The 46,710-nt window shown below is 73.5% G+C and carries 49 protein-coding genes; 27 read left to right on the top strand and 22 right to left on the bottom strand.

All coding sequences use genetic code 11. The features are described from left to right. The first annotated feature begins 313 nt into the window (after positions 1-313). The 4 genes from PV410_RS40600 (at position 314) to PV410_RS40585 (ending at position 1,947) form a co-directional block, all read left to right on the top strand. Positions 314-610, top strand: a complete 297-nt coding sequence (locus tag PV410_RS40600; RefSeq protein ID WP_500331574.1) for a GYD domain-containing protein — start codon at positions 314-316, stop codon at positions 608-610. Between the two features lie 176 nt (positions 611-786). Beyond that, a complete protein-coding gene (locus PV410_RS40595) occupies positions 787-1,035 on the top strand; it encodes a hypothetical protein (RefSeq protein ID WP_500331572.1) in 249 nt (82 codons plus the stop codon). A 228-nt stretch (positions 1,036-1,263) separates the two neighbouring features. Further along, entirely contained in the window at positions 1,264-1,398 is a 135-nt protein-coding gene (locus PV410_RS40590; protein ID WP_500331570.1) for a hypothetical protein, read from the top strand. 78 nt (positions 1,399-1,476) lie between these two features. After that, positions 1,477-1,947, top strand: a complete 471-nt coding sequence (locus PV410_RS40585) for a hypothetical protein (RefSeq protein ID WP_500331569.1) — start codon at positions 1,477-1,479, stop codon at positions 1,945-1,947. Between the two features lie 109 nt (positions 1,948-2,056). Here PV410_RS40585 and PV410_RS40580 read toward each other — a convergent pair whose 3' ends face one another. Further along, entirely contained in the window at positions 2,057-2,179 is a 123-nt protein-coding gene (locus PV410_RS40580) for a hypothetical protein (RefSeq protein WP_499512371.1), read from the bottom strand. 6 nt (positions 2,180-2,185) lie between these two features. Between PV410_RS40580 and PV410_RS40575 the strand changes: the two genes are divergently transcribed. After that, a complete protein-coding gene (locus tag PV410_RS40575) occupies positions 2,186-2,485 on the top strand; it encodes a hypothetical protein (protein ID WP_500331567.1) in 300 nt (99 codons plus the stop codon). Positions 2,486-2,507: 22 nt separating this feature from the next. On the opposite strand, the gene PV410_RS40570 is transcribed toward PV410_RS40575, so the two are convergent. The 3 genes from PV410_RS40570 to PV410_RS40560 all read right to left on the bottom strand — a co-directional run bounded on the left by PV410_RS40570 (position 2,508) and on the right by PV410_RS40560 (position 4,308). Further along, on the bottom strand, positions 2,508-3,242 hold the full coding sequence (locus PV410_RS40570) for a hypothetical protein (protein WP_500331565.1): 735 nt from the start codon (positions 3,240-3,242) through the stop codon (positions 2,508-2,510). Between the two features lie 11 nt (positions 3,243-3,253). Then, positions 3,254-3,838, bottom strand: a complete 585-nt coding sequence (locus PV410_RS40565) for an RNA polymerase sigma factor (protein ID WP_500331564.1) — start codon at positions 3,836-3,838, stop codon at positions 3,254-3,256. 62 nt (positions 3,839-3,900) lie between these two features. After that, on the bottom strand, positions 3,901-4,308 hold the full coding sequence (locus PV410_RS40560) for a hypothetical protein (RefSeq protein WP_500331562.1): 408 nt from the start codon (positions 4,306-4,308) through the stop codon (positions 3,901-3,903). 150 nt (positions 4,309-4,458) lie between these two features. On the opposite strand from PV410_RS40560, the gene PV410_RS40555 reads away from it, so the two are divergent. Continuing rightward, positions 4,459-4,680 carry a S1 domain-containing protein gene (locus PV410_RS40555; protein WP_499512378.1) on the top strand — a complete coding sequence of 74 codons (222 nt, stop codon included), beginning with the start codon at positions 4,459-4,461 and terminating at the stop codon, positions 4,678-4,680. A gap of 13 nt (positions 4,681-4,693) precedes the next feature. Here the strand turns inward: PV410_RS40555 and PV410_RS40550 are convergent, their stop codons facing one another. Beyond that, positions 4,694-5,134 (bottom strand): Lrp/AsnC family transcriptional regulator, encoded by a 441-nt coding sequence (locus PV410_RS40550; RefSeq protein ID WP_500331560.1) that lies wholly within the window; start codon positions 5,132-5,134, stop codon positions 4,694-4,696. Positions 5,135-5,139: 5 nt separating this feature from the next. Then, a complete protein-coding gene (locus PV410_RS40545) occupies positions 5,140-6,498 on the bottom strand; it encodes a transaminase (protein ID WP_500331558.1) in 1,359 nt (452 codons plus the stop codon). 258 nt (positions 6,499-6,756) lie between these two features. Between PV410_RS40545 and PV410_RS40540 the strand changes: the two genes are divergently transcribed. After that, positions 6,757-7,152, top strand: a complete 396-nt coding sequence (locus PV410_RS40540; protein WP_500331577.1) for a nuclear transport factor 2 family protein — start codon at positions 6,757-6,759, stop codon at positions 7,150-7,152. Between the two features lie 61 nt (positions 7,153-7,213). On the opposite strand, the gene PV410_RS40535 is transcribed toward PV410_RS40540, so the two are convergent. Together PV410_RS40535 and PV410_RS40530 are read right to left on the bottom strand one after the other, a co-directional pair. Further along, positions 7,214-7,765, bottom strand: coding sequence for a hypothetical protein (locus PV410_RS40535; RefSeq protein WP_500331557.1), 552 nt, complete (start codon positions 7,763-7,765; stop codon positions 7,214-7,216). Between the two features lie 77 nt (positions 7,766-7,842). Then, positions 7,843-8,112: a hypothetical protein gene (locus tag PV410_RS40530; RefSeq protein ID WP_500331555.1), complete on the bottom strand. Its 270-nt coding sequence runs from the start codon at positions 8,110-8,112 to the stop codon at positions 7,843-7,845. Positions 8,113-8,395: 283 nt separating this feature from the next. Between PV410_RS40530 and PV410_RS40525 the strand changes: the two genes are divergently transcribed. Together PV410_RS40525 and PV410_RS40520 are read left to right on the top strand one after the other, a co-directional pair. Beyond that, positions 8,396-8,605: a heavy-metal-associated domain-containing protein gene (locus tag PV410_RS40525; protein ID WP_500331554.1), complete on the top strand. Its 210-nt coding sequence runs from the start codon at positions 8,396-8,398 to the stop codon at positions 8,603-8,605. Further along, positions 8,602-10,890: a heavy metal translocating P-type ATPase gene (locus PV410_RS40520; protein ID WP_500331552.1), complete on the top strand. Its 2,289-nt coding sequence runs from the start codon at positions 8,602-8,604 to the stop codon at positions 10,888-10,890. The genes PV410_RS40525 and PV410_RS40520 overlap by 4 nt, the downstream gene beginning before the upstream one ends. Before the next feature lie 52 nt (positions 10,891-10,942). On the opposite strand, the gene PV410_RS40515 is transcribed toward PV410_RS40520, so the two are convergent. After that, entirely contained in the window at positions 10,943-11,368 is a 426-nt protein-coding gene (locus PV410_RS40515) for an SsgA family sporulation/cell division regulator (RefSeq protein WP_499512383.1), read from the bottom strand. A gap of 157 nt (positions 11,369-11,525) precedes the next feature. Here PV410_RS40515 and PV410_RS40510 point away from each other — a divergent pair, with 157 nt between their 5' ends. Together PV410_RS40510 and PV410_RS40505 are read left to right on the top strand one after the other, a co-directional pair. Further along, complete coding sequence (locus PV410_RS40510) at positions 11,526-12,743, top strand: winged helix DNA-binding domain-containing protein (RefSeq protein WP_500331550.1); 1,218 nt, start codon at positions 11,526-11,528, stop codon at positions 12,741-12,743. Positions 12,744-12,817: 74 nt separating this feature from the next. Further along, positions 12,818-13,006, top strand: a complete 189-nt coding sequence (locus PV410_RS40505; RefSeq protein ID WP_500331548.1) for a hypothetical protein — start codon at positions 12,818-12,820, stop codon at positions 13,004-13,006. 59 nt (positions 13,007-13,065) lie between these two features. Here PV410_RS40505 and PV410_RS40500 read toward each other — a convergent pair whose 3' ends face one another. Then, on the bottom strand, positions 13,066-15,285 hold the full coding sequence (locus tag PV410_RS40500; RefSeq protein ID WP_500331546.1) for a D-alanyl-D-alanine carboxypeptidase: 2,220 nt from the start codon (positions 15,283-15,285) through the stop codon (positions 13,066-13,068). Between the two features lie 483 nt (positions 15,286-15,768). Here PV410_RS40500 and PV410_RS40495 point away from each other — a divergent pair, with 483 nt between their 5' ends. From PV410_RS40495 to PV410_RS40485, 3 genes are all read left to right on the top strand, one after another. After that, positions 15,769-16,479 (top strand): GOLPH3/VPS74 family protein, encoded by a 711-nt coding sequence (locus PV410_RS40495; protein WP_026251155.1) that lies wholly within the window; start codon positions 15,769-15,771, stop codon positions 16,477-16,479. Positions 16,480-16,726: 247 nt separating this feature from the next. Then, the gene (locus tag PV410_RS40490) at positions 16,727-17,584 is read left to right on the top strand and encodes a helix-turn-helix domain-containing protein (protein ID WP_499512387.1); all 858 of its coding nucleotides are present in this window, start codon (positions 16,727-16,729) and stop codon (positions 17,582-17,584) included. Between the two features lie 160 nt (positions 17,585-17,744). Continuing rightward, the gene (locus tag PV410_RS40485) at positions 17,745-17,954 is read left to right on the top strand and encodes a DUF397 domain-containing protein (RefSeq protein ID WP_499512388.1); all 210 of its coding nucleotides are present in this window, start codon (positions 17,745-17,747) and stop codon (positions 17,952-17,954) included. Between the two features lie 79 nt (positions 17,955-18,033). Here the strand turns inward: PV410_RS40485 and PV410_RS40480 are convergent, their stop codons facing one another. Next, the gene (locus PV410_RS40480; protein ID WP_500331544.1) at positions 18,034-18,879 is read right to left on the bottom strand and encodes a hypothetical protein; all 846 of its coding nucleotides are present in this window, start codon (positions 18,877-18,879) and stop codon (positions 18,034-18,036) included. 106 nt (positions 18,880-18,985) lie between these two features. Here PV410_RS40480 and PV410_RS40475 point away from each other — a divergent pair, with 106 nt between their 5' ends. The 3 genes from PV410_RS40475 to PV410_RS40465 all read left to right on the top strand — a co-directional run bounded on the left by PV410_RS40475 (position 18,986) and on the right by PV410_RS40465 (position 22,830). Then, entirely contained in the window at positions 18,986-20,179 is a 1,194-nt protein-coding gene (locus PV410_RS40475; protein WP_500331542.1) for an aminotransferase-like domain-containing protein, read from the top strand. 51 nt (positions 20,180-20,230) lie between these two features. Then, a complete protein-coding gene (locus tag PV410_RS40470; protein WP_500331540.1) occupies positions 20,231-21,016 on the top strand; it encodes an SDR family oxidoreductase in 786 nt (261 codons plus the stop codon). 281 nt (positions 21,017-21,297) lie between these two features. Further along, entirely contained in the window at positions 21,298-22,830 is a 1,533-nt protein-coding gene (locus tag PV410_RS40465; RefSeq protein ID WP_500331538.1) for a sodium:solute symporter family protein, read from the top strand. A 59-nt stretch (positions 22,831-22,889) separates the two neighbouring features. On the opposite strand, the gene trxA is transcribed toward PV410_RS40465, so the two are convergent. Together trxA and PV410_RS40455 are read right to left on the bottom strand one after the other, a co-directional pair. After that, positions 22,890-23,225: a thioredoxin gene (gene trxA, locus PV410_RS40460; protein WP_500331536.1), complete on the bottom strand. Its 336-nt coding sequence runs from the start codon at positions 23,223-23,225 to the stop codon at positions 22,890-22,892. After that, entirely contained in the window at positions 23,222-23,641 is a 420-nt protein-coding gene (locus PV410_RS40455) for a MerR family transcriptional regulator (protein ID WP_499512394.1), read from the bottom strand. Before PV410_RS40455 ends, trxA begins: the two co-directional genes overlap by 4 nt. Positions 23,642-23,764: 123 nt before the next feature. On the opposite strand from PV410_RS40455, the gene PV410_RS40450 reads away from it, so the two are divergent. The 4 genes from PV410_RS40450 (at position 23,765) to PV410_RS40435 (ending at position 29,040) form a co-directional block, all read left to right on the top strand. After that, positions 23,765-26,338 (top strand): bifunctional FO biosynthesis protein CofGH, encoded by a 2,574-nt coding sequence (locus PV410_RS40450; RefSeq protein WP_500331534.1) that lies wholly within the window; start codon positions 23,765-23,767, stop codon positions 26,336-26,338. 203 nt (positions 26,339-26,541) lie between these two features. Next, positions 26,542-27,282 (top strand): SCO2400 family protein, encoded by a 741-nt coding sequence (locus PV410_RS40445; RefSeq protein ID WP_500331576.1) that lies wholly within the window; start codon positions 26,542-26,544, stop codon positions 27,280-27,282. Between the two features lie 17 nt (positions 27,283-27,299). Further along, positions 27,300-27,782, top strand: coding sequence for a hypothetical protein (locus PV410_RS40440; RefSeq protein ID WP_500331533.1), 483 nt, complete (start codon positions 27,300-27,302; stop codon positions 27,780-27,782). Between the two features lie 151 nt (positions 27,783-27,933). Further along, positions 27,934-29,040, top strand: a complete 1,107-nt coding sequence (locus tag PV410_RS40435) for an ADP-ribosylglycohydrolase family protein (RefSeq protein WP_500331531.1) — start codon at positions 27,934-27,936, stop codon at positions 29,038-29,040. Between the two features lie 13 nt (positions 29,041-29,053). Here PV410_RS40435 and PV410_RS40430 read toward each other — a convergent pair whose 3' ends face one another. From PV410_RS40430 to PV410_RS40400, 7 genes are all read right to left on the bottom strand, one after another. After that, positions 29,054-29,884: a TIGR03619 family F420-dependent LLM class oxidoreductase gene (locus PV410_RS40430; protein WP_500331529.1), complete on the bottom strand. Its 831-nt coding sequence runs from the start codon at positions 29,882-29,884 to the stop codon at positions 29,054-29,056. Positions 29,885-29,983: 99 nt separating this feature from the next. Beyond that, the gene (locus tag PV410_RS40425; RefSeq protein WP_500331527.1) at positions 29,984-31,723 is read right to left on the bottom strand and encodes an N-acyl-D-amino-acid deacylase family protein; all 1,740 of its coding nucleotides are present in this window, start codon (positions 31,721-31,723) and stop codon (positions 29,984-29,986) included. A gap of 160 nt (positions 31,724-31,883) precedes the next feature. Further along, complete coding sequence (locus PV410_RS40420) at positions 31,884-33,005, bottom strand: LLM class flavin-dependent oxidoreductase (protein ID WP_500331525.1); 1,122 nt, start codon at positions 33,003-33,005, stop codon at positions 31,884-31,886. Positions 33,006-33,097: 92 nt separating this feature from the next. Continuing rightward, positions 33,098-33,862, bottom strand: a complete 765-nt coding sequence (locus tag PV410_RS40415) for an SDR family NAD(P)-dependent oxidoreductase (protein WP_500331523.1) — start codon at positions 33,860-33,862, stop codon at positions 33,098-33,100. Positions 33,863-33,874: 12 nt separating this feature from the next. Continuing rightward, positions 33,875-34,747, bottom strand: coding sequence for a TIGR03619 family F420-dependent LLM class oxidoreductase (locus PV410_RS40410; protein WP_500331521.1), 873 nt, complete (start codon positions 34,745-34,747; stop codon positions 33,875-33,877). Positions 34,748-34,958: 211 nt separating this feature from the next. Further along, positions 34,959-36,194, bottom strand: coding sequence for an amidohydrolase family protein (locus PV410_RS40405; RefSeq protein WP_500331520.1), 1,236 nt, complete (start codon positions 36,192-36,194; stop codon positions 34,959-34,961). 331 nt (positions 36,195-36,525) lie between these two features. After that, positions 36,526-37,239, bottom strand: a complete 714-nt coding sequence (locus PV410_RS40400) for an AMP-binding protein (RefSeq protein WP_500331518.1) — start codon at positions 37,237-37,239, stop codon at positions 36,526-36,528. 302 nt (positions 37,240-37,541) lie between these two features. Between PV410_RS40400 and afsR the strand changes: the two genes are divergently transcribed. The 3 genes from afsR (at position 37,542) to PV410_RS40385 (ending at position 41,226) form a co-directional block, all read left to right on the top strand. Beyond that, positions 37,542-40,478, top strand: coding sequence for an SARP-family global regulator AfsR (gene afsR, locus PV410_RS40395; protein WP_500331517.1), 2,937 nt, complete (start codon positions 37,542-37,544; stop codon positions 40,476-40,478). 174 nt (positions 40,479-40,652) lie between these two features. After that, entirely contained in the window at positions 40,653-40,787 is a 135-nt protein-coding gene (locus PV410_RS40390; protein WP_500331516.1) for a hypothetical protein, read from the top strand. Positions 40,788-41,082: 295 nt separating this feature from the next. Beyond that, positions 41,083-41,226 carry a hypothetical protein gene (locus PV410_RS40385; protein ID WP_500331514.1) on the top strand — a complete coding sequence of 48 codons (144 nt, stop codon included), beginning with the start codon at positions 41,083-41,085 and terminating at the stop codon, positions 41,224-41,226. Positions 41,227-41,242: 16 nt separating this feature from the next. Here PV410_RS40385 and PV410_RS40380 read toward each other — a convergent pair whose 3' ends face one another. Next, positions 41,243-42,817: a FadD3 family acyl-CoA ligase gene (locus PV410_RS40380; RefSeq protein WP_500331512.1), complete on the bottom strand. Its 1,575-nt coding sequence runs from the start codon at positions 42,815-42,817 to the stop codon at positions 41,243-41,245. Positions 42,818-42,874: 57 nt separating this feature from the next. Between PV410_RS40380 and PV410_RS40375 the strand changes: the two genes are divergently transcribed. From PV410_RS40375 to PV410_RS40365, 3 genes are read left to right on the top strand one after another with little or no spacing between them, the layout of a single operon-like run. Beyond that, positions 42,875-44,023 (top strand): lipid-transfer protein, encoded by a 1,149-nt coding sequence (locus tag PV410_RS40375; RefSeq protein WP_500331510.1) that lies wholly within the window; start codon positions 42,875-42,877, stop codon positions 44,021-44,023. A 1-nt stretch (position 44,024) separates the two neighbouring features. Beyond that, on the top strand, positions 44,025-44,432 hold the full coding sequence (locus PV410_RS40370; RefSeq protein WP_500331508.1) for a Zn-ribbon domain-containing OB-fold protein: 408 nt from the start codon (positions 44,025-44,027) through the stop codon (positions 44,430-44,432). Further along, the gene (locus PV410_RS40365; protein ID WP_500331506.1) at positions 44,401-45,180 is read left to right on the top strand and encodes an enoyl-CoA hydratase/isomerase family protein; all 780 of its coding nucleotides are present in this window, start codon (positions 44,401-44,403) and stop codon (positions 45,178-45,180) included. Before PV410_RS40370 ends, PV410_RS40365 begins: the two co-directional genes overlap by 32 nt. Before the next feature lie 308 nt (positions 45,181-45,488). Here the strand turns inward: PV410_RS40365 and PV410_RS40360 are convergent. Continuing rightward, the coding region (locus PV410_RS40360) for an outer membrane protein assembly factor BamB family protein (RefSeq protein WP_500331504.1) at positions 45,489-46,710 on the bottom strand (1,222 nt) is incomplete at its 5' end.

The raw sequence follows: 46,710 nt of genomic DNA, 5'->3' as shown, positions 1-46,710 counted from the left end.
GCCCGCGCTCCGCCATGGACGGCACTCCTTTCCAGGCCGCACTCCAGGTGAAGCCCGACACCCTGATGCAAGAAGCGAGGCGAAAGGTTGCACGGCCCACGACTCGGGTACCGGAACCGGCGCGCTCACCCAGAAGGGCCGCGCGCGACGCCTGGGCGGAGCGGACCTGAAAGCTCGTCCGCGCGACGGCGGAGGCCGGTGGCAACAGCATCCTCGTTGATCGGGCGACGGCCGCCCCCGCGCCGGATGCGGCCCGACAGGGGCGCACATACGCTGTGAGAGGACGCCCCTCTCTTTGTCGAGGTGAGAGATCGTGCCGCTCTACATCACGCTGCTGAGCTGGACCGACCAGGGGATCCGCGCCTACGCCGACACGGCCGACCGGGCCGACGCCTTCGGCGACGCCCTGCGGCGCGTCGGGGGGCGGCTCGTGGACATCTACTGGACCGTGGGGCCCTACGACCTCGTGGCGCTCGTCGAGGCGCCCGACGACGAGACCGCCGCCGCGGCGCTGCTGCGGCTCGGCGCGATCGGCAACATCCGCAGCACGACCCTGCGGGCCTTCGGGCGGGACGAGGTCGAGGGCATCATCGCCAAGGCGTCCGCCTGAGGAACGAGGGCCTCGCCACCGCACCTGGACGAACTTCGGGCGGGCCCCCGCGACGACGGGAGGACCGGGCGGAGCGCGGTCACGAGCCGTCGGCGGCCTGTTCGAAGAAGGAGCCGCGCCTCAGCCGCTCGTAGGAGGGTTCTGCCCGCGCCATCCACGCGTCCACGTCGGCGGCCATGGACGGGAACCGCTCCTTGAGGGGTGCGGCCAGGGCGGCGATCTCCTCCCAGGAGTCGGCGATCCAGGCCGATCGCTACGGCCGCGCGGAATGGGTCGTCGGACCGCAGCCACCGATTCGCCACCTGGACGATGCGGGCCATGTGCTCCGCGTCGATGATCCACGACATGGAGGGGAGCTGTTCGGAGACGTAGCCGGGGGCCCGGTGGTCGACGAGGAAGTCCATGACCTGCTCGACGTCCATTGATACCCCCTTGGTGCGGCCGGTTCCCTTGACCGGCGGGGTCACATGCCAGACGCGGGGCCGGAGCCGGGCGAGAACCTTTCCGCGGGGGCCTGAGTCCGCAACCCCCGGGAGGGGTTGCGTGTGGAGGGTGGCAAGGGGCGGGGAGGGCGGCTCGGGGTGGCGTGGTGACGGTGTCGCCGGACACGGCGCCCGCCCGGGTGGGCGCCGCCGCGTGGGAGCCGGACGGGAATGCCACCGCATGGACCCGGGGCGAATTTCTCCGCCGGGGGTGCCGCCGGGGCCCGGCGCCTCATGGCCGACGCCGGTTCGCAGCTGACCGACCCCGAGGCCGAGGCGCGGGCGGCGTTCGGGCTGACCGTCTGATCGGCTGACCGGGCCGGTTGTCAGTGGCGTCTGCTCCACTGGTCGTGGTGGCACAAGGACTCGGCAGGGGGGTGCGCGATGGGCGTGCGGTACGGCTACTTCCACACCACCGACCGCGGCACGGCGATCGACTGGGCGGTCGGGCCGGACCGGCGCGGATATCCCTGGTCGCGGCTCGACGAGGCCGGCGCCGACTGGTTCGAGATGAAGAGCCTGGATCCGGTCGTCGTGCTCGGGCAACTGATCGCCTACGCGCGGGGAACCGGTTTCGAGGCCGCGGACGAAGGACCCGAGCCGGCGTGGCCCGATCCGGCGCAGTGGCACGCGGAGCCGGGGCTGCTGATCGAGGAGATACCGGAGGACTGGCGGGACACGCTCGCGGCCGTCGGCGACGAGGCCCTGCCGGGGATCGCCGAGCGCTGGGAGGGTATCGAGGAGGTCCGCTTCGGGGACCGTCAGGAGGCCGAGGAGTGCGCGCGGCTGTTCGTCGGACTGGCCCGGCGGGCGCGGGCGGCGGGCCACACCCTGTACTGCGTCGCCTGCCTCTGACCGATTCCTGGAGGGGGTGTGCGGATAGGGCGATTCCTCGCTTTCCGCTCCGCCGTGCGGTCCGCCTTTCTTCGGGCGGCCGGAGGGTGTTGACCTGCGTTCCGGATCATCACAAGATGGCCGCGTACGGCTCTCCGCCGAGATCGCCGGCCGGGCCGTCCTCGACCGCCTCGCCCGTCGGTACGGGCAGGCCGGTGTGCGGTCCGGCGCGTCCGGAATCCTGGAAGGTCACGCGTTCATGCAGAGCTACGCCTCGGCGCAATTGGCATCACCTGGCACCTACTTCCAGACGGCTGCGTTCTGCTGCCTCGTGGCGATCGTGCTCATACGGGCGGGCCGCGTGTGGCGCCGCGCGGCGCGGGGCCTGCTCGCCCCCGACGAGCCGGTGCGCGTGGAATCCGCTCCGGCGCCCGGTCCGGTGTCCTCGCCGGTGCGGGGCGACCGGACCGTGGGGCGGGTCTACCTCTGCTTCGGCTGGTTCCTGGTGCTGGGGACGGTCGTCAACCTGGTCAACGGCGTCCGCTCGGTGTGGGGCTGAGGGCCCGTCGGGCCCTGCACGGTCAGCGGCGGAGGCTCCCCTCCGGGGTCTGAGGGCGGACCGGCGGAGCCGTGACCTCGGGAGCGCCGGTGAGCCGGGCGCAGTAGGCGGGCACGGCGGCGGCGTCGCCGGCCGCGCGTTCCAGCCGGGCCAGGGTCGAGGCGTTGACGCTCTTGTGGTGCTCCGCCGCCTTGGCGTATGTCCGGCACAGCCCCTTCAGCCCGGCGTCCGTGGGCGCGGCGAGCGGGGGCACCGAGGCGTGCGGGCCGCGTGACGGGACGGGTGGGGTCGTGAGCGGGGCCGTGGGCGTGACGGTGGTGCCGTGCGGGGACGCGGTGCGCGTGCCGCCGCCCGGGCCCGCGGGAGCGGAGGACGGCGCGGGCGACACCGGCCGGGGTCCGGCCGTGCCCGGGTGGAAGGGGCCGGGGAGCGAGACGGTCTGCGCGGCCACGGCCACTCCGCCGAGGGCGAAGGCCGCGGCGAGTCCGCCGAGCGCCGCCCTGGTGCGCCGGGCGGACCGGTCGCGGCGGGCCCGCCTCCGGCCGTGGCCGCCGCTCGTGGCGGACCGGGCCTCCCGGAAGGCCGCCAGCGCGGCGCGCTCACGTTCGGGGTCGCCCGGCAGCGGTGCCGCGGCGGCCGTGAGCAGGCGTGCGAGGGCGTCCGCCGGGCCGTCGCCGGCCGCGCTGCGGTCCGCGTCGAGGAGGCGCTCGGCCAGGGCCGCGTCCATCCGGTCGTCGTGTGCTCGGCTGTTCCTCATCCGTCAGTCCGTCACTTCTCCATGGCGCCGTCGAGGCGCTCCGCGAGGCGTTTCAGGCCCCGGTGGGCGGCCGTCCGCACCGCTCCCGGGCGTTTGCCGAGGACCTTGGCCGCGGCGGGGGCGTTGAGCCCGACCACGACCCGCAGCAGCACGGCCTCGGCCTGGTCCTGCGGCAGGGCCGCGATCAGTTCGAGCGCGCGCCGCGTGGACAGGTTCTCCAGGGCGGTGCCTCCGGCGTCCTCGAGGGTCGAGGGCTCGGCCGTGCGTTCCTCCAGGGGCGCGGTGCGCGGCCGGGCCCTGGCCCGGCGGAGGTGGTCCAGGGCCCGGTGCCGGGCAATGGTGGCGGCCCAGCCCCGGAAGGCCTGGCCGCCGCCGCGGAAGCCGCGCAGGTCCCGTACGACGTCGTGCCAGGTCTCGGAGGCCACGTCCTCGGCGTCGTCGCCGACCAGGCCGTGCAGGTAGCCCAGGAGCATCGGATGGACCTCCCGGTAGAGGGCGCCGAACGCCGTCTCGTCGCCGGCGCGGGCCCGCCGGACCGCGTCGCCCAGTTCCTCCTCGCCCATCCGGCCGCGCCGGCGGACCTCCGCCTTCCCCACTGCGTCCTCTTTGTGCTCGTCGGCCCCGTGCCGCCGTCTGCCGCGCCGCGGCGCGGCGGGCGTCACCCCTCGGCCCGGCCCGCCACGGAGAGGCAGAAGAGGCGCAGGCTGTCCACCGGCCCGTTCTCGTAGCGCTTGACGGCCTTGCCCAGCGGATTCCACACCCTTCCGTCGGGCGTCCGGATACCGAACGGCTGGCCGAATGTACCCCGCTGCTCCTCGTCGAAGTCCACCCAGGTCGCTCCGGCCGTGCGGACCAGCACCTCGCCCGTGTAGGCGCCGAAGCCGCGGAGCGTGGGGGTGACGGCCTGGAGGGGCGGCTGCTCGCCGCGGATCGCCTCGATGACGCGGTCGACCAGGCCGAGGCTGGCCGGGGAGTAGTCGAGCCTGACGCGGGAGCCCTCCCTGGCCATGGACACGACATCCGCGGCGAGACGAGGACCCAGAACCGTCGCCGGTGGATTGCTCACGTCCTGCTTCATCGTGCCCCTTCGCTCCGTCGTCCCCGTCCGCGTGTGACGCGTGTGGCTACTGAGTGGGGCGCGGCGCGCCGCGAAAGCGTTACACCGGGCGGCGGAGGCGACGGGGCCCCGTGGCGCGGACGCGCTTAGGCTGCGGGCATGGCGAACGCGACCGTACGCGAGTGGTACGAGGAAGAGGGCTGGGGCGTGCTGGACTGCCCCGAGACGCCCGGGGGGTGCTTCGCCCACTACAGCGACATCGAGATGAACGGCTTCCGCACCCTGTCCGCCGGCCAGTCGGTGGCCCTGGAGTGGGAGGCGCCCGGATTCGCGCAGGACGGGTACGACTACCGCGCCCTGCGGGTCGTCCCGAAGGGCTGAGCGGACCCGCGGGTCAGCCCACGTCCCACAGGAAGCGGTGGGTGTGGATGCCGAAGTACGGGAAGGTGTCCACCCCCGCGACCCCTTCGACGGCCCTGACGACGTCGTTGACGAAGTCCAGCAGGTCGGACGGCCCCGGGCAGACGACCTCGGCGAAGAGGGCGTAGGGCCCGGCGGTGAGGACCGCGTAGACGACCTCGTCCCGGGCGGCGAGCGTGTCCGCGACCGCGCGCGGGTCGCCGTCCACGCGGACGCCGAGGAGCGCCATCGCCTGCCCGCCCATGGCCATGGGGTCGGTGACGCCCACGACCTGCACGACCTTGCCGTCGATGAGCCGCTGCAGTCGCTGGCGGGCGGCGGACGGGGAGAGCCCGACCTTCGGGCCGAGGTCCGCGTAGGGGATGCGGCCGTCGGTCTGGAGTTCACGGAGGATGGCGCGGTCGATGTCGTCCACGGGGCTCAGCCTGCCAGTTCGGCCAGCGCACCGGCGAAGAGGGCGGTGTGGGTGTCGACGTCGGCCTCGGTGGTGGCCGGGCACATCAGGGCCATGTTGTGGAACGGCGTCATGAGGATGCCGCGGTTGGCCAGCCACAGGTGCAGGAAGTCCTCCAGCTCGGGGTCGGAGACGGCCGCCGACTCGGTGCCGTCGCGCGGCGCCGGTGCGGCGAAGCGGTATTCCGTACGGGCGCCGAGGCGGCTGACGGACCAGGGCAGGCCGTGCGCGGCGACGGCGTCGGCGACGCCCCGCTCGAAGCGGGCGGCGAGGGCGGACATGCCGGTGAACGCCTCGTCGGTGAGGACGTGTTCGAGGGTGGCACGCATGGCGGCGACGGACAGGGCGTTGCCCGCGAGGGTGCCGCCGACGCCGCCCATGTCGACCAGGTCGAGGTCGCCGCGGGACAGCAGGCGGTCGGCGAGGTCGGCGGAGAGGCCGTAGGCACCGGCCGGTACGCCGCCGGCGATGGCCTTGCCGATGGTGAGGATGTCGGGGTCGAGGTTCCAGGCGGCGGTGGCGCCGCCCGGCCCCGCGGAGAAGGTGTGGGTCTCGTCGTTGATCAGCAGGACGCCGTGCCGGCGGGTGATCTCGCGGACGCCCGCCAGGTAGCCGGGCTCGGGCAGCACGATCCCGATGTTGGTGAGGGCGGGCTCCATCAGGACGGCGGCCACGTCCCCGTGGGCGAGCTCCCGTTCCAGGCCCTCCAGGTCGTTGAACTCCGCGACACGGCTGGTCAGCGTGACGTCGCAGGGCGCTCCGACGTTGCCGGGGCGGCTCGCCCCGCCGCGCCCGCCGGGGCCGGTGACGATCAGGGACTCGTCGACGCTGCCGTGGTAGCAGTAGCTGTTGAAGAGGATCTTCTGCCGTCCGGTGACGGCCCGGGCGAGCCGGATCGCCCAGCGGTTGGCGTCCGTGGCCGTCAGCGAGTACGACCAGCGGGGCAGCCCGAAGCGGCGGGCCAGTTCGGCGCCGACCCACTCGGCGTCCTCGGTGGGGAGCATCGCCGTGGCGCCGCCCTGCTCGCGGTAGCGGCGCTCGATCGCGGTGGCGACGGGCTCCGGGGAGTGCCCGGCCATGGCGCCGGTGTCGCCGAGGCAGAAGTCGACGTACTCGTGGCCGTCGATGTCGGTCACACGGGCGCCGCGGGCACCGGCGAGGTACCGGGGGAAGGCTCCCGCGTTCTTGTTCATCCAGGTCATCGGCACCCGGCCGAAGAGGTGGCCGGCCGCCTCGTACGCGGCCCGTGACTTCGGGTTGCGGGCGGCGGCCTCGGCGGTCTCCCGGACGAGCAGTTCCTTCAGGCGGGTGCGGTCGACGGACATGGGGCCTCCTCGGCGACGGACGGCTCCGACCATACGCGTGATTCCATTGCCAATCCATCCCCCGGCGCCAGATTCGATCGTGCGAGCTATCGAATCTCCATCCGACGGTCAGCGCGAGGGCCACACGCACCTGCCGGGCGGAGCCGGCGGCCCGGCCGGAGATCCGTCACGGCCGTAGCGGGTGCGCCCGCCGGGGACCGGTGCCAGGGTGGCTGGTGTCGGTCGGTGGACGGACGGCAGGGAAAGGCGGCGATGGCCATGGCGGGACACCCGCACGCCATGCTGGTCCACAAGGTGTACGCGGCGCTCACCCGGGGCGACATGGACGCACTGGCCGGACTGCTGGCCGGGGACGCGGCCCACCACTCCCCCGGCGACCATCCGCTCGCCGGTCACTACAAGGGCCGGGACGAGATCATCGGCTACTACCGCAGGCTCGCCGAGGAGACCGACGGCAGCATGCGGGTCCAGTTGCGGCAGGTGCTCGTTGACGGCCGGGGCCACGCGATGTCCCTCCACCACCTCACGGCCGAGCGCGGGGGCGGCTACCTCGACCAGCCGGGCGGCATCGTGTTCCGCATCGTCGGCGACCGGATCACGGACCTGGACGAGTGCGTGGGCGACCTCGACGCCGCCAACCGCTTCTGGTCCTGAGCGGGCAGGCGCCCCGGGGCCCGGTCCCCCGCGGTGACGGGGAAGACCTGCACGCTGTTGCTCACCATCGACCGCAACGGCTCCGGCTCTCCGCGCGCGACGGCCGCCCGCAGGGCCGGGAAGCGTGCGAACAGCGCGGGCAGCGCGATCTCCGCCTCCAGGCGGGCCGGCGCGGCGCCCAGGCAGTGGTGCGGCCAATACCCGAAGGTGAGGTGGCGGCCGGCGGGGCGGGTGACGTCGAAGCGGTCGGCGTCGGGGCCGTGCCGCTCCGGATCGCGCGTCCGGATGCGGCGCAGGAGGCGAGGAAGGCGTCACCCCGGGGGATGACGGTGTCCCCGACCGGGATGTCTGCGACCGCGGAGCGCAGCGGGAACTGGCCCACGGGCGAGTCCCGGCGCAGGGTCTCCTCGGCGACCGCGCTCCAGCTCGCCCGGCCCGGCCGGACGAGGTCCAGCTGCCCGGGGTGGTCGAGTAGCGCCCGTACGTACAGCGCACGCTGGTCGGCGACGACGTCCTGCGGCCCGGTGGCGCTGCTCACCAGTGAACGAGAGAGCCGGTGGCACTCGTCGTGCCGCTCCCGGGGCAGCCCGAGCAGTTCGCAGACGACCCGCATCGGCAGCGGGTAGGCGAAGTGGGCGCGCAGGTCCGCGGGCCCGCCCCGGCGAGGGCGGCGGCGAGGCCGTCGAGCAGTTACGCGGCGAGCGCCTCGACGCGCGGCCGCAGCGCGGCGACCCGGCGCGGAGTGAAGGCCTGGGCGACCAGGCCCCGCAACCGCCGGTGGTCGGGGCCGCCGGAGGTCATCATGCCCGGCATGGTGACGAAGGTGATCAGCGGCCAGCCCTCGGGGACCTCGCCCTCGGCGAGGGCGCGCCAGTGGCGGGGGTCCTTGGCCGTGCGCGGATCCGCCGGCAGTTTTCTGCAGCAGGTCGTGGCGCGTGACCGCCCAGGCGGGGACAGCACCGGGGAGCTCGACGCGCGCGACCGGGCCGAGGGCGCGCAGGGCGGCGTTCTCCCCGTGCTGGTCGCGGCCGAGCGGGTCAAGGCGCAGCGGCGCGGGCTGAGTTGTCATGGACGGCATCGTGGCGTGCGCCCGCGGGCACGCGGGACCCCGCGCCACACCACCCCCCGCTCCCCCACCCTCCCCTTCCCCGATACCCCTAGGGGGTATAATTTGGTGGTGGGTGGACGGCACGGTGCCCGACGCCGTTCACCGGAACACGCACAGAACGCACGAGGAGAACCCATGTCTGTCAGCTACAGCGTCTCCGGGATGAGCTGCGGTCACTGCGAGTCCGCGGTCAGCAAGGAGGTCTCGACCCTCCCCGGTGTGATCGGCATCACGGTGGACGCCAAGACCGGCCTGCTCACCATCGACTCCGACGCCCCCCTGGACGAGGAGGCCGTCCGCGCCGCCGTGGACGAGGCGGGCTACGAACTGGTCGGCCGGGCATGACCGTCCCGGATCAGCAGCAGGTCACCCCGCGGATCGCCGCGCAGGCCGCCCCTGCGGGCGTCACCGAGCTCGAACTCGCGATCGGCGGGATGACCTGCGCCTCGTGCGCGGCCCGGATCGAGAAGAAGCTCAACCGGGTGGACGGCGTCACGGCCACCGTCAACTACGCCACCGAGAAGGCCAAGGTGGCGTTCGGGGACGGGATCGGCGTCGGCGACGTGATCGCCATCGTCGAGTCCACCGGTTACACCGCCGCGCTCCCCGCCCCGCCGGTCACCGACGCGTCGCGGGAGGAACCGGAGTCCGCGCCGGGCGAGCTCACGGCGCTGCGGCAGCGGCTGCTGACCGCCGTCGTGCTCGCCGTGCCCGTCATCGCGATGGCCATGGTCCCGGCCCTGCAGTTCCGCAACTGGCAGTGGCTGTCGCTGACCCTGGCCGCGCCGGTCGTGGCGTACGCGGCATGGCCCTTCCACCGTGCGGCGTGGACAAACCTGCGGCACGGCGCCACCACCATGGACACGCTGATCTCCATGGGCACGCTGGCCTCCTTCGGCTGGTCGGTCTGGGCGCTCTTCTTCGGCGACGCGGGCGTGCCGGGCCTGACGCACCCCTTCGAGCTGACCGTCGCCCAGGGGCACGGCTCCGCCAACCTGTACCTGGAGGTCGCCTCCGGCGTCACCGCCTTCATCCTGGCCGGGCGCTACTTCGAGGCCCGTTCCAAGCGCCGGGCGGGCGCCGCGCTGCGCGCCCTGATGGAACTGGGCGCCAAGGACGTCGGCGTGCTGCGCGGCGGGCGCGAGGTGCGCGTCCCCACGGCCGAACTGGCCGTAGGCGACCTGTTCGTGGTGCGGCCGGGCGAGAAGGTGGCCACCGACGGCCTCGTACGGGAGGGCACCTCGGCGGTCGACGCCTCGATGCTCACCGGCGAGTCCGTACCGGTCGAGGTGGGGCCGGGCCGGGCCGTCACCGGAGCCACGGTGAACGCCGGCGGCCGGCTGGTCGTGGAGGCCACCCGGGTCGGCGCCGACACCCAACTGGCCCGGATGGCCCGCCTGGTGGAGGACGCCCAGAACGGCAAGGCGGCGGCGCAGCGCCTCGCCGACCGGATCTCCGCGGTGTTCGTCCCCGTCGTCATCGGGCTCGCGCTCGCGACCCTCGGCTTCTGGCTCGGCAACGGCTCGGGCCCCACCGCCGCCTTCACCGCGGCCGTCGCCGTGCTGATCATCGCCTGCCCGTGCGCGCTCGGACTGGCCACGCCCACGGCGCTGATGGTCGGCACCGGACGGGGCGCGCAGCTCGGCATCCTCATCAAGGGACCCGAGGTCCTGGAGACCACCCGGCGGGTCGACACCATCGTGCTGGACAAGACCGGCACGGTCACCACCGGCGCCATGACCCTGACCGCCGTCCACCTGGCCGAGGGCGAGCGGGAGGACGAGGTGCTGCGCCTGGCCGGCGCCCTGGAGCACGCCGCCGAGCATCCCATCGCCCGCGCGGTCGCCCGGGCGGCCGAGGAGCGCACCGGCCCGCTGCCCGGCGTCACGGGCTTCCGCGCGCTGCCCGGACTCGGCGTCCAGGGCACCGTCGACGGCCACGAGGTCACGGTGGGCCGCCAGGAACTGCCCGAGCCGCTCCCGGCGGGGCTCGCCCGCGCGAAGGCCGAGGCCGAGGCCCGGGGCAGCACGGTGGTCACGGCCGCCTGGGGCGGCCGGGCCCGTGCCGTGCTCGTCGTCGCCGACGCCGTGAAGCCGACCAGCGCCGACGCCGTCCGCATGCTGCGCGGACTGGGCCTCACCCCGGTGCTGCTCACCGGCGACAACGAGGCGGTGGCCCGGGCCGTCGCCGCCGAGGTCGGCATCGACGCCGCCGATGTGATCGCGGACGTCATGCCGGAGGACAAGGTCGCCGTCGTGGCCCGGCTCCAGCGGGAGGGCAGGTCCGTCGCCATGGTCGGCGACGGGATCAACGACGCTGCCGCGCTGGCCCGCGCCGACCTCGGGCTCGCCATGGGCACCGGCACGGACGCCGCCATCGAGGCGAGCGACCTGACCCTGGTCCGGGGCGACCTGCGGGTGGCCGCCGACGCCATCCGGCTGTCCCGGCGCACCCTGGGCACGATCAGGGGCAACCTCTTCTGGGCCTTCGGCTACAACGTGGCGGCCCTGCCGCTCGCCGCCGCCGGGCTGCTCAACCCGATGATCGCGGGCGCCGCGATGGCCTTCTCCTCGGTCTTCGTGGTCGGCAACTCGCTTCGCCTGCGCGGGTTCCGTCCGCTCGCGCGCTGACCCCCACGGCCGCCCCCGGGGCCGTGGGGGGCGGCCACCGGCCGTGGGGCGGTCACTCGCCGTCGGTGTCCAGCAAGGCGGCGATGACCGCGTCCATGTCCAGGTGGCGCAGTTCCTGCCCGGGCGGCACGGCCTCGTACACCCGGGCCAGGAAGCTCCGCAGACCGGAGGTGCGCACCTCCACGAGTGCGGTGCCCTCGTCGGTGCGGAACTCGATCGCGGTGTGCTCCGGCCCGTTCGGCCGGATGTGCACGTCGCCCTCCCCGGCGGGCTCGTACAGGCCCGTGGTGAGCAGCCCGCGGGCGAAGACCCAGGTCACCTCGGCGCCGTCGAGGGAGACCTCCGCGGGGAAGGTGATCCGGGCGGCGAGCGGGTCGTCGCGGCGGTAGCGCAGGGTCGCGGTGATCTCCCGGCCCCGGGGCCCCGAGCGCGGGGTGCGCAGACGGGCCCTGACGATGTGGTCGATGTCGGTCAGCATGGCCTTCCTCGGCAGGCGGGCGGTGCGCTCCGGATGCGTTCCGGTCCACCGGGAGAGCGCCGACGGCCGCTGTCCTTAGGCGACTTCCGGCTCCGATTGCGTGATGTACGTCACAGGCGTCCGGAGTCGCTGTCGGTGGGCCGTGCCACGATGAGCCATGGACGCACGACGGACGGTGGGGGCGCAGGAGCGGCGGCGGCGCATGGCGGTACGGCACCGGCTGACGCCGGAACGGCGGGCCGCGACCCCCGAAGAAGTCACCGAGTCGCTGGTGGCGCTGCACGGCACGGACCCGGCGACGGTCTACGTGTCGGCCGCCGCCAGGATGCACGAGCCCGGCGCCGCGGCCCTGGACCGGGCCCTGTACGAGGACCGGAGCCTGACCCGGCTGCTCGCGATGCGGCGGACGATGTTCGTGGTCACCACCGCCTCGGCGCCGGTGGTGCTCTCCGCGGCGGCCCTGGCGATCGCCGCGCAGGAGCGGCGGAAACTGCTCAAGCACCTGGCCGACGGCGGCGGCTGGGACGAGCGGTGGCTGGCGGAGCTGGAGGAGTCCGTGCTCGCCGCCCTGACCGGACGCGGCGAGGCGACGGCCGCGCAGCTCGCCTCCGACGTGCCCCGGCTGCGCGAACAGGTCGTGGTGGCACGCGGCAAGCCGTACGAGGCCACCCAGGCGGTGTCGACACGCGTCCTGCGGGTGCTGGCGGCGGAGGGCCGGATCGTCCGCAGACGGCCGGTGGGCGGCTGGACGAGCAGTCAGTACCGGTGGGCGCCGGGCACGGTGATCCGGACGCCGCCCACCGCGGAGGCGCGCGTCGAGCTGGTGCGCCGCTGGCTGGCGGCGTACGGCCCGGGCACGGAGGCCGACCTGAAGTGGTGGACGGGCTGGACGCTGACCGAGGTCCGCAAGGCCCTGGCGGCGCTCGGCACCGAAGAGGTCCTGCTCGACGGGGAGACCGGCCACGTGCTGCCGGGCGACGGCGACCCGGTCCCGCCGGCACCATCGTGGGCGGCGCTGCTGCCCGCACTGGACCCGACGCCGATGGGCTGGCAGCGGCGCGACTGGTACCTGCCGCAGGACGAACGGGAACGGGCGGCGCTCTTCGACCGCTCGGGCAACATCGGCCCAACCGTGTGGTGGAACGGCCAGGTCGTCGGCGGCTGGGCGCAGCGCGCCGACGGCGAGGTCGTCCACCGGCTCTTCGGCGACCCGGGCCGCGAGGCCGTCGCCGCGATCGAGGAAGAGGCCGCGCGACTGCGGGGGTGGCTGGACGCCGTCCGCGTCACGCCCCGCTTCCGCACCCCGCTGGAGCGCGAGTTGTCGGCCCGGGCGGCTTCGGTGTCCCCGGCGGCCTCGACGGCTTCACCGGCCTGAAACACCGTCACCCCGGGTATGCCGCCCATGACGCCCGGTGACCGGCCGGGCGCGGACCGGGCGGAGGTGGACCGATGGAACAGGTGGCCGTGTTCTGCGGCAACTGCGACTGCGGCTGTCCCACGCTGTACGTGGACGCGACGGCGCCGGCTGACCAGCGGGTCGTGCTGACCGACGACTTCGGGCAGCGGGTGCGGATGAGCGCCGAGCAGTTCCGCTCGCTGGTCGAGGAGGCGAAGGCGGGCCGGCTGGATCACGTGTAGCGGTCCGGCCGGCCCGTCCATCCGATCGCCCGCGCACCGCGGGCGGGGGCCGACCCGGGTCAGGCGACCCGGGTCAGCTTCGAGCCGAAGGAGGGCTCGACGAGGGCCGACTCCAGCACGACCGGGACCCGGATCATGCTGTCGCCCTTGCCGACGACGAGCTCACCGACCTGGTCACCTGCCTGCGCCGAGTGCGGCAGACCCCCCTTGCCGGTCTCCACCGAGATGTCGACCTTGAGGCCCGTCCAGCCGATCGCGGTGACGTCCTTCCCGGCCACCACCGGGGTGCGGCCGCCGAGGCCGTCGTCGACGTAGCCGACGACGTCGCCCTTCTTGATGATCGTGGCCGAGGCGAGCGCGTCCCGCGTGCCGTCGATCAGGGTGCGGCTGCGGCTGAGGACCGTGTCGATGATCGGCGCCTTCTGCTGGTCGAGCATCGCGCCGACGATCAGCTGCTTGGTGCCGCCGATCGTGCGGTAGGCGGCGAAGAGCAGGTTGCCGCCGGCCTTGGTGCTGGTGCCGGTCTTGATGCCGACGATGTCGTGGTAGCCGGCCAGCTGGTTGTAGTTCTTCTGGTCGTCGCCGTTGATGTCCGTGTACTGGATCTTGGTGGCGATCTCCGCGAAGACCTCGTCCTTCATCGCCGCGTGCCCCAGTTTGACCTGGTCGCTCGCGGTGCTGACGGTGGTCGCCTCCAGCCCGCTCGGGTCGGTGTAGGTCGTGTCGTCCATCCCGAGTTCCTTGGCGGCGGCGTTCATCTTCTTCACGAACGCCTCCTCCGATCCCGCGTCCCAACGGGCCAGCAGTCGCGCGATGTTGTTGGCGGAGGGCAGCATGACGGCCTCCAGCGCCTCGTACTCGCTGAGCTTCTGCCCGGCGGTGACGGGGACGACGGACTCCGACTCCTGCACGCCGCTGTGGTACTGGTCCTCGGCCTTCTGGTCGACCTCGACGGCCTCGCCCTTGCCGCCCTTCTTGATCGGGTGGTCGCGCAGGATGACGTAGGTCGTCATCACCTTGGCGACGCTCGCGATCGGCGTCGGCACCTGCTCGCCGAACTCGCCCATGCGGCCCAGTCCCTCGGCCTCGACGACGGCCTGGCCCTCGCTGGGCCACGGGAGCGCGAGTTCGTCGCCCTTGAAGGTGTACGAGGTCTCGGCGGTCAGGTCCAGCTCCGGCTCGGGCAGCGGGCGCAGCGCCTGCGCCACGCAGAAGGCCACGATCAGCAGCAGGACCAGCGGGGTCCAGATCTTGATCCGCCGCACGGTCGTGCGCAGCGGCGTCTGCGGCGGCGGCGGCGTGTTCGTCAGTTCCGCCAGCAGCCGCAGCGGCTCGTCGGGGTCGGGGGGCAGCGGCATCTGCTTCGTCCGCGAACCGCCGCCGGGCTCCGTGGTCCGCGGGGTCTCCACGGGCGCCGGGGCCTGCGGGACCACGGCCGGGCGGTCGTCGGTCCGCAGCGGGACAAACGTTCCGCTCGGCCGGGAAGGCGCCTTGACGGGCGCGGACGCGGAGGGCGCGCGCAGCGTCAGGGTGCCGTCCCTGACCGGCGTGCCGCCGCCCTCGGTGCGGGGCGCGCGCAGCGTGAGCGTGCCCTCCCCGGCCCTGGGGCCGTCGTGTCCGCCCCCGGACGCCTCGCGCGCCCCGGGTCCGCCCTTGACGTCTCCGGGGCCCTGTGAGGGGCCCTCAGCGTCGTCGTCCTCGTCGTCGCCCTCGTGGTCGTCCGAGGGGGTGGCGTCGCGGGACTCCCCGGGAGCGTCCTGCGTTGAGTCGTCCGGGGTCTCCTCGCCCGCGTCGCCGGCGTCGTCGTCCCCGGGCTCCGCTTCGGCGTCCGCCCCGGCCCGCTCGTCCGTCCCCGCGGAAGGCTCCTCGCCGGCCCCGGTCTCCCCGGCGGCGGAAGGTTCCTCCGGCTCGGCCCCGGAGTCCGCGGACTCCTCGGGCTCCTCGGGCGCCTCGGTGTCCTCCGCGTCCACCGCGTCCGCGGGCTCCTCCACGGGCGTCCCGCCGGCGGTGGGTTCCGCGGCGCCGTCCTCGGCGGCCGCGTCCTCGGTGCGGTCCTCCTCGGTCCGGCCCTCGGGGCCGTCCTCGGTGCCGGCTTCGGCCTCCGCCTCGTCCCCGCCCTCGTCCCCGGCCGCGTCCTCGCCTCCGTCCGTCCCGGATTCCTCCGCGCCCGCCTCCTCGGCGACTGCGTCGTCGGTACGGGATTCCGCATCGTCCCCCGCGCCGTCGGCCGGAGGGGCGTCCTCCGCGTCCGGCGTAGCGTCCTGCGGCTCGCCGTCCACGTCCGCTCCGTCATCCGGCGTAGCGGAAGCACTCCGATCCGGCTCCGGCACGCCCTCCGCTTCGGGCGGCTCCGGCGCGAACTCCGGGTCTCCGGTGGCCGGTTCCGATGCGCCCCGGGGCGCTCCCACGACCCCGCGGAAGACCGACAGCCTCGGATCCACCGCCCCGCCTCCGGTCGCCTCCCCCGACAACTCCTGCTGCTCCGCCCTGCCGGGGGACTCGCCCGCCACCGGACCTCCTCCACACTCGTGCGGTGCGCCGCCGCGGCGCCCCGCTCACCCTTACACCAGTTTCCAGGCCCCTGCTGTGAAGCCGCCGTGGGACCCGCCGTGGGACGCCGACGGCCCCCCGCGAGCCACCGCCGCCCTCGGTGCTAGACGAGAACGACATATGAGTCGGTTCCCGCACGAACGGGCAAGGCGCTCTCGACAGGCCGGTGTGAGAGGCGTCACCCTGTCATTCATCCACGCGGGGAGGCATGGATGGGCAGGAGCCGCAGAACACTTCCGGAGGAGCTACTGCTTCTCGCCTTGGACCCGGCCACGGGTACCACGGCGCAGCCGCAGTCGCTCGACCTCGGTCTTGCCGGGGCACAGCTAGTGGAGCTGGCCCTCGCAGGACGGATAGCCCCTGACGGGGATCGTATCGCCGTGGTGCACCCACGGCCGACAGGAGATCCGACCCTGGACTCCGCGCTCGAACTGCTGCGCCGTCGTGGCAGCCCCGTGCGCGCCGTCCACTGGATCGGCGGGCCCCGCCTGGGGCTGCGCCAGACGTATCTCACGCATCTGGAACGGTGCGGCATGGTGCACGCCGTGCCGGGGCAGATGTGCGGGGTGCTGCCGACCACGCGCTATCAGGCGACCGACAGCGAGGTCAGCCGGGAGATCAGGGCCCGGCTGGACAGTGCGATCCGCACCGGGGTGCCACCGGACCCGCGGACCGCCGCGCTCGCCGCGATCGCCCATGCCGTGGGGCTCGGCAAGCACCTGTACCCGGGCAACGAAGGCCGGTCGTCCCGATCGCGGCTCCGTGACCTGATCAGGTACGACCCCATGGGCGGCCTCGTCGCGCACGCCGTGATGGACGTGCAGAACGGTGCCGCCGCGCAGCCGAAGCGCGCCCCCGCCCAGGGGCGTCCGGCGGCGGCCAGGGCGACGGGCCACGGCATGGTCCGCGCCGGCGTCCGCTGACCCGGGGTGTCCGGCGGCAGGGCCCGGACACCGTGACGACCGCGATCCCATCGCAACCGCCGCGCGCGGGGCGGCGACCGGCACCGGCCGGCCGCCGCCCCGCGCGTTGCCGTTTGTCCGCTCTTTCGACGAGCGCAGCATATGACCAATTCCCAGCGGTGGGATGACCGATAGTGGCACTCTGCTGACCAGCAGTACATATCTGCAGAGAACACGGACCAGTCCGGAATCCGGAGGTGCACATCCCGTGGCCGCCAACGTCAATCCGACCGTCAGGCGACGCCGACTCGGCTCGGAACTGCGCAAGCTGCGCGAGCAGAAAGGGATGACCGCGGAGGAGGTCGCCGCACGGCTGCTGGTCTCCCAGTCGAAGATCAGCAGGCTGGAGAACGGACGCCGGAGCATCAGCCAGCGCGACGTGCGCGACCTGTGCAGCGTGTACGGGGTCGAGGACAGCCGCCTCGTCGACTCCCTGATGAACATGGCGCGCGAGTCCCGGCAGCAGGGCTGGTGGCACGCCTTCGGCGACGTCCCCTACAGCGTCTACATCGGCCTGGAGACCGAGGCCGAGTCCCTGCGCGTCTACGACTCCCTGGTGGTGCCGGGCCTGCTGCAGACCCGCAACTACGCCTCGGCCGTCATCGAGGGGACGCTCCCCGAGGCCACGCCCGAGCAGATCGAGAAGCGGATCGAGATCCGGCTGCGGCGCCAGGAGCGCGTCACCGACCCGGACTCGCCGCTGCGCTTCTGGGTGGTGATGGACGAGTCCGCGCTGCGCCGTGTCGTCGGCACCAAGGACGTGATGCGCGAACAGCTGGAGTACCTGGCCCAGATGAGCACCCAGGCGCACGTCACGGTCCAGGTCCTGCCGTACGACGCCGGGGCCCACCCCGGCATGTCCGGCAACTTCGCGATCCTGGAGTTCGCCGACGCCACCGACTCCAGCGTCGTCTACATCGAGGGCGTCACGAGCGACCTGTACCTGGAGAAGCCGACCGACGTGCACGGCTACAGCGTGATGTACGAGCACCTGCGGGCCCAGGCGCTCAGCGCGGAGCAGAGCCGGCAGTTCATCGCGGACGCCGCGAAGGAGTACGCACGCTGACCCCCCGGCGGGAATGCCGCAGAGTACACCTGCGTCCCGTGAGGCGGAAGACCTCCTGGAATATGCCACCCGTAGGGGGTAATAGCCGCTGTGGGCAGTGATGTTGGCGAGTAGCTTCGATCACGTCAGAGCTGCACAAAAAAGAAAGCTCGGAGCGATCATGGCTATTCAGCTCGGAAACACCAGGGCGTGGACCAAGTCCACCCGTTCCCAGGGAAATGGCGCCTGCGTCGAGGTGGCCTCCCGTACGACGTCGGCCGTCGACGTCCGCGACTCCAAGGACCCCGACGGCCCGACGCTCGCCTTCTCCCCCGAGGCCTGGGCGGCGTTCGTCGCGGACGTCGGCCACGGGACGTACGACCTCGACTGAGCACCGACGCAGTATCCGTACGGGCCCTCTCGACCGGCACGCCGTCCTGGCCGAGGGGGCTCACTGCCACCCCGGCGCCCTACCCCCGCAACCGGTCGACGTAGGTGTCGGTCCCGGGCACCGTGGGGACGAAGGGCGCGACGAGTTCGACCCGGCCGAGCCCCGTGCCGGCCACCTCGGCGTCCAGCCCCGTGAAGTGCTCCTCCCACACCTCGCGCGGGTCCCGCTGCAGGAACCACAGCAGGGTGAGCCGGGTGCCGACGCCCTCGACCTGCTTCACGTACGACATCCGCTCCAGCGGCAGCGGCGTGGGACGGAAGACGGTCACCATCGCGGAGGGCGAGCCGGCCAGCCGCCGCGGCAGGTGGCGGTCGCGCAGCAGGCCGAGCAGCGCGTCGCACTCCTGCGGGGTGTCGGTGTCGACCACCTCGACGACCAGCCCCGCGTAGGGGTGGTCGAGCGCGTGGAAGTCCCGGGGACCGGCGGGCCCGTCTCGGTAGACGGTGACGGCGTGGTCCTGGAAGGCGGTGAAGACGTGGGTGCGGTCGTGGTGGACACGGGCGTCGCGGTTGAGGCGCCGGTTGATGGCGACGGTCCACTTCATGTGGTCCGCGTAGCGCCCGGCCGTGATCCAGTACACGGTGACGTAGCAGCCCTCGGTGACGGGCCGGGCCACCGCGGACTTCTCCGGGTAGCGCAGTAACTGCAGGTCGCGGGTGGCCACCCAGCGGCGCCCGGCGTACATCCAGGGCATGGCCATGGCACCGGCGATGAAGTGGTCGTCCTCGTACCAGCGGTTGTAGGCGTACTCGTGGCCGGGGTGCGGCTCGACCATGGTGATGAGCGCGTGGCCGAGGCCGGGGCCGTACGGGCCGACGGAGGCCAGTTCGGCGTAGACCTCGCTGCGGGTGTCTTCTTCGGTCATGCATACGGTGTAGCTGACTGAGCGTCAGAAATGGAAGCCCGTGGCGACGCCCGACACATCTGTGTACGGTCCGCGAGATCACCCGCCCACAGCGAAGGAGCCCGTCATGCGTGCCGCCGTCCCCGGCCTCGCCACCCGCGCCACCTCCGTCGGCGGCTCGCCGGTACGGGAGATCCTCGCGCTGACCGCCCGCCCGGAGGTGATCTCCTTCGCCGGCGGGCTACCCGCCCCCGAGCTCTTCGACGCCGCGGCGATACGCGCCGCGTACGACCGCGTCCTCGCCGAGGCGCCCGAGCGGGTGCTGCAGTACTCCACCACCGAGGGGGACCCGGCGCTGCGCACGGCGGTCGCCGGCCGGCTCAGCCGGGCGGGACTGCCCACCGGCTCCGACGACCTGCTCGTCACCGGCGGCTCCCAGCAGGCCCTCACCCTGGTCTCCACCGCCCTGCTGGAACCCGGGGACGTCGTCCTCGTGGAGGACCCGGGCTACCTGGCGGCGCTGCAGTGCTTCGCCTTCGCGGGCGCCCGCGTGGTGCCCGTCCCCTCCGACGCGGACGGCATCGACCCGACGTCCCTGGAACTGGCCGTCGTCCGGGAGAAGGCCAAGCTGCTCTACCTGGTGCCGACCTTCCAGAACCCCACGGGCCGCACGACGACCGACGAGCGCCGGCAGGCGGTCGCCCTGATCGCCGAACGGCACGGGTTGTGGATCGCGGAGGACGACCCGTACGGCGAACTGCGCTACGACGGCGAGGCGGAGCCGTGGATCGCCTCCCACGAGGCGGCCGCCGACCGTACGGTCCTGCTCGGCAGCCTGTCCAAGATCATGGCCCCCGGGATGCGACTCGGCTGGCTGCGCGCCCCGGCCGCCCTGCGCCGGGCGTGCGTGGTCGCCAAGCAGTCCGCCGACCTGCACACCTCGACCGTGGACCAGGCCGCCGCCGCCCGCTACCTCGCCGACTCCGACCTCGACGCCCATCTGACCCGGGTCCGCGCCGCCTACCGGGAGCGGCGGGACGCCCTGCTGGCCGGGCTGCCCGGCGCGCTGCCCGAGGGCAGCACGTGGAACCGGCCCAAAGGCGGCATGTTCGTCTGGGCCCGGCTGCCCGCCGGTTACGACGCGACGGAGCTGCTGCCCCAGGTGGTGGCCCACGACGTGGCCTACGTGCCGGGGGCGCCCTTCTACGCGGGCGAGCCCGACCGTGCGGCGCTGCGGCTGTCCTTCGTGACGCACACCCCGGACGAGATCGGGGAGGGGCTGCGCCGGCTCGCCAAGGCCCTGGCCATCGCGGGCGGGTGAGCCTATTCTGACGATCCGTCAGTTCATCCGTCCGGGTGGAGGTGGTGGGCCGTGCTGCTGCGCGACAAGACCGTGGTGGTGTCCGGGGTCGGGGCCGGCCTCGGACAGCGCGTCGCCCAGGCCGTCGTCCGCGACGGCGGGAACGCGGTGCTCGGGGCCCGCACCGAGGCCCACCTCGCCAAGGCGGCGGACGAGATCGACCCCGGGGGCGCCCACGTCGCCTGGCGCTCCACTGACATCAAGGACGCCGCGCAGTGCGAGGCGCTGGCCGCCCTCGCGCAGGAGCGCTTCGGCGGGATCGACGCGGTCGTCCACGTCGCCGCCATGGACGGCCACTTCGGCGGTCTGGCCGATGCCGACTTCGAGACCTGGAAGACGGTACTGGACGTCAACCTGCTCGGCACGCTGCGGATGACCCGGGCCTGCCTGCCCGGTCTGCGCGGGCGCGGCGGCGGCTCGGTGGTCTTCATCGGGACCCAGTCCGCCGTGGCCGCGCCGTCTCAGGTGCGTCAGGCGGCGTACGCGTCCTCCAAGGGCGCGCTCACCTCGGCGATGTACTCGCTCGCCCGTGAACTCGGCCCGGAGCGGATCCGGGTCAACACCGTGCTGCCGGGCTGGATGTGGGGCCCGCCGGTCCAGGCCTACGTCGGCTTCACCGCGCACACCGAGGGCGTGCCCGAGGACGAGGTGCTGCACCGGCTCACCGACCGGATGGCGCTGCCGGAGCTGGCCACGGACGGCGACGTGGCGGAGGCCGCGGTCTTCCTGGCCTCCGACCGGGCGCGCGCGATCACCGGGCAGTCGCTGCTGGTGAACGCGGGCGAACTGATGCGCTGACAGGGACGGTCGGAGCCCCGGGCGGGCTCCGGTCGACGTGCGGTCGTTCCGGCGAAGTACCCGCTCATCGTGGGGCGCCGGGCAGGTTCACAACAACGTGAAGTAAGGTCAAGAACAAGTAAAATCGTTCTACTCGCTGATCGGTGTTCATGTCCTTGAACGCCGATGGTATTGACCAGTCCCTTTCCAGGCGGTTCAATCTGGGGCGCCGCCCCGCGACGGACGTACCGGCGAAGTGCGCTCCCGTTCACAAGGCGGACCCCTGGAAGGGGCAACAACGCATGAACAGTCTCGACTGGGCCGTACTCGTCGGCTACTTCGGCGTGATGGTCGCCATCGGCCTGTGGTCCCACAAACGCGTCGACGACGTCAGCGACTTCTTCACCGCGGGCGGTCGCATGCCCTGGTGGCTGTCCGGCATCTCGCACCACATGTCCGGCTACAGCGCGGTCATGTTCACCGGGTACGCCGGCATCGCCTACACCTACGGCGTCACCTCGTACGTCACCTGGTCCTTCCCCATCGCCATCGGCATCGCCATCGGGGCCAACCTCTTCGCGCCCCGGCTCAACCGGCTGCGCTCGCGGCTGCACGTGGCCTCGCCGCTGGAGTACCTGAAGACCCGCTACAACGTCCCGACCCAGCAGGCACTCGCCGTCTCCGGCGTGCTGCTCAAAATCGTGGACGTGGGCGCCAAGTGGGCGGCGATCGCCACCCTCCTGTCGGTCTTCACCGGTGTCTCCCTCAACCAGGGCATCCTCATCACCGGCGCCGTCACGGCCGTCTACTGCACCGTCGGCGGCCTGTGGGCGGACGCCCTCACCGAGCTGGGCCAGTTCGTCATCCAGCTGCTGGCCGGCCTCGCCATGCTGGTCGCGGTGCTGGGCGAGATCGGCGGTATCAGCGGGCTGTGGACGGTCTGGGACAAGCTGCCCGACAACCACACCGCCCCGACCGCCGGCCCGTACACCTTGACCTTCCTGCTGGCGTACCTGTTCATCAAGACGTTCGAGTACAACGGCGGCATGTGGAACCAGGCCCAGCGCTACATGGCCACGAGCAACGCCCGCGAGGCCACGCGCTCGGCGCGGCTGTCGTCCGTGCTGTGGTTCGTCTGGCCGCTGATCCTGTTCTTCCCGATGTGGGTCGCCCCGCTGCTGGTGAAGGCGCAGAAGCCGGACGCGTCCGACTCGTACGCCCTGCTGACCGAGCAACTGCTGCCGCACGGCCTGCTGGGCCTGGTGGTCGTCGGCTTCTTCTCGCACACCATGGCCATGTGCTCCTCGGACGCCAACGCCATCGCCGCCGTCTTCACCCGGGACATCGCCCCGGTGCTGTCCAAGGCGGCGCGCGGCTGGAACGCGCGGGCCGGACTGCTCGCGGCGCGGCTCACCACCGTGGCCTTCCTCGCCCTGTCGATGGCGGTGGCCACCCAGGTCAACTCGCCGACCTTCAAGGACATCATCACCGTCGTCATCAAGTGGGTGGCCGGCCTGATGGGCCCGATCGCGATCCCGTTCATGCTCGGCCTGCTGCGGACGTTCCGCAAGTCCGGCCCGACGGCGGCGCTGGTCTCCTGGGCGGCGGGCCTGTTCGCCTTCTGGCTCACCAACTACGGCCTGGACGGGGTGCAGCTGCAGATCCAGATCGTGACGCCGCTCGCCGTCAGCCTCGTGCTGTACGTGCTCATCGGCCTCGTCAAGCCCGAGGACACCCCGGAGCGCGACGCGGTCCTGGCGCGGATCAACTCCGACGGGGACGGGGACGACGCGGCCGCCGCCGCGACCCTGCCCGAGGAGCCCGCGAAGGCCTGACGGCCGGGTCCCGGGGCGGGCCTTCACCCGCCCCGGGACCCGCCCGGGCGCCCGCCCGCTCACAGGACGTCGGCGAGCTCCTGCAGCAGCCGCCGCTTGGGCCGCGCCCCCACCAGGGACTTCACCGGCTCCCCCGACCGGAAGACCATCAGGGTCGGCATCGACAGGACGCCGTACGCCGCCGTCGCCTGCGGGTTGTGGTCCACGTCGAGCTGGACGACCTTCAGCCGGCCCGCCTCCTCGTGGGCGACCTCCGCCAGGACCGGGGCGATCTGGCGGCACGGCGGGCACCAGTCGGCGGTGAACTCCACCAGGACCGGCCCCTCGGCCCCCAGAACCTCCTCGGCGAACGTCGCGTCGGTCACCTCGGTCAGGCCCTCGATGTGCGTCGTCATCGCGTACTCCCCTCGTCTGCCTCGCAGCTGAACTCACAGCGCGGTTCGGAGGTGCCCCCGGCCGAGGCCAGCTCCGCGCGGACGAGCTGCGAGCCGAGCCGCTCGCGGAGCTCCCCCAGACGGTCGATGCACTCGTCGAGCTCGGCCAGCTTGCGCCGGTAGACGTCGATCGAGGCGGCACAGGAGTCACCCTCCGGGTGGCCGGCCCGCAGGCAGTCCACGAACGGCCGGGTGTCCTCCAGTTCGAAGCCGAAGGCGCGCAGCGCCTGGATCTGCCGGAGCAGTCGCAGGTCCTGCTCGTCGTAGGCCCGGTAGCCGTTGCCCGTGCGCCGGGCCCGCAGCAAGCCGAGCGACTCGTAGTGGCGCAGGGCGCGGGTGGTGGTCCCGGCCCGTTCGGCGAGTTCTCCGATCCGCATGCCCCCGACGGTAGACCTTGACGCGGACGTCAAGGCCAGCCCGGATATTCCCCGTCGGGGCCCGGCGGCCCGGTGATCCTCCCGACACCGCCGACTGACGTACGCCGCGCCTATCCTCGGAGGATGACCCACACTCCGCCCACCACCAACAGCATGCGCCGTGCCCTGAGGCGCGCCCGTGACGGCGTCGCGCTCGACACCGCGGAGGCCGCGGTGCTGCTCCAGGCGCGGGGGGCGGACCTCGCCGCCCTGACGGAGAGCGCGGCCCGGGTGCGGGACGCGGGCCTGGAGGCGGCGGGACGGCCCGGGATCATCACCTACTCCAAGAGCGTCTTCATCCCGCTCACCCGCCTGTGCCGGGACAAATGCCACTACTGCACCTTCGTGACCGTCCCCGGCAAGCTGCGGCGGGCCGGGCACGGGATGTTCATGTCCCCGGACGAGGTGCTGGAGATCGCCCGGCGCGGTGCCGAACTGGGCTGCAAGGAAGCGCTGATCACCCTCGGGGACAAGCCGGAGGAGCGGTGGCCGGAGGCGCGGGAGTGGCTGGACGCGCACGGCTACGACGACACCATCGCGTACGTGCGGGCGATGTCCATCAGGATCCTGGAGGAGACGGGGCTGCTGCCGCACCTCAACCCCGGGGTCATGAGCTGGACGGACTTCCAGCGGCTGAAGCCGGTCGCCCCCTCGATGGGCATGATGCTGGAAACGACGGCGACCCGGCTGTGGAGCGAGCCCGGCGGCCCGCACTACGGCTCCCCCGACAAGGAACCGGCCGTACGGCTGCGGGTGCTGGAGGACGCGGGGCGCAGCTCCGTGCCGTTCACCAGCGGGCTGCTCATCGGCATCGGTGAGACCTACGAGGAGCGTGCCGAGTCGCTGTTCGCGCTGCGCCGCGTCGCGCGGTCGTACCACGGCATCCAGGAACTGATCATCCAGAACTTCCGCGCCAAGCCGGACACCGCGATGCGCGGCATGCCGGACGCGGAACTGGACGACCTGGTGGCCACGGTGGCGGTCGCCCGGCACATCATGGGGCCGTCGGCCTGCCTCCAGGCACCGCCGAACCTGGTGGACGCGGAGTACGCCCGGCTGATCGGGGCCGGCATCGACGACTGGGGCGGGGTGTCGCCGCTGACCCCGGACCACGTCAACCCCGAGCGGCCCTGGCCGCAGATCGAGGAGCTGGCGGCACGCTCGGCGGAGGTGGGCTTCCGCTTGCGCGAACGGCTCTGCGTGTACCCGGAGTTCGTCCGGCGCGGCGAGCCGTGGCTGGACCCGCGGCTGCTGCCGCACGTGCGGGCGCTGGCCGACCCGGCCACAGGTCTGGCGCGCGAGGACGCCGAGGTCACCGGCCGTCCGTGGCAGGAGCCGGAGGAGGTCTTCACCGCCGCCGGCCGCACCGACCTGCACCGCACCATCGACACCGAGGGACGCACCGGCGACCGCCGGGAGGACTTCGACGAGGTCTACGGGGACTGGGAGGCGCTGCGCGAGCAGGCCGCCCCCGGGCTGGTCCCGGACCGCATCGAGGCCGACGTGCGCACCGCGCTGTCCGTGGCCGCCGACGACCCCACGAAGCTGACCGACGCCGAGGCGCTCGCGCTGCTGCACGCCGACGGGGCGGCGCTGGACGCGCTGTGCCGGATCGCCGACGACGTCCGCCGCGACGCGGTGGGCGACGAGGTCACCTACGTCGTCACACGGAACATCAACTTCACCAACGTCTGCTACACCGGTTGCCGGTTCTGCGCCTTCGCCCAGCGCCGCACCGACGCCGACGCCTACACCCTGTCCCTGTCCCAGGTCGCCGACCGGGCGGAACAGGCCTGGCAGCTCGGCGCCACCGAAGTCTGCATGCAGGGCGGCATCCACCCCGACCTGCCCGGCACCGCCTACTTCGACATCGCCCGCGCGGTCAAGGAACGCGTACCCGGCATGCACGTGCACGCCTTCTCCCCCATGGAGGTCGTCAACGGCGCCACCCGCACCGGCATGTCCCTCCGCGAATGGCTGAGCGCCGCCAAGGAAGCCGGCCTGGACTCCGTCCCCGGCACCGCCGCCGAGATCCTCGACGACGAGGTCCGCTGGGTCCTGACCAAGGGCAAACTACCCGCCGCCACCTGGGTCGAGGTCATCACCACGGCACACGAACTGGGCCTGCCCTCCTCCTCCACCATGATGTACGGCCACGTCGACCAGCCCCACCACTGGCTCGCCCACCTGCGCCTGCTCGCCCGGATCCAGCAGGAGACCGGCGGCTTCACCGAATTCGTCACCCTGCCGTTCATCCACACCAACGCACCCGTCTACCTGGCCGGCATCGCCCGCCCCGGCCCCACCCTGCGCGACAACCGCGCGGTCACCGCCATGGCCCGCCTCCTGCTCCACCCCCACATCCGCAACATCCAGACCAGCTGGGTCAAGCTCGGCACCGACGGCGCCGCCGAGATGCTGCGCTCCGGCGCCAACGACCTCGGCGGCACCCTGATGGAGGAGACCATCTCCCGCATGGCGGGCTCCGGTTACGGCTCCTACCGCTCCATCCGCGACCTGGTCGCCATCGCCGACGCCGCCGGCCGCCCCGCCCGCCAGCGCACCACCACCTACGGCGAAGTACCCGCAGAACGCATCGCCGCAGGCCTGGCCTCCGACGGCCACCTGCCCGAACTGCTGCCCGTCCTCGAGGACTGAGCCGGGGCGCGGCCCCCGGCCGCGCCCCCCGGCAACCTCTGCAAAAGAGTCCGAGCAACTCTCCAAAAGCGTCACACAGGCTGCGCACCTCCTTCGGGAGGTGTCGTTAGCGTTGCTGGCCGTCCCGCCCTGCACGGTGAACGTGCGCGCGGACCTGCCGCCGACGTCCCCCGGCGGCGTTGTCAGCAGAGAAAGACTCGGAGATGGACTACTGCTCCTCTTGCCGTCGGCATCTCAACGGGGCTCTCGTGTGTCCGGGGTGCGGCGCGTACGCACCCGACATAGCACCGCCCATGTGGCAGGGCCCGGACCCGGCCGCCGAACGGGAGCGGCTCCGCGACGCGGACTCCCCGGACGACCCCGACGGAACCGAACAGGACGACGCCGACCCGTCGCTGCAGGGTCGTGCGGCCCGGCGACGGCAGCTGGAACGCTGGAAGAAGAACCGGCGGCGCGCCGCGGCGGCCACGGCCGTGGCACTCGTCGGCGGCGGCCTCACCGTCGCGGCGCTGCCGCACGGCGGCTCCAAGAGCCGGGCCGACACGGCGGCGGCCGCGGAGACCCTGACCCCGGCCACCGCCCGCACCCTGCCGCTGTCCTCGATCCCCGCGCAGCCCGGCGGCGACGCCACGCACCGGCCCGGTCAGCGCGCACACCCCGCCACCACCGCGCCGCGCGGCGACGCGCCCCGCTCCGCGCCGACCGGGACGCGCACGACCGCGCCGGCGCACACCGCCCCGCAGGGCGACACCGGTCCCCGGGCCGGCACGGTCGCGGCCGTCCCCGCGCCCACGGACACCGCCCCCCACACCACCGCGCCCTCGTCCGCCCCCCATTCCCCCGCGGACGTCCCGGCCACACCCCCCACGACGACGGCGGCCCCCACGCCGCCGGCAACGAAGTCACCGATGCAGCTGTGCCTCCTGGTCCTCTGCGTCGGCTGACCGGAAAGGAACCCCACGTGCCAAGCAGCTACGCCGACCACGACCGCCGCCGCGTCCACGCCTGGCGGTTGTGGGGCGTCGGAGCCCTGACCGCGGTGCTCGCCGGCCTGCTGGCCAAGGCGGGCATCCTGGTCGCGCAGAGATTCCTGCTGCTGCCGCTCTTCGCCCCGCAGGGCTACGGGCTGTGGCGCGACGCCGCCGCCACCGCCTACGTCCTCGGGGCAGCGCTCGTCGCGCTCGCCGCGACGCTCCTGCTGCGCGTCCTCCTCACCACGACGCCCCGCGCCACGCTGTTCTTCGGCTGGATCATGGCCGGGCTGACCCTCTTCGCCGTGGTGATCCCGCTGGCCCTGCACCGCTCCAACGAGATGCTCGCCACCTGCGTGGTGAACCTCTTCATCGGGCTGATCGTCACCTCCCTGCTCGCGGGCGCGGCCCGCTGGGCACGGACCCGCGGCATCCAGGCCCCCAGGCCCGCGTGGCAGGGCCGCAACTGGTGACCCCCGGGCCCCGGCCCCTCGAAGGCCCCCGTTGCCACGGCAGCGGGGGCCTTCGCCGATGCGTGACCGACCACATTCCGGTCGTGACCGGAAGCCGACCGATCTGGGTCGATTACAGTGCTTGGTCGGGTCGAGCAGAGAGGCGTCGGACATGGTCGGGGCCATATGGGGGCGTGCCGAGCAGCAGGACTTCCGCAGCCGGGTTCGCGGTTGTCTGCTCGGTGGTGCGATCGGCGACGCCCTCGGCGCCGGCGTCGAGTCTGACTCCCTGGCCGCCCTGCGGCAGGCGCACGGGAAGGACGGGGTCACCGACTACGTCCCGGCGTACGGGCGGCGGGGGGCCGTCACCGACGGCACCCAGATGACGCTGTTCACCGCCGAGGGCCTGATACGCGCCCAGGTGCGCCGCGACGCCGGGGCCTGGCACCCGCCCACCGACGTGCACCGGGCCCACCTGCGCTGGGCGGCCACCCAGAACGACTGGGGGCCCGACGAGCGCCGCAAGGACGCCGGCTGGCTGGCCCGCGAGGAGTGGCTGTACGCGCGCCGCGGCCCCGGGAAGGCCTGCCTGACCGGGCTCGGCGACGAGCGGATGGGCACCCTCGACGACCCCAAGAACCCGGACGCCAAGGGCTGCGGCGCGGTCGTACGGTCCGCGCCCTTCGGGCTGCTGGTCGGCTGGGAGCCGCAACTGGTGTTCCAGCTCGCCGTCGAGTGCGCCGCGCAGACGCACGGTCATCCCACCGGCGTCCTGGCCGCCGGGGCGTTCGCCGTCATCGTCCACGGCCTGGCCCGCGGCGAGGCCCTGGACGGCGCCGTGCAGCACACGCTGGCCCTGATCGCGGCGCGCCCCGGGCACGAGGAGACCTCCGTGGCACTGCAGGCCGCCCTCGGCGCCGTACGCCAGGGGCTGCCCGGCGCGGAGCGGGTGGAGTCCCTGGGCGCGGGCCGGACCGCCGAGGAGGCACTCGCCGTCGGCGTCTACTGCGCCCTGGTCGCCGAGGACGTCCGGCACGGACTGCTGCTGGCGGTCAACCACTCCGGGGACAGCGACTCCACCGGTTCGATCTGCGGCAACCTGCTGGGCGTGCAGCACGGCGAGACCGCCCTGCCCCCGGCCTGGACCGCGGAACTGGAGGGCCGGGGCACCGTCCTCCAGCTCGCCGACGACTTCGCCATGGAGATGACGCAGGGCCCCGCGCTGCACGGTCCCGGCGGCGCGTCCGCGGCGTGGCTGGAGCGCTACCCCGGCACCTGAGCGCCGGCCGAGGTCAGGTGTACTGCGCGTAGTCGTCGAGCGTGCGCAGCACGTCCGCCGTTCCCGCGGACGGCAGTTGCAGCACGACCTCCTCCAGACCCTGGTCCCGGTAGTACGCCAGCTTGCCCGGACTGGGGCGCACGGCGTACGGCACGACCTGGAGCGCCTTGGCGTCCCGGCCGGCGTCCTCCCACACCCGGCGCAGCCGCGGCACGCTCTCCGCCAGCCCGCCCCCGCCGATCGGCATCCAGCCGTCGGCGTACTCGGCGATGTGCGCGAACAGCGCGGGGCCCCCGGCGCCGCCGCACAGGATGCGGGGCCGCCCGCCCGACGCGGGCTTGGGCCAGGCGTGGCTGGCCGCGACCCGGCAGGACCCGCCCTCGTACGCGGTCGGTTCCGGCGCCCACAGGGCGTGCATGAGGGCCATCCGCTCCCGCACCAGTTCCCGGCGGCGCGGCCAGTCGACCCCGTGGTCGGCGGCCTCCTCGACGTTCCAGCCGAAGCCGACGCCGAGGGTGAACCGGCCGCCGGAGAGGAAGTCCAGGCTCGCGACCTGTTTGGCCAGCACGATCGGATCGTGCTGCGCGACCAGCGTGATCCCGGTGCCCAGCCGCAGCCGGTGGGTGACGGCTGCGGCGGCGGACAGGCCCACGAAGGGGTCGAGCGTGCGGCCGTACTCCGGCGGCAGCGGGCCGCCCATCGGCGCGGGGGTGCGGCGGCTGACCGGGATGTGCGTGTGCTCCGGGAGGTACAGGCCGTCGAAGCCGCGCTCCTCCAGTTCCCGGGCGAGCCGGACGGCGGGGACGGAGTGGTCGGTCAGGAAGATCGTCGTGGCGATCCGCATGGCGTCGTCGCACCTCCCGTGCTGTGGGCCAGTGTTATGCCCGTGCCGCGCGGCACGGACACCCGCGGCACGGCGTCCCGCCACGGGGGCGGCCCGGGGTCACACGCCCGTGGGGACCGTGCGGGTGTCCCGTCCGGAACGCAGGACCCGGCCGGGGACGGCCCCGGTGATCCCGTCGTCGCGGATCGTCTCCACGCCGCCCACCCGCACGCTGACCACGCCCCGGGCCCTGGAGTCCAGCCGCGGGCTGTCGCCCGGCAGGTCGTGCACGAGGGTGGCGGTGCCCGCGTCGATCCGCTCGGGGTCGAACAGCACCAGGTCGGCGTGGTACCCCTCCGCGACCCGGCCGCGCCCGCGGAGCCCGAACAGCCGCGCCGGGTCGTCGGTGAGCATCCGCACCGCCTTCTCCAGCGGGACCAGCCGGCGGCCGCGCAGGCAGTCGCCGAGGAACCGGGTGGTGTACGGCGCCCCGCACATGCGGTCCAGGTGGGCACCCGCGTCGGAGCCCCCGAGCAGCACGTCCTCGTGCTCCCAGGTGTTCCGGCGCAGCTCCCAGCTGTCCGGGTCGTTGTCGGTGGGCATGGGCCACAGCACCGTCCGCAACCCGTCGGCCGCGCAGATCTCGACGAGGGTGCGGAAGGGGTCCTGGCCCCGTTCGGCGGCGATGTCCCGCACGACCCGGCCGCTGACGCCGGCCCGCCGGTTCTCCTCGGAGTACGTGTCTCCGATGACGTACCGCCCGAAGTCGGCGAGCCGGCGGAAGACACCCGCCTCGGGGCTGCCGGCGCGCCGGAGCATCCCCGCGCGGACCTCGGGGTCGCGGAGCCGGGCGATGCGCTCGGGGACGGGCAGGGAGAGGATCTCGCCCCAGCCGGGGATGAGGTTGAGGGCGCAGAAGGTGCCGAGCGACATGTTCATCGGGGTCAGGATGGGCATCGTCAGCGCGACGACGCGGCCCCCGGCCTTGCGGGCCCGCTCGGAGGCCTGCAGCTGGCGGGGCACACGGTCCGGGACGGCCGCGTCGACGGTCAGCACGTTCCAGTTGAGCGGGCGGCCCGCGGCCACGGTCATGTCGACGAAGAGGTCGATCTCGTCGTCGGAGAAGGTGTCCAGGCAACCGGCGACGATCGCCTCGATCTGCGTGCCCTCGTGCTCCCCGACGGCCCGGGAGAGCGCGAGCAGTTCCGCGGGCCGGGCGTGCCGCGAGGCCACCGGGCGGCCGTCGCCGTCGGAGTGGGTGGCGGACTGGGTCGTCGACAGGCCCCAGCCGCCGGCCTCCATGGACTCGTGGAAGAGCCGCAGCATGCGGTCGAGCTGGTCCGGTGAGGGCTGCCCGCCGACGGCGTCGGGCCCCATGACGTAGCGGCGCAGCGCGCAGTGGCCCACCATGAAACCGGCGTTGACGGCGATCCGGCCCTCCAGGGCGTCCAGGTAGTCGCCGAAGCCGTGCCAGCTCCAGTCGACCCCGGACTCCAGGGCCTTCAGCGACATCCCCTCGACCTTGGACATCATCCGGCGGGTGTAGTCGGCGTCCTGCGGCTTGAGCGGCGCCAGGGTGAAACCGCAGTTGCCGCCGGCGACGGTGGTGACCCCGTGGTTCATGGAGGGGGTCGCGAAGGGGTCCCAGAACAGCTGGGCGTCGTAGTGGGTGTGCGGGTCGACGAAGCCCGGGGCGAGGACCAGCCCGGTCGCGTCCTCGGTGGTCCGTGCGGGCTCCTCGGTCCGGCCGGGCGGCGTGACCGTGACGACGCGGCCGTCCCGCAGGCCGACGTCGGCCGTACGGGCCGGGGCACCGGTGCCGTCGACGAGCGTCGCGCCGCGGATCAGGTGGTCGAGCATGCGTGGTCCCTCCTCCTGCTGGGGCCGCGGGCGGGCCGCCCGCCGCGCGGGTGTGGCCCCCGGCCGTCCCCGGGCGCGGCGGGCCGCCGCCGCGGTGCCGGTCCGGACGGGGGCCGGGCGGCGGTCCGGGAAGGCGCCGCCCTGTCGGTGGCCCGCGGCGTCACGCCGCCCGGCGGAAGCGGGTCGTCCGGTGCACCGGGTCCGTGTCGATCTTGGGGATGACGTGCTCCCCCACCAGCTTGATCGTGCGCATCGTGTCCTCGAAGGGGACGCCCACCGGCAGCCCGAACGACAGCTGGTCGGCCCCCGCGGACTCCCAGCGCTTGCACTGCTTGAGCGCGTCGTCCGGGTCGCCGCAGATCATCAGCTCCTCGTCGAGGAGCATCTCGATGAGCTCCTCGGTGTACGTCGGCAGCAGCTCCGGCCACTGCGGGATGTACTCCGGGCGCGGGAAGGTGTCGTGGTAGCGGAAGACCAGCGACTGCAGGTAGTTGAGGTTGCTGCTCGCGGCGACACGGATCGCTTCCTTGCGGGTCTCGGCGACGATCGCGGTGGTCGTCACCATGACGTTGTCGTTGACGAAGTCCCCGATGGGCTCGGCGTCGCGCACCGCGGTCTTGTACTGCTCCAGCACCCACTCCATGTCGGAGACCTTCTGGACGCTGAAGCCCAGCACGCCCAGGCCCTTGCGGGCGGCCATGGCGTAGGAGGGCGGCGAGCCCGCGGCGTACCACATGGCCGGGTGCGACGTCCCGTACGGCTTGGGGAACACCTTGCGGGGCGGCAGGGACCAGTGCTTGCCCTGGAAGCCCGGGTACTCCTCGTTGAGCCACATCTTGGGGAACTCGCCGACGGTCTCCTCCCAGATCTCCTTGGTGGCGTTCATGTCCGTGACGCCGGGGAGGAAGCCGAGGATCTCGTGGCTGCCGGCGCCGCGGCCGGTGCCGAACTCGAAGCGCCCGTCCGAGAGGTGGTCGAGCATGGCGACCTTCTCCGCGACCTTCACCGGGTGGTTGACCTGCGGGAGCGGGTTGAAGATGCCCGACCCGAGGTGGATCCGCTCGGTGGCGTGGGTGAGGTAGCCGATGTAGACGTCGTTGGCGGACAGGTGCGAGTACTCCTCGAGGAAGTGGTGCTCGCTGAACCAGGCGTACTTGAAGCCCGACCGGTCCGCCTGCACGACGTACTCGGTCTCCTCCATCAGCGCGTGGTGCTCGGCCTGCGGGTCGACCTCCGAGCGGAACTTGGGCACATATCCCTGTACGAAGATCCCGAATTCCAAGGGGTTCACCGTCCCTAGCTTTTCTGACGGATCGTCAGATTCCCGCTCCGACTCTTCCACCGGCGGCGGGGGAGGTCAATACCCGATCGCCGTCAGAAGAGCGAGACCCCGGCCAGCCAGCCGCCGTCGATGACGAACGGCTGCCCGGTGACGTACGAGGAGTCGTCACTGGTCAGGAAGAGCGCGAGCCGGGCGACCTCCTCCGGGCGCCCGATCCGGGCGAGCGGCACGAGATTGCCGTACAGCTGGTCCAGGGCCTCCGCGGGCACGCCCTCCCCGGGGTTGGACATGGGGGTGTCGATCGCACCCGGGCACATCGCGTTGACCCGGATGCCCTTGGGCGCCAGCTCCAAGGCGGCCACCCGCGTCATGCCGACGACGGCCGCCTTGGTCGCGGCGTACGAGGTCACCCCGGCCATGCCGGCCAGCGCCACGTAGGAGGCGGTGTTCACGATGGTGCCGCCGCCGGCCGCCGCGAGCAGCGGGGCCACGGTGCGCATCCCCAGGAAGGCACCGACTTGGTTGACCAGGACGACCTCCTGGAACTCCGCGAGCGGGGTGTCGACGAGTTCGTTGAAGCGCAGGATGCCGGCGTTGTTGACCAGCCCGTCCAGCCGCCCGAAGGCCTCGGTGGCGACGTCCAGGGCCGCGGCCCAGTCCGCCTCGCTCGTCACGTCCAGGTGGACGTAGCGCGCCCGGTCGCCGCCGATCCCCTCCGCCACGGCGGCACCCCGCTCGTCCAGCACGTCCCCGAGGACGACCCGCGCCCCCTCCGCCGCGAAGAGCAGCGCCTCCTGCTCGCCCTGCCCACGCGCCGCGCCGGTGATCAGCACGACCCGGCCGTCCAGCTTGCCCATGTCCGTCACTCCCTACGCGTCGAGGTGCGGCGCCACGCCGTCGGCGAACGCCTCCATCTGGTCGAGCAGTTCCGCCGCTCCCCGGACGCGGAACCTCACCTGGATCTGGTCCACCCCCATCGCGCCGTACTCCCGCAGCGACTCGGCCACCGCCTGCGGCTTCCCGGTCAGCGTGCGCCGCCCCACCGGCCACCCCGGCTCGCCGACGTACAACGGCTCCGCGATCACCCCGATGGTGATCGGCGTCCCGCCGCGCAGTTCCCGCAGCCGGGCGATCTGCGCTGGCATGGCCTTCCGGGAGTCCCCCTGGGGCAGCCAGCCGTCGCCCTTGAGCGCCGCGCGCCGCACCGCCGCGGGCGACGACCCCCCGACCCACACCGGGACCGGGCGCTGCACCGGCTCCGGCTTCTGCTCCCCCGCCGCGAAGTGCGCCCGCACCGCGTCGATCGCCTCGTCCAGCAGGGGCCCGCGCCGCTCGAAGTCCACCCCGAGGGCCTCGAACTCCTCCCGGACGTGCCCGGCCCCGACCCCGAGGATCAGCCGGCCGCCGCAGAGGTGGTCCAGCGTCGCGTACTGCTTGGCGGTCAACAGCGGATGCCGCAGTCCGATCACCGCGACGTGGCTCAGCAGCCGCACCCGCGTCGTCACGGCGGCCAGGAAGGCCAGCGTGGCGACCGGGTCGTACCAGGTGGGGCTCATCGCGGGGGCGAGCCGGGGCGGGATCGCCACGTGGTCGCAGCACCCGATGTACGCGAAGCCGAGCCGGTCCGCCGCCCGCGCGACGTCCACCAGGTCGCCCGGCGGCGCCGCGGCCTCCCACGGCTCCGCGTAGAGGGTGCTGAGCGATTGCACCGGCAGCTGCATGCCGTACGCGGTCTTGGTCATGCCGCCATGGTCGGACCTGACGGTCCGTCAGACAAGGGGTCGGGCCGGGCCGGCGCCGGCGCCGGTCAGCGCGCGGCGAACCCGTCGAAGGGCGCGCCGATGCCGAACGCCGACAGCCGCGGGCCGTCGGCGTCCTCCCGGATGACGGGAGAAGCCCACCAGGCGCCGCGCACCGTGCGCGACGCGGCCGCCGACAGCAGGCGGGACCTCCTCAGCCGGCGGCCCCGCCCTGCCCGGACCACAAACCTTCCAGGGTCAGCCCCAGCAGCTCGATCGCGTTGCCGCGTACGATCCGCTCGACGACGTCCGGGGCGAGGTGCCCCATCTGGGCCTCGCCGACCTCACGGGACTTGGGCCAGGTCGAGTCGGAGTGCGGGTAGTCGGTCTCGTACAGGACGTTGCCGACACCGATCGCGTCGATGTTGCGCAGGCCCACCGCGTCGTCGAAGAAGCACCCGTATATGTGCTCCCGGAACAGCTCCGAGGGCGGCCGCAGCACCTTGTCGGCCACGCCGCCCCAGCCCCGGTTCTCCTCCCAGACGACGTCGGCGCGCTCCAGGATGTACGGGATCCAGCCGATCTGGCCTTCCGCGTACATGATCCGCAAGGAGGGGAAGCGGTCGAAGATCCCCGACATCAGCCAGTCGACCATGGAGAAGCAGCAGTTGGCGAAGGTGATCGTGGAGCCGACCGCGGGCGGCGCGTCGGCGGAGGTGGACGGCATGCGCGAGGAGGAGCCGATGTGCATCGCGATGACGGTGCCGGTCTCGTCGCAGGCACGCAGGAAGGGGTCCCACGCGTCGGTGTGCACGGACGGCAGCCCCAGGTGCGGCGGGATCTCGGAGAAGCAGACCGCCCGCACCCCGCGCTCGGCGTTGCGGCGCACCTCCGCGGCGGCCAGATCCGCGTCCCACAACGGGATGAGGGTGAGCGGGATCAGCCGGCCCCCGGCCTGCGGGCCGCACCACTCCTCGACCATCCAGTCGTTGTAGGCGCGCACGCACAGCAACCCCAGTTCCCGGTCCTTGGCCTCGGTGAACGTCTGGCCGCAGAACCGCGGGAAGGTGGGGAAGCACAGGGCGGACTGCACGTGGTTGACGTCCATGTCCGCCAGCCGCTCGGGGACGCTGTAGGAACCGGGGCGCATCTGCTCGTAGGTGATCGCCTCCAGCCGCACCTCGTCCCTGCTGTACCCGACGGCGGTGTCCAGCCGGGTCAGGGGGCGCCGCAGGTCCTCGTAGACCCACCAGTCGGCGACGGGACCCTCGTCACCCGGCTCACCCATGCGCGGGGTGAACCTGCCCCCGACGAAGGTCATCGACCTCAGGGGCGCGCGCACGATGCGCGGCGCGCTGTCCCGGTACGCCGACGGGAGCCGGTCCCGCCAGACGCCGGGGGGCTCGACCGTGTGGTCGTCCACCGAAATGATCCTCGGGAAGGTCTCCATGGGCTCACGGTAGCGCGAATCTGACGGGTCGTCAGTAGGTCTGTGGGCGGCCCGTCTTTGTGTGCGGCGCCGTTGTGGTTGCGCTTTGGGGTTTCCCCCGCCGCCCGCCCTCCCCCAGCCTTCGGCCGGGGGGGACCCCCATCCGGCGCGGTCAGTGCGGGCCTGCGCTCTGTTGGGTTGGGGTCGGGGCCGCGCCGGGCAATCGGGCGGGAGGGCGGGGATGCCCGCCGCAGGCGCAACGCACCCGCACACACCCACCGGGCAGCCCGGCGCAGCCGGCCGCAGGCGCAAACAACCCGCACACGACAACCGCCCGCAACGGGACCCGCGGTCACGCCACCCCGCCGCCCGGCGCAAGCAGAAGCATGCGCCACACCGCGTCCTCCAACCCGTGCACGGAGGCGATCCACCCCAGGCTGTCCTCCGGGGTCCCCCGGCCCGCCGCGACCGCCAGCTCACCCACCGCGTCCGCGAGGTCGCCGTGCCGCAGCGCGGGTTCCATGCGGCCCCCGCCCAGCCCGTCGGCGACGTACCGCTCGTAGCCGGGCGCCGTGCGCAGGACGCCGACCGGGCGCCACTCCTGCGCCAGGCGGTCGACCGGCTCACCGCCCACCCGGCGCCCGTCGGCCTCCACGACCTGGGTGCGCGAGCGGTCCACCGAGAGCGCGGTCCACGCGTCGGCACCGGTGAGCACCATCGCGGGGCGGCAGCGGTCGACGGCCTCCGCGACCGTCCCCGCCCCGTCCGGGCCGCCGCCGACCAGCGGCACCGCCGCCATCCCGGCGTACAGGCAGCCGTAAAACGCCCCGGCGAGGTCCGCGCCCTGCGGATAGGCGAGCAGCACCCGGCTGCCCGGCGGCACCAGCCGTCCCAGCCGCGCCGCGACCGCGCGGGCACGGCGGTCCAGCGCGGCGTAGTCGCAGTCGTACGGCGCGTACGGTCGCCCCTCCGGATGCCGGACGGCCCGGCGGCGCAAGGCGGGACCGGGCAGCCGGTACACCGAGGGCGCCGGCGCACCGCCGCTGCGGCTCCGCGGTCCGCTCACGGCCTGCGGCACACAACGCGAGCACATGGGCGGCTCCCCACCTCCGCGGACGGAACACCCGTCAGACCGACGGCATATGCCCGCACTTCACATGAAACTGGACCGAACATTCCCCGCTACTCCCTGGAACGCCCCTCCCGAAAGCCACCCATAGGTGACCGCGTACAGGTTGAGGCGGCAAACTGGCACAAGCGGCGGAACCGATCGGGATGGTCCCGCCGTCCGTGAAGACTGTTCCGGCTCGTGATGAACGATCGATATACGCGCTCGTCGCGAAGGTACGGCGGCACCTGGGGGCAGGCATGGCAAGCGGTAAGGACCACGGCGGAGCGCTGCGCTTCGCGGTCCTCGGCCCGGTGCGGGCCTGGCGCGGCACGGAGCCGATCTCCGCCGGGTCGCCACAGCAGAAGGCGCTGCTCGGCGCGCTGCTGCTGCGTGGCGGCCGCACGGCCACCGCGCAGGAACTGCTGGACGCCGTCTGGGGCGAGGACCCACCGCCCACCGCGCTGGCGGCGCTGCGCAGTTACGCCTTCCGCCTCCGCAAGGCCCTCGGCGCCGACGCCCTGGCCACCGTCGACGGCGGCTACGTGCTGCACCCGGGCGACGGCTTCGACCTCGTCCTCGCCGAACGGCACCAGGCCGCGGCCGAGAAGGCCCGCGCGGCGGGCGACCTGGCCACCGCCCGCGAGGAACTGCGCGGCGCGCTGGCCCTCTTCGACGGCGAGCCCCTGGCCGGGCTCCCCGGCCCGTACGCCGAGACCCAGCGCACCCGCCTGCTGGAATGGCGGCTGCAGCTCACCGAGAGCTGCCTCGACCTGGACCTGCAGGCCGGCTGCCACGCCGAGGCCGTCTCCGAACTCACCGTCCTGTCGGCGGAGCACCCGCTGCGCGAACGACCGCGTGCCCTGCTGATGCTCGCGCTGTACCGCAGCGGGCGGCAGGCCGAGGCGCTGGGCGTCTACGCCGACACCCGCCGCCTCCTCGACGACGAGCTGGGCGTCGACCCGGGCGCCGAGCTCACCGAGCTGCACCAGCGCGTGCTGGAGGCCGACCCGTCGCTGCTGCCGCCGCCCGTCCCGCAGGCCGAGGCGGTCGCCGAGCCGGTGCGGCCGGCCCAGCTGCCCGCCACCGTGGCCGACTTCACCGGCCGGGACGCCTTCGTCCGCGAGCTCGCCGAACGCCTGGGCGCGGCCTCGGTGGACGGCGGGGTCATGTCGGTCTCCGCCGTCGCCGGCATCGGCGGCGTCGGCAAGACGACCCTCGCCGTCCACGTCGCCCACGCCGTCGCGGGCACCTTCCCCGACGGCCAGCTCTACGTGGACCTCCAGGGCACCGACGCCCGGCCCGCCGAACCGGAGACGGTGCTCGCCTCCTTCCTGCGCTCCCTCGGCGTCACCGACTCCGCGATACCCGAGTCCCTCGCCGACCGCGCCGCGCTCTACCGATCCACCCTCGCGGGCCGCCGGATCCTGGCCCTGCTGGACAACGCCCACGACGCCGCCCAGGTCCGCCACCTCCTGCCGGGCACTCCCGGCTGCGCCGCGCTGATCACCAGCCGGGTCCGCATGGTCGACCTGGCCGGGGCCCACCTGGTCGACCTCGACGTCATGAGCCCGGAAGAGGCCCTGCTGCTCTTCACCCGCATCGTCGGGGAGGAGCGCGTCGCCGCCGAACGTCAGGCCGCCCTCGACGTCGTCGCCGCCTGCGGCTTCCTGCCGCTCGCCATCCGCATCGCCGCCTCCCGCCTGGCCACCCGCCGCACCTGGACGGTCGCCTTCCTCGCCCGCAAGCTCAGCGACGAACGCCGCCGCCTGGACGAGCTCAAGGCCGGCGACCTCGCCGTCAAGGCCACCTTCGAACTCGGCTACGGCCAGCTCACCGCGCAGCAGGCCCGCGCCTTCCGCCTGCTGGCCCTCGCTGACGGCCCGGACATCTCCCTGGAGGCGGCGGCGGCCGTCCTCGACCTGGACGTCTACGACGCCGAGGAACTGCTGGAGACTCTGGTCGACATCAGCCTGATCGAGTCCGCCGCACCCGCCCGCTACCGCTACCACGACCTGGTCCGCCTGTACGCCCGCGACTGCGCCGAGCGCCACGAGGGGGAGGACGCCCGCTGCGCCGCCGTGTCCCGGCTGCTGGACTTCTACCTCGCGTCGGCAATGTGCGCCTACGAGCTGGAGAACCCCGGCGACCGCCTGCTCGCGCACCTCGCCCCCGTGGGCCGCGGGGGACTGCCGTTCGGCTCCCGCGAGGAGGGCCTGGACTGGCTGTTCACCGAGGCGCCCAGTCTCGTCGCCGCCGTCCGGCAGGCTGCCGCCGGGGGTTGCGAGGGCCCGATGCGGCGGGCCGTCGACCTGTTGCTCGTGAGCCAGGACCTGATGGAGTCCGGGATCTACGCGCGCCAATACGAGCAGGCGACGCGCGCCCTCGTCGCGACGGCCGACGCTTGCGGTGAACCGCTCGTGGAGGGCCGGGCCCGCGTGCTGCTGGGCCAGCAGTACATCCTGGCCGGACAGTTGGAGGAGGCCGACCGGGAGGCCGAACGCAGCCTCGTGCTGGGGCGGGCCGTGGGCGACGCTCTGACCAGTAGTTACGCCCCCAATCTGCGCGGGATGGTGGCCCTCGCGTGGCGGCGCTTCCAGGACTGCGCGGACCACCACTCCCAGGCACTGGAGGCCTTCGTGGCCGACGGCAACCGGCACGGCGGCGCCGCCGCGCTGAGCAACCTGTCCCGCGCGCAGATCGAACTCGGGGACGTCTCCGCCGCCGTGGCCTCGGCGGAGCGGGCCCTGTCGATCTACCGTGACCTGCGGGCCGGATTCCGCCTCGGCAACGGGCTGTACGCACTCGCCATCGCGCTGACGGCGGCCGGCCGCCGCGAGGAGGCCCTGGCGGCGCTCTCCGAGGCGCTCCCCGCTTTCAGGGCGGCCCGGCAGCGCTTCTGGGAGGCCATGTCCCTCTTCCGCATGGCGGAGGTGCACCTGTCCTCCGGCGCCCACCGCCAATCGGCGGCGCTGGCCGAGCAGTCGCTGAACGCGCTGCGCGACCTCGGGGGCGAGCTCTACCGCGCGAAGGTGCTCACCGTCCTCGGTCGCGCCCTCGCGGGGGCGGGCCAGGTGGACCGTGCCCGCGCCTGCTGGCGGGACGCCCTGGCGGCCTTCGTCACGCTGGGTTCCCCCGACGCCGACGAGGTACGGAGCCTGCTGCACGGTCCGGCCGCCCCGGCGATCGCCGTGTAGCGGTTCCGCACCACGCAACACCGCTGATACAGGACATCAACAGTTCCGTTTATCGGTTGATTATCGACGCCTGCCACGATTCCATCACTGCAAGAGCTGCCCGCCTGGTAGCGCACGGGGGTCGTTGCCAGGCGGGCTTCGTATCGGCCCAGTTCCACCCACAGGGGAGGCACCATGAGCGAGACGGCACCCGAGTCCGGCTCCACCGTCGAGGAAGAACCGGAAGTCGTCGAGACCGAAGAGACCGAGGAGCCCAAGGTCAAGGGCGACGACACCACGGTCAAGCCCGACAACTGGCACTCGCCCTGACCGGCGCCTGACACGGGGACGGCCGGCCCGAGGGGGGCACGGGGACAGCACGACGGGGGCACGGGGGACAGCACGGCCTGGGGGCGCGCCAAGGGGGGAGCGCCTCCGAGGGGGGAACGGCACGAAGGATCCACGGACCGACTGCGGCGCGGAGGGGGCGCCGCAGTCGGTCTTTGTCATGCCCCGGATCGCATCGAAGTCCACCGGCGCACGACACGTGCGGACCCGTGGGTCCGACACGGTAGGTTCCCGGCGCAGTCGACCCGGCACCCGGCTTCTCCTCCGGAGGTCGTCCATGAAGTTCGTACGCAAGGCCGCCGTCGTCCTCGCCGCCGTCGCGGCCGGGCTCCTCGCCGCCGCGCTCCCGGCCGCCGCCGCGGGCGGCGTGGACGACTGGCACCAGACGATCGTCTCGCCCGACAACTTCCACGCCCCCTGACAGCCGGGCACGCTCCTCATCGTCCCCGTCCCCGCAACCGCGTCTTGAGCACCTTCCCGCTCGCATTGCGCGGCAGTTCCGCCAGGAACTCGACCTCGCGCGGCACCTTGTAGTTGGCCATCTCCCGCCGGGACCAGGCGATCAGGTCGTCCGCGGTGACCACGGCCCCGTCCCGGCGCACGACGTACGCGCGGCCGACCTCGCCGAGCCGCGGGTCGGGGACGCCCACCACCGCCGCCTCCACCACGTCGGGGTGGCGGGCGAGCGCCTGCTCGATCTCCGCGGGGTACGCGTTGAACCCGCCGACGATGAACATGTCCTTGATGCGGTCGGTGATGCGCAGGTTGCCGTCGGCGTCCATCACGCCCACGTCCCCCGTGTGCAGCCAGCCGTCCGCGTCGACGGCCTCGGCCGTGGCCCCGGGGTCCTCCCAGTAGCCGGACATGACGTGGTAGCCGCGCACCAGGACCTCGCCGGGGCGGCCCGGCCCCTCGGAGAGCACCCGCACCTCCGTGTCGGGGATGGCCCGTCCGGAGGTCGCGGCCACCACCTCCGCGGGGTCGCCGCGCCGGCACATCGTCACAGTGCCGCTCGCCTCCGTCAGCCCGTAGGCGGTCAGCACCGTGGCGATCTTCAGCTCGCTGCGCAGCCGTTCCACCAGTTGCAGCGGGATCACGGACGCGCCCGTCACGACCAGCCGCAGCGAGCTCAGGTCGTGCTGGGCCCGTTCGGGGTGGTCGAGGACCGACTGGTGGAGGGTGGGCGGCCCCGGCAGCACGGTGACGCGTTCGGCGGCGATGTTGGCCAGGACGGTGCCCACGTCGAACACCGGCTGCGGGACCATCGTCGCGCCGCGCATCAGGCACGCGATGATCCCGGCCTTGTAGCCGAAGGTGTGGAAGAACGGGTTGACGATCAGGTAGCGGTCGCCCTCCTCCAGCCCGGCCAGGTCCGCCCAGACGTCGTAGACGCGCAGGGTCTGGGCGTGGGTGACCACCGCGCCCTTGGGGTGGCCGGTCGTCCCGGAGGTGAAGGTGATGTCCGAGGGCGCGGAGCCGTCGATCGCGTCGGAACGGGCCCGTACCGCCGCACCGGTGACGGGGGCGCCCGCGGCCAGGAAGTCCTTCCAGCGCCGGTAGCCGTGGCCTTCCGGCGCCGCGTCGGAGAGGACGACGACCTGTTCCAGGTCCGGCAGCGGGTGCTCCTGCGTCGCGCGCCGCAGCGAGGCGACGTAGGAGGTGCCGAGGAAGGTGCCCGTGACGAAGAGCAGCCGGGCGCGGGTGCGGCGCAGCACGTAGGCCGCCTCCGCGCCCTTGAAGCGGGTGTTGAGCGGGACGAGCACCCCGCCGGCGGTGACCGACCCCAGGGCGGCGGTGATCCAGTCGAGCGTGTTGGGGGCCCAGACGGCGACCCGGTCCCCCGGGGCGATCCCGGAGGCGACGGCCGCCGCGGCGGCGCGCTCGACCCGGGCACCGAGTTCCGCGTACGTGACGCGGGTCCGGCCGTCCACGACCGCCTCGCGCTCCCCCCAGCGTCGCGCGGCCTCCCGTACGAGCCGTGGGACGCTGCCCCACTCCAGGTCACCGCGCATGCGCCGAGCACCTCCCCATGAGCTGACTATGCGTCAGATTAGCGATAGCCTGATGGAATGTCAGCATTGAAGGACGCCACCGCGATCGTCGGCATAGGCGCGACCCCCTTCGCCAAGCACCTCCCCGAGTCGGAGAAGTCCCTCGCCTGCCGCGCCATCCTTGCGGCGCTCGACGACGCCGGGATCGAGCCGCGCGAGGTCGACGGCCTCGCGTCGTACACCATGGAGGAGACCGACGAGGTCGAGCTGGCGAAGGCCGTCGGCCTCGGCGACCTCACCTTCTTCTCCAAGGCAGGCTTCGGCGGCGGCGGTTCCTGCGCCACCGTCGCCCACCTCGCCGCCGCCGTCTCCACCGGCCAGGCCACCGTGGGCGTCGCCTGGCGGTCCCGCAAGCGCGGCAGCGGCCCGCGCCCGTGGACGAACACCACCGTCCAACTACCCACCCCCGCCCAGTGGACCCGGCCCTTCGGCCTGCTGCGGCCCGCCGACGAGATCGGCATGCTGACCCGCCGCTACCTGCACGAGTACGGCGCGACCCGCGACCACCTCTTCAACGTCGCCCTGGCCTGCCGTAACCGCGCCAACCAGAACCCGGCCGCGATCATGTACGAACGCCCGCTGACCCGCGAGATGTACATGACCTCGCGCTGGATCAGCGAGCCGCTCTGCCTCTACGACAACTGCCTGGAGACCGACGGCGCCCTGGCCTGCGTCGTGGTCTCCGCCGACCGCGCCCGCGACGCCCGGCAGCGCCCCGTCTACGTCCACTCCGTCGCCCAGGGCCTGCCGGCCCAGCACCACGGCATGGTCAACTACTGGACCGACGACCCCCTGACGGGCCCCGCCTGGACCGCCGCCCGCCACCTGTGGAAGCACGCCGACCTCACCCCGCAGGACATCGACGTCGCCCAGATCTACGACGCCTTCACCGCCCTGGTCCCGCTCTCCCTGGAGGGCTACGGCTTCTGCGCCCGCGGGGAGGGGGGCGCCTTCACCGAGGGCGGCGCCCTGGAGATCGGCGGCCGGCTGCCGCTGAACACCTCCGGGGGCGGGCTGAGCGAGGCGTACGTCCACGGCTTCAACCTCATCACCGAGGGCGTGCGGCAGTTGCGCGGCACCTCCACCGCCCAGGTGCCCGGCGCGCGGACCTGCCTGGTCACGGCGGGCGAGGGCGTCCCGACCTCCGCCCTGATCCTGAGGAGCTGACATGCTGAGCCCCGTCACCGACGACGACGGCGCCCCCTTCTGGGAGTACGCCCGCGCCGGCGAACTGCGCGTCCAGGCCTGCGCGGACTGCGGACGGCTGCGCTTCCCGCCCCGCCCGTGCTGCCCGTACTGCCACTCCTTCGCCTGCGAGTGGCGGCCGGTGAGCGGCCGCGGACGCGTCTGGTCGTACGTCGTCCCCCATCCCCCGCTGCTGTCCGGCTACGCCGAACAGGCCCCGTACAACGTGGTCCTCATCGAACTCGCCGAGGACCCCCGGATCCGGCTGGTGGGCAACCTGGTCACGGCACCGGACGCCCGGCTGGACTCCTTCGACCCCGCCCGCATCCGCATCGGTGCCCCCGTGAAGGCGGTCTTCCATGACGGCATCCCGCGCTGGCTTGCGCTGTGAGACGAAGGACGGCGTCGCCGTCGTCACCCTCGACCGGCCGGAACGGCACAACGCGCTCGACCTCGCCACGGCCGCCGGACTGAGCGCGCTCTGGCGGGAGTTCCGCGCCGGCGACGAGGTCCGCGCCGTCGTCCTCACCGGAGCAGGCGACCGTGCCTTCTGCACCGGCCTGGACCGCGCGGTGCAGGTCCCGCAGCCGCCCTCCCCCTACGCCCTCGACGACCCGCTGCTGACGGTCGGGCCCAAGGCCAACGACCTGTGGAAGCCCGTCATCGCCGCCGTCAACGGCATGGCCTGCGGCGGCGCCTTCTACCTGCTCGGCGAGTGCGAGTTCGTCATCGCCGCCGAGCACGCCACCTTCTTCGACCCGCATACCAGCTACGGCATGGTCAGCGCGTACGAGGCCATCGCCATGGCGCAGCGCATGCCCTACGGCGAGGTGATGCGCATGGCCCTGATGGGCACCGCGGAGCGGATCGGCGCCCGGCGGGCCCACGAGACCGGGCTGGTCTCGGAGGTCGTGCCCGGCCCGCTGCTGCTCGACGCGGCCCTGCGCGCGGCGGCGGTCGTGGCGGCCCACCCCACCGAGGCCGTGCAGGGCACCGTCCGCGCCGTCTGGTCGGCCCACGAGGCCGCGCGGGCCCAGGCCTTCGCGCACGCGCCGCACCTCATCGCCCTCGGCAACCTCCCGCCAGGCCACCAGGCCCGGCTGTTCGCGCACCGCACCCGGGAGCACCGGGTGCGGTGACGGTGTCCCGGGCCGCGGGCCGGTTCGGCGGACGCCGGGTGGCCGCGCGGTGCGGCCGGCGGTCATCGCGTTCCCGTGGCCGCCCTTGCTCCCGGACCCCGTCGGCGGCGCACCGTCACGTCGGAGGGCACGGGGGCGGGTCGTGGCGCGCGGTGGAGCCCACGTCGGCGCCGTCGCCGGAACGCGGTGAACGAGGGTCACCCCGACGCCCCTCGCGTGGCGCCGCGGCCCCCCGCCGCGTAAGTTGGCCGGCGGCGGCCGTCGTCAGCCCCTTCCGTGTGTGGCACGACGGCCGTCAGCCGGGTACGTCACGCGCGCCGGGTGGCCGCCTCGGTGCCCTTCACGGCGTTGAGGGCGTACACGCAGCGGTCCTTGCTGCTCGCGTAGACCACGCCTTCCGAGACGACCGGCGAACCGGTGATCTCCCCGCCGGTCTCCAGCTTCCAGCGCAACTGGCCGCCGCTCGCGTCGACCGTGTAGAGGCAGTGGTCCTTCGAGCCGAAGTGCACCCGCCCGTCGGCCACCACCGGGGAGCCGACGATCTCGCCCTGCGCGGCGAAGCGCCACTTCGGGGTGCCGGAGACCGCGTCGAGCGTGTACAGCGCGCCGCCCGCGCCCAGCATCACCGAGCCGCCCGCGACGAGCACCGGCTCCACGCTCTGCCGCTGCTCCGTCGCGACCCGCCAGCGGTCGCGCCCGTCCGCCGGGTCCAGGGCGTACACGGTGCCCAGGTAGTCGGCGACGTAGACGCCGCCGCCCGTGACACCCGGTCCCGGCACGTAGGCGGGCGGCGCGAACATCACCGCGGGGGCGTCGAAGCGCCACCGCTCGGCGCCGCTGCGGGCGTCCAGCGCCAGCACGCGGTTCCCCACGGTCACGTAGACCGCGCCGTCGGCGACGACCGGACGGGTCGGCATGGCGCCGCCCTCCCCGGTCGGGTACGACCAGTGCTCCGCGCCGCTCGTCGCGTCCAGGGCGTGCAGCCGGCCGCCGCCGTGGAAGTACACGACCCCGTCCACCACGCTCGGACCCGACTCGGGCGTCTCGAACTCCGTCTGCGCCCCGCCGCGTTCCCAGCGCAGCCGTCCGGCCGCGGCGTCCCAGACCTGCACGCCGCCGCCGCGGGTGCCGGTGACCACGGTCCCGGCGTCCGCACGGAGCGAGTAGATCCAGCCGTCCACACCGGTGCGCCAGTGCTCGGAGCCGTCCGCGGCGTCCAGCGCGTACAGGCTCGGCCCGTCGGAGCCGTGGATCCGGCCGCCCGAGACCGCCATCGTCCACGCCACGTCACGGGTCTTGAACTGCCGCCGCCCGGTGGCCACGTCCAGCGCGTGCACCTCGAAGGAGGTCACGTAGAGCCGTCCCGAGGACACGACCGGCGTGCCCCACACGTCGTTCGACATGCGGAACCGCCACGGCCGCCATTCACCCGGCGGGACCGCGGGCGCCTGCGGGGCGCCCTGGGCGTTGCCCTGGCCGGGCACCGCCGCCGGCGGACCCCCGGCCGCGCCGCCGCGGCCGGCCCAGCCG

The organism is Streptomyces sp. PA03-5A (assembly GCF_033792725.1).
Lineage (GTDB): Bacteria > Actinomycetota > Actinomycetes > Streptomycetales > Streptomycetaceae > Actinacidiphila.
The sequence above is the reverse complement of the archived record's forward strand: the minus strand, read 5'-3'. Positions and strand labels throughout refer to the sequence as shown.

Coding starts and splice junctions, on each gene's coding strand:
- PV410_RS40595 (WP_500331572.1), top strand. CDS start 787: ATGGACGGGAACCGCTCCTTGAGGGGTGCGGCCAGGGCGGCGATCTCC.
- PV410_RS40590 (WP_500331570.1), top strand. CDS start 1,264: ATGCCACCGCATGGACCCGGGGCGAATTTCTCCGCCGGGGGTGCCGCC.
- PV410_RS40585 (WP_500331569.1), top strand. CDS start 1,477: ATGGGCGTGCGGTACGGCTACTTCCACACCACCGACCGCGGCACGGCG.
- PV410_RS40575 (WP_500331567.1), top strand. CDS start 2,186: ATGCAGAGCTACGCCTCGGCGCAATTGGCATCACCTGGCACCTACTTC.
- PV410_RS40570 (WP_500331565.1), bottom strand. CDS start 3,242: ATGAGGAACAGCCGAGCACACGACGACCGGATGGACGCGGCCCTGGCC.
- PV410_RS40555 (WP_499512378.1), top strand. CDS start 4,459: ATGGCGAACGCGACCGTACGCGAGTGGTACGAGGAAGAGGGCTGGGGC.
- PV410_RS40545 (WP_500331558.1), bottom strand. CDS start 6,498: ATGTCCGTCGACCGCACCCGCCTGAAGGAACTGCTCGTCCGGGAGACC.
- PV410_RS40540 (WP_500331577.1), top strand. CDS start 6,757: ATGGCGGGACACCCGCACGCCATGCTGGTCCACAAGGTGTACGCGGCG.
- PV410_RS40535 (WP_500331557.1), bottom strand. CDS start 7,765: ATGCGGGTCGTCTGCGAACTGCTCGGGCTGCCCCGGGAGCGGCACGAC.
- PV410_RS40525 (WP_500331554.1), top strand. CDS start 8,396: ATGTCTGTCAGCTACAGCGTCTCCGGGATGAGCTGCGGTCACTGCGAG.
- PV410_RS40520 (WP_500331552.1), top strand. CDS start 8,602: ATGACCGTCCCGGATCAGCAGCAGGTCACCCCGCGGATCGCCGCGCAG.
- PV410_RS40515 (WP_499512383.1), bottom strand. CDS start 11,368: ATGCTGACCGACATCGACCACATCGTCAGGGCCCGTCTGCGCACCCCG.
- PV410_RS40510 (WP_500331550.1), top strand. CDS start 11,526: ATGGACGCACGACGGACGGTGGGGGCGCAGGAGCGGCGGCGGCGCATG.
- PV410_RS40505 (WP_500331548.1), top strand. CDS start 12,818: ATGGAACAGGTGGCCGTGTTCTGCGGCAACTGCGACTGCGGCTGTCCC.
- PV410_RS40495 (WP_026251155.1), top strand. CDS start 15,769: ATGGGCAGGAGCCGCAGAACACTTCCGGAGGAGCTACTGCTTCTCGCC.
- PV410_RS40485 (WP_499512388.1), top strand. CDS start 17,745: ATGGCTATTCAGCTCGGAAACACCAGGGCGTGGACCAAGTCCACCCGT.
- PV410_RS40480 (WP_500331544.1), bottom strand. CDS start 18,879: ATGACCGAAGAAGACACCCGCAGCGAGGTCTACGCCGAACTGGCCTCC.
- PV410_RS40475 (WP_500331542.1), top strand. CDS start 18,986: ATGCGTGCCGCCGTCCCCGGCCTCGCCACCCGCGCCACCTCCGTCGGC.
- PV410_RS40465 (WP_500331538.1), top strand. CDS start 21,298: ATGAACAGTCTCGACTGGGCCGTACTCGTCGGCTACTTCGGCGTGATG.
- trxA (WP_500331536.1), bottom strand. CDS start 23,225: ATGACGACGCACATCGAGGGCCTGACCGAGGTGACCGACGCGACGTTC.
- PV410_RS40455 (WP_499512394.1), bottom strand. CDS start 23,641: ATGCGGATCGGAGAACTCGCCGAACGGGCCGGGACCACCACCCGCGCC.
- PV410_RS40450 (WP_500331534.1), top strand. CDS start 23,765: ATGACCCACACTCCGCCCACCACCAACAGCATGCGCCGTGCCCTGAGG.
- PV410_RS40445 (WP_500331576.1), top strand. CDS start 26,542: ATGGACTACTGCTCCTCTTGCCGTCGGCATCTCAACGGGGCTCTCGTG.
- PV410_RS40435 (WP_500331531.1), top strand. CDS start 27,934: ATGGTCGGGGCCATATGGGGGCGTGCCGAGCAGCAGGACTTCCGCAGC.
- PV410_RS40430 (WP_500331529.1), bottom strand. CDS start 29,884: ATGCGGATCGCCACGACGATCTTCCTGACCGACCACTCCGTCCCCGCC.
- PV410_RS40425 (WP_500331527.1), bottom strand. CDS start 31,723: ATGCTCGACCACCTGATCCGCGGCGCGACGCTCGTCGACGGCACCGGT.
- PV410_RS40415 (WP_500331523.1), bottom strand. CDS start 33,862: ATGGGCAAGCTGGACGGCCGGGTCGTGCTGATCACCGGCGCGGCGCGT.
- PV410_RS40410 (WP_500331521.1), bottom strand. CDS start 34,747: ATGACCAAGACCGCGTACGGCATGCAGCTGCCGGTGCAATCGCTCAGC.
- PV410_RS40405 (WP_500331520.1), bottom strand. CDS start 36,194: ATGGAGACCTTCCCGAGGATCATTTCGGTGGACGACCACACGGTCGAG.
- afsR (WP_500331517.1), top strand. CDS start 37,542: ATGGCAAGCGGTAAGGACCACGGCGGAGCGCTGCGCTTCGCGGTCCTC.
- PV410_RS40390 (WP_500331516.1), top strand. CDS start 40,653: ATGAGCGAGACGGCACCCGAGTCCGGCTCCACCGTCGAGGAAGAACCG.
- PV410_RS40385 (WP_500331514.1), top strand. CDS start 41,083: ATGAAGTTCGTACGCAAGGCCGCCGTCGTCCTCGCCGCCGTCGCGGCC.
- PV410_RS40380 (WP_500331512.1), bottom strand. CDS start 42,817: ATGCGCGGTGACCTGGAGTGGGGCAGCGTCCCACGGCTCGTACGGGAG.
- PV410_RS40375 (WP_500331510.1), top strand. CDS start 42,875: ATGTCAGCATTGAAGGACGCCACCGCGATCGTCGGCATAGGCGCGACC.
- PV410_RS40370 (WP_500331508.1), top strand. CDS start 44,025: ATGCTGAGCCCCGTCACCGACGACGACGGCGCCCCCTTCTGGGAGTAC.
- PV410_RS40365 (WP_500331506.1), top strand. CDS start 44,401: ATGACGGCATCCCGCGCTGGCTTGCGCTGTGAGACGAAGGACGGCGTC.